At 43.8% G+C, this 57,671-nt stretch carries 44 protein-coding genes and 1 tRNA gene (2 of these 45 running past the window's edge); 25 read left to right on the top strand and 20 right to left on the bottom strand.

Translation table 11 applies throughout. The features are described 5' to 3' along the window. The 6 genes from gyrA to dnaA all read right to left on the bottom strand — a co-directional run. A protein-coding gene (gyrA, locus tag C0033_RS13620) for a DNA gyrase subunit A (protein WP_103228426.1) crosses the window boundary here: on the bottom strand, positions 1–508 show its beginning. It extends 2,009 nt beyond the left edge of the window; the window shows 508 of its 2,517 coding nt (coding positions 1–508); it begins with the start codon at positions 506–508; its stop codon lies beyond the left edge, outside the window. A gap of 119 nt (positions 509–627) precedes the next feature. Next, the gene (gene gyrB, locus C0033_RS13615) at positions 628–2,541 is read right to left on the bottom strand and encodes a DNA topoisomerase (ATP-hydrolyzing) subunit B (RefSeq protein WP_103228425.1); all 1,914 of its coding nucleotides are present in this window, start codon (positions 2,539–2,541) and stop codon (positions 628–630) included. Positions 2,542–2,551: 10 nt separating this feature from the next. Continuing rightward, positions 2,552–3,637 (bottom strand): DNA replication/repair protein RecF, encoded by a 1,086-nt coding sequence (gene recF, locus C0033_RS13610; protein WP_103228424.1) that lies wholly within the window; start codon positions 3,635–3,637, stop codon positions 2,552–2,554. An 11-nt stretch (positions 3,638–3,648) separates the two neighbouring features. Then, positions 3,649–3,858 (bottom strand): RNA-binding S4 domain-containing protein, encoded by a 210-nt coding sequence (locus tag C0033_RS13605; protein ID WP_103228423.1) that lies wholly within the window; start codon positions 3,856–3,858, stop codon positions 3,649–3,651. 16 nt (positions 3,859–3,874) lie between these two features. After that, the gene (gene dnaN, locus C0033_RS13600; protein WP_103228422.1) at positions 3,875–4,999 is read right to left on the bottom strand and encodes a DNA polymerase III subunit beta; all 1,125 of its coding nucleotides are present in this window, start codon (positions 4,997–4,999) and stop codon (positions 3,875–3,877) included. A gap of 268 nt (positions 5,000–5,267) precedes the next feature. Next, complete coding sequence (gene dnaA / locus C0033_RS13595) at positions 5,268–6,638, bottom strand: chromosomal replication initiator protein DnaA (protein WP_103228421.1); 1,371 nt, start codon at positions 6,636–6,638, stop codon at positions 5,268–5,270. A 441-nt stretch (positions 6,639–7,079) separates the two neighbouring features. Here dnaA and C0033_RS13590 point away from each other — a divergent pair, with 441 nt between their 5' ends. The 9 genes from C0033_RS13590 to rsmG all read left to right on the top strand — a co-directional run bounded on the left by C0033_RS13590 (position 7,080) and on the right by rsmG (position 15,036). After that, on the top strand, positions 7,080–7,715 hold the full coding sequence (locus C0033_RS13590) for an ECF transporter S component (protein ID WP_103228420.1): 636 nt from the start codon (positions 7,080–7,082) through the stop codon (positions 7,713–7,715). A 208-nt stretch (positions 7,716–7,923) separates the two neighbouring features. Then, complete coding sequence (rpmH, locus tag C0033_RS13585) at positions 7,924–8,058, top strand: 50S ribosomal protein L34 (protein WP_103228419.1); 135 nt, start codon at positions 7,924–7,926, stop codon at positions 8,056–8,058. Between the two features lie 99 nt (positions 8,059–8,157). Then, complete coding sequence (gene rnpA / locus C0033_RS13580; RefSeq protein ID WP_103228418.1) at positions 8,158–8,502, top strand: ribonuclease P protein component; 345 nt, start codon at positions 8,158–8,160, stop codon at positions 8,500–8,502. Between the two features lie 4 nt (positions 8,503–8,506). Continuing rightward, positions 8,507–8,722: a membrane protein insertion efficiency factor YidD gene (gene yidD / locus C0033_RS13575; protein ID WP_103228417.1), complete on the top strand. Its 216-nt coding sequence runs from the start codon at positions 8,507–8,509 to the stop codon at positions 8,720–8,722. Between the two features lie 45 nt (positions 8,723–8,767). Further along, positions 8,768–10,069, top strand: coding sequence for a YidC/Oxa1 family membrane protein insertase (locus C0033_RS13570; protein ID WP_103228416.1), 1,302 nt, complete (start codon positions 8,768–8,770; stop codon positions 10,067–10,069). Positions 10,070–10,083: 14 nt separating this feature from the next. Next, a complete protein-coding gene (jag, locus tag C0033_RS13565) occupies positions 10,084–10,935 on the top strand; it encodes an RNA-binding cell elongation regulator Jag/EloR (RefSeq protein ID WP_103228415.1) in 852 nt (283 codons plus the stop codon). An 86-nt stretch (positions 10,936–11,021) separates the two neighbouring features. Continuing rightward, positions 11,022–12,398: a tRNA uridine-5-carboxymethylaminomethyl(34) synthesis GTPase MnmE gene (gene mnmE, locus C0033_RS13560; protein WP_103228414.1), complete on the top strand. Its 1,377-nt coding sequence runs from the start codon at positions 11,022–11,024 to the stop codon at positions 12,396–12,398. A gap of 13 nt (positions 12,399–12,411) precedes the next feature. Further along, positions 12,412–14,280 (top strand): tRNA uridine-5-carboxymethylaminomethyl(34) synthesis enzyme MnmG, encoded by a 1,869-nt coding sequence (mnmG, locus tag C0033_RS13555; RefSeq protein WP_103228413.1) that lies wholly within the window; start codon positions 12,412–12,414, stop codon positions 14,278–14,280. Positions 14,281–14,307: 27 nt separating this feature from the next. Then, positions 14,308–15,036 (top strand): 16S rRNA (guanine(527)-N(7))-methyltransferase RsmG, encoded by a 729-nt coding sequence (gene rsmG, locus C0033_RS13550; protein ID WP_103228412.1) that lies wholly within the window; start codon positions 14,308–14,310, stop codon positions 15,034–15,036. 38 nt (positions 15,037–15,074) lie between these two features. Here rsmG and C0033_RS13545 read toward each other — a convergent pair whose 3' ends face one another. Beyond that, positions 15,075–16,025, bottom strand: a complete 951-nt coding sequence (locus C0033_RS13545) for an alpha/beta fold hydrolase (RefSeq protein ID WP_103228411.1) — start codon at positions 16,023–16,025, stop codon at positions 15,075–15,077. Positions 16,026–16,350: 325 nt separating this feature from the next. Between C0033_RS13545 and C0033_RS13540 the strand changes: the two genes are divergently transcribed. The 3 genes from C0033_RS13540 to C0033_RS13530 are packed head-to-tail and all read left to right on the top strand — an operon-like array spanning position 16,351 to position 18,595. Next, a complete protein-coding gene (locus tag C0033_RS13540) occupies positions 16,351–17,121 on the top strand; it encodes an AAA family ATPase (protein WP_103228410.1) in 771 nt (256 codons plus the stop codon). Next, on the top strand, positions 17,121–18,071 hold the full coding sequence (locus C0033_RS13535) for a ParB/RepB/Spo0J family partition protein (protein ID WP_103228409.1): 951 nt from the start codon (positions 17,121–17,123) through the stop codon (positions 18,069–18,071). The genes C0033_RS13540 and C0033_RS13535 overlap by 1 nt, the downstream gene beginning before the upstream one ends. A gap of 23 nt (positions 18,072–18,094) precedes the next feature. Beyond that, entirely contained in the window at positions 18,095–18,595 is a 501-nt protein-coding gene (locus C0033_RS13530; RefSeq protein ID WP_103228408.1) for a DUF4446 family protein, read from the top strand. A 74-nt stretch (positions 18,596–18,669) separates the two neighbouring features. On the opposite strand, the gene C0033_RS13525 is transcribed toward C0033_RS13530, so the two are convergent. Continuing rightward, positions 18,670–19,251, bottom strand: a complete 582-nt coding sequence (locus C0033_RS13525; protein ID WP_242984497.1) for a biotin transporter BioY — start codon at positions 19,249–19,251, stop codon at positions 18,670–18,672. A 275-nt stretch (positions 19,252–19,526) separates the two neighbouring features. On the opposite strand from C0033_RS13525, the gene gdhA reads away from it, so the two are divergent. From gdhA to C0033_RS13510, 3 genes are all read left to right on the top strand, one after another. Then, positions 19,527–20,861, top strand: a complete 1,335-nt coding sequence (gene gdhA / locus C0033_RS13520) for an NADP-specific glutamate dehydrogenase (protein ID WP_103228407.1) — start codon at positions 19,527–19,529, stop codon at positions 20,859–20,861. Between the two features lie 96 nt (positions 20,862–20,957). Beyond that, on the top strand, positions 20,958–21,848 hold the full coding sequence (locus tag C0033_RS13515; RefSeq protein WP_103228406.1) for a DUF3881 family protein: 891 nt from the start codon (positions 20,958–20,960) through the stop codon (positions 21,846–21,848). An 18-nt stretch (positions 21,849–21,866) separates the two neighbouring features. Next, positions 21,867–21,940, top strand: a tRNA-Arg gene (locus C0033_RS13510). 559 nt (positions 21,941–22,499) lie between these two features. On the opposite strand, the gene C0033_RS13505 is transcribed toward C0033_RS13510, so the two are convergent. From C0033_RS13505 to C0033_RS13495, 3 genes are all read right to left on the bottom strand, one after another. After that, positions 22,500–24,188, bottom strand: a complete 1,689-nt coding sequence (locus C0033_RS13505; protein WP_242984496.1) for a methyl-accepting chemotaxis protein — start codon at positions 24,186–24,188, stop codon at positions 22,500–22,502. Positions 24,189–24,562: 374 nt separating this feature from the next. Next, a complete protein-coding gene (locus tag C0033_RS13500; RefSeq protein ID WP_103228404.1) occupies positions 24,563–28,384 on the bottom strand; it encodes a PAS domain-containing protein in 3,822 nt (1,273 codons plus the stop codon). Positions 28,385–28,406: 22 nt separating this feature from the next. Beyond that, the gene (locus C0033_RS13495) at positions 28,407–30,008 is read right to left on the bottom strand and encodes an ATP-binding protein (protein ID WP_103228403.1); all 1,602 of its coding nucleotides are present in this window, start codon (positions 30,006–30,008) and stop codon (positions 28,407–28,409) included. A gap of 638 nt (positions 30,009–30,646) precedes the next feature. Here C0033_RS13495 and C0033_RS13490 point away from each other — a divergent pair. After that, entirely contained in the window at positions 30,647–32,032 is a 1,386-nt protein-coding gene (locus C0033_RS13490) for a GntR family transcriptional regulator (RefSeq protein WP_103228402.1), read from the top strand. 316 nt (positions 32,033–32,348) lie between these two features. Here C0033_RS13490 and C0033_RS13485 read toward each other — a convergent pair whose 3' ends face one another. The 3 genes from C0033_RS13485 to C0033_RS13475 form a co-directional block, all read right to left on the bottom strand. Continuing rightward, complete coding sequence (locus tag C0033_RS13485; protein ID WP_103228401.1) at positions 32,349–34,277, bottom strand: sensor histidine kinase; 1,929 nt, start codon at positions 34,275–34,277, stop codon at positions 32,349–32,351. Next, complete coding sequence (locus C0033_RS13480) at positions 34,274–36,451, bottom strand: hypothetical protein (protein WP_103228400.1); 2,178 nt, start codon at positions 36,449–36,451, stop codon at positions 34,274–34,276. Before C0033_RS13480 ends, C0033_RS13485 begins: the two co-directional genes overlap by 4 nt. 78 nt (positions 36,452–36,529) lie before the next feature. Then, on the bottom strand, positions 36,530–37,273 hold the full coding sequence (locus tag C0033_RS13475) for a LytTR family DNA-binding domain-containing protein (RefSeq protein ID WP_103228399.1): 744 nt from the start codon (positions 37,271–37,273) through the stop codon (positions 36,530–36,532). Positions 37,274–37,616: 343 nt separating this feature from the next. Here C0033_RS13475 and C0033_RS13470 point away from each other — a divergent pair, with 343 nt between their 5' ends. The 7 genes from C0033_RS13470 to C0033_RS13440 all read left to right on the top strand — a co-directional run bounded on the left by C0033_RS13470 (position 37,617) and on the right by C0033_RS13440 (position 50,735). Beyond that, entirely contained in the window at positions 37,617–38,012 is a 396-nt protein-coding gene (locus tag C0033_RS13470) for a hypothetical protein (protein ID WP_103228398.1), read from the top strand. A 24-nt stretch (positions 38,013–38,036) separates the two neighbouring features. Then, positions 38,037–45,161 (top strand): InlB B-repeat-containing protein, encoded by a 7,125-nt coding sequence (locus C0033_RS13465; protein WP_103228397.1) that lies wholly within the window; start codon positions 38,037–38,039, stop codon positions 45,159–45,161. A 293-nt stretch (positions 45,162–45,454) separates the two neighbouring features. Next, positions 45,455–46,318, top strand: a complete 864-nt coding sequence (locus C0033_RS13460) for a MurR/RpiR family transcriptional regulator (RefSeq protein WP_103228396.1) — start codon at positions 45,455–45,457, stop codon at positions 46,316–46,318. A gap of 317 nt (positions 46,319–46,635) precedes the next feature. Beyond that, positions 46,636–47,559 carry a hydroxyacid dehydrogenase gene (locus tag C0033_RS13455; RefSeq protein WP_103228395.1) on the top strand — a complete coding sequence of 308 codons (924 nt, stop codon included), beginning with the start codon at positions 46,636–46,638 and terminating at the stop codon, positions 47,557–47,559. Positions 47,560–47,574: 15 nt separating this feature from the next. Continuing rightward, entirely contained in the window at positions 47,575–48,393 is an 819-nt protein-coding gene (locus tag C0033_RS13450) for an MBL fold metallo-hydrolase (protein ID WP_103228394.1), read from the top strand. Positions 48,394–48,404: 11 nt separating this feature from the next. Beyond that, positions 48,405–49,700: an SLC13 family permease gene (locus tag C0033_RS13445; RefSeq protein WP_103228393.1), complete on the top strand. Its 1,296-nt coding sequence runs from the start codon at positions 48,405–48,407 to the stop codon at positions 49,698–49,700. A gap of 36 nt (positions 49,701–49,736) precedes the next feature. Then, a complete protein-coding gene (locus tag C0033_RS13440; RefSeq protein ID WP_103228392.1) occupies positions 49,737–50,735 on the top strand; it encodes a 4-hydroxy-2-oxovalerate aldolase in 999 nt (332 codons plus the stop codon). A gap of 7 nt (positions 50,736–50,742) precedes the next feature. Here the strand turns inward: C0033_RS13440 and C0033_RS13435 are convergent, their stop codons facing one another. The 6 genes from C0033_RS13435 to C0033_RS13410 form a co-directional block, all read right to left on the bottom strand. Beyond that, positions 50,743–51,189, bottom strand: coding sequence for a hypothetical protein (locus tag C0033_RS13435; protein WP_103228391.1), 447 nt, complete (start codon positions 51,187–51,189; stop codon positions 50,743–50,745). Positions 51,190–51,212: 23 nt separating this feature from the next. Next, positions 51,213–52,742 (bottom strand): DNA methylase, encoded by a 1,530-nt coding sequence (locus C0033_RS13430; protein WP_103228390.1) that lies wholly within the window; start codon positions 52,740–52,742, stop codon positions 51,213–51,215. A gap of 85 nt (positions 52,743–52,827) precedes the next feature. Beyond that, a complete protein-coding gene (locus tag C0033_RS13425) occupies positions 52,828–53,415 on the bottom strand; it encodes a prolyl-tRNA synthetase associated domain-containing protein (protein WP_103228389.1) in 588 nt (195 codons plus the stop codon). Positions 53,416–53,489: 74 nt separating this feature from the next. After that, a complete protein-coding gene (locus C0033_RS13420) occupies positions 53,490–54,221 on the bottom strand; it encodes an ABC transporter permease (protein ID WP_103228388.1) in 732 nt (243 codons plus the stop codon). A gap of 13 nt (positions 54,222–54,234) precedes the next feature. Next, positions 54,235–54,996 (bottom strand): ABC transporter permease, encoded by a 762-nt coding sequence (locus C0033_RS13415; protein WP_103228387.1) that lies wholly within the window; start codon positions 54,994–54,996, stop codon positions 54,235–54,237. Next, entirely contained in the window at positions 54,993–55,955 is a 963-nt protein-coding gene (locus C0033_RS13410; RefSeq protein ID WP_103228386.1) for an ABC transporter ATP-binding protein, read from the bottom strand. The genes C0033_RS13415 and C0033_RS13410 overlap by 4 nt, the downstream gene beginning before the upstream one ends. Positions 55,956–56,119: 164 nt before the next feature. Here C0033_RS13410 and C0033_RS13405 point away from each other — a divergent pair, with 164 nt between their 5' ends. Both C0033_RS13405 and C0033_RS13400 read left to right on the top strand, forming a co-directional pair. Next, a complete protein-coding gene (locus C0033_RS13405; RefSeq protein WP_103228385.1) occupies positions 56,120–56,830 on the top strand; it encodes a response regulator transcription factor in 711 nt (236 codons plus the stop codon). Next, positions 56,827–57,671: the 5' portion of a histidine kinase dimerization/phospho-acceptor domain-containing protein gene (locus C0033_RS13400; protein WP_103228384.1), read on the top strand. 490 nt of this gene lie beyond the right edge of the window; the window shows 845 of its 1,335 coding nt (coding positions 1–845); its start codon is at positions 56,827–56,829; its stop codon lies off the right edge, out of view. Before C0033_RS13405 ends, C0033_RS13400 begins: the two co-directional genes overlap by 4 nt.

The following is a 57,671-nucleotide window of genomic DNA, read 5'->3' as shown; positions in this document are numbered from 1 at the left end:
TTACCAGAAGGTTGGGATATCTGGATGGAAGTACTACCGGTTCTTTTTCTGTTTCGTCAAAGTTTGGTGTGAAATCTACGGTGTCTTTATTGATGTCAGCAGTCATCTCCATGGAGATCTTGCTCAAACGGGCTTCTGTATAACGCATGGCTGCGGCTCCGTCACCATCCACAGAACCGAAGTTTCCGTGGCCATCAACCAGCGGATAACGGGTTGACCATTCCTGAGCCATATTTACCAATGCGCCGTAGATGGAGCTGTCGCCATGAGGATGGTATTTACCCATGGTATCACCGACGATACGGGCACATTTACGATGTGGCTTGTCCGGACCGTTGTTCAACTCGATCATAGAATATAAGATTCTTCTCTGTACCGGCTTTAAACCGTCTCTTACGTCAGGCAGAGCCCTGGATGCGATAACACTCATGGCATAGTCAATGTATGACGTTTCCATGGTCTTTTTCAGGTCTATGTCATGAACTTTATCAAAGATATTTGGTTCCATTATTTTCCTCCATTTTTACTTTTTTACATCAGTGACCTGGTCTTTTCAGTTAAAGGGTGAAGGCATTTTCCGAAATGCCTTCACCCTTGATGTTGGAAAGGCCTGATATAAAAAATAATTTAGATATCCAGGTTCTGTACATATTTTGCATTTGCTTCAATAAATTCACGTCTAGGCTCTACCTGGTCACCCATCAGGGTTGTAAATGTCAAATCGATTTCGGAAGTAGTCTCTTCATCCATGGTCACACGAAGTAAAATACGGCGTTCCGGGTCCATGGTTGTCTCCCACAGCTGTTCTGCATCCATCTCTCCCAGACCTTTGTAACGCTGGATCTTGTTATTGGTATCGCGGCCTACTTCGGCGAGGATGCTGTTAAGTTCCTCATCGCTGTATGCGTACCATACTTTTTTATTCTTTTCCAGTTTATATAACGGCGGCTGAGCCAGATATACATGGCCCTGCTTGATGAGTTCGGGCATAAAGCGGTAAAGGAAGGTTAAAAGCAGGGTGCTGATATGAGCGCCGTCCACATCCGCATCGGTCATGATAATGATCTTGTGGTATCTTAATTTGGAAATGTCAAAATCATCATGAATACCGGTACCGAAAGCGGTGATCATGGCTTTAATCTCCGCATTGGCGTATATCTTATCGAGTCTTGCTTTTTCTACGTTTAAGATCTTTCCTCTAAGCGGAAGAATCGCCTGGGTATTTCTGGAGCGGGCTGTCTTTGCGGAACCGCCTGCGGAATCTCCTTCGACGATATAAATCTCGCATTTCTCCGGATTTTTATCGGAACAGTCGGCAAGTTTACCGGGAAGGGCCATTCCTTCCAATGCGGTCTTTCTTCTGGTTAAATCTCTCGCTTTTCTGGCTGCGGCACGCGCACGCTGGGCGAGAATGGATTTTTCGCACATTGCTTTAGCGACGGACGGATTCTGCTCTAAGTAATAGGTGAGCTGTTCGCTTACGATATTATCAACGGCTCCTCTGGCTTCGCTGTTTCCTAATTTCTGTTTGGTCTGGCCTTCAAACTGAGGATCTTCAATCTTAACGCTGATGATGGCGGTCAGGCCTTCGCGGATATCTTCACCGCTTAAATTGGCTTCGTTGTCCTTTAAAAGCTTGTTTTTACGGGCGTAATCGTTAAAAGTTTTGGTCAGGGCATTTTTAAAACCGGCCAGGTGGGTTCCGCCTTCAGGGGTGTTTATATTGTTTACAAAACTGTATACATTTTCTGTATAGGAATCGTTGTGCTGCATGGATACTTCCACGTAAATACCGTCTTTAATTCCTTCGCAGTAGATTACATCACTGTATAACGGAGTCTTGCCTTTATTCAGATAGCCGATAAATTCCTTGATTCCGCCTTCATAATGGAATTGTTTTTCAATTTTTTCTTCTCTGTCGTCACGGAGAATGATTTTTAACGCCTTAGTAAGAAATGCGGTTTCACGGAGGCGTATTTTTAAATCGTTATAATCAAAAATAGTTTCGTCGAAAATTTCTTTATCTGGAAGGAACGTTACCTCTGTGCCGTGTTTGTCTTCCGGACATTCGCCGACTACTTTCAGAGGGTACATGGCTTTGCCCCTCTCATATCTCTGCTGATAGATTTTTCCTTCTGAATATATTCTTACTTCCAGCCACTCGGATAATGCGTTGACAACAGACGCGCCTACGCCGTGAAGTCCTCCTGATACCTTGTATCCTCCACCGCCGAACTTACCGCCGGCATGAAGGATGGTAAATACGACTTCAACCGCAGGGATTCCGGCTTTTTTCTGGATTCCGACAGGAATACCCCGGCCGTTATCCTTTACAGTAATAGAATTGTCATGGTTAATCTGCACGTCGATTTCTGTACAGAATCCGGCCAGAGCCTCATCTACCGCGTTATCTACGATCTCATATACCAGGTGGTGAAGTCCCCTTGATGAAGTACTACCAATATACATACCCGGACGTTTCCGGACCGCTTCCAGTCCTTCCAGTATTTGAATTTGATCTGCTCCATATTCAGCACTCATAAGTTTCCTCCTAATTTTCGCTTAATATTGTTCCATTGATTACTTTGAATATCTTATCGATCTTAAAACGGTTGTTAATGAAATCTTCTAATCCGGTACAAGTAATCATGGTCTGTATATGATTGATTACGGATAATAGATGATTCTGACGGTTACCGTCCAATTCCGATAACACATCATCCAATAAAAGAATCGGATAATCATGTACCATTCGTTTTACTAGTTCTATTTCTGCCAGCTTTAAGGAAAGCGCTGCAGTTCTCTGCTGGCCCTGAGAACCGAATTTGCGGATATCGATTTCGTTTACATAAAAACTGATATCGTCCCGGTGTGGTCCTGTAAGGGTGGTTTTCTGTTTGATATCCTGAAAACGGCTTCGTTTTAAGGCCTGTTCAAATTGGTCAGGCGTAACATTTGGATCGTAACGGATATCAAGATTTTCTTTATCTCCGGACAGCTGTAAATGGATCTCTTTTATAATATCGTTCAGTCTGTCGATAAATTCCCTCCGGTAATTGATCACCTCTTTGCCGTACTGAACCAGCTGCATATCCCATATATCCAGCGTTTCTTCATATTCCGGTTTGAATGCAAGCTCTTTTAACAGCTTGTTCCTTTGAATGACAATATGGTTATACTGGACTAGGGCGTGTACGTACAGCTTGTTTAGTTGACATAACTCAAGGTCAATAAACCTTCTTCTTTCAGAAGGCCCATTTTTGATCAGATTTAAATCTTCGGGCGAAAAAAACACCACGTTCACGATGCCGAATAATTCACTTGCCTTGCGTATGGGGATGCCGTTGACAGCGACTCCCTTTGCTTTATTTTTCTTCAAATGCATATCAATCCGGTACGGAACGTCGTTTTTTCTTATATTCAGTTTTATATGGGATTCATCCCGCTCAAACTGGATGATATCCTTGTCTTTGCTCCCGCGGTGGGACTTGGTGGTGCAGGCCATGTAGATGGCCTCCAGCACATTGGTCTTTCCCTGAGCGTTATCACCATATAGGATATTGGTTCCCTGACTAAAATCCATATGTAGTTCGTCATAATTTCTATAATTCTTTAACTCTACAGATTCAATAATCATGGAACCTTTCCTTATGCTTCAATCTTTATAGTATTGCCGTCAAATGTGACCACGTCTCCGTCTCTGAGCTTTTTACCTCTCTGATACTCCACTTCGCCGTTGACTTTTACAAGGCCGTCTTCAATGGCAAACTTGGCGTCAACACCTGATTCCACCAGGTTTGCGGCCTTTAAGGCCTGGCCAAGCTTTATATATTCGTCTCTTAATTTAATGACTTCCATAGATGCCTCCTGAGCACTAATCGTTGTACTCCGCCTGATTGAAGTTAACCGGTAAAATCAGGTAGATGTAATTTTCATCGTCGTCTTTGATATAACATGGTGCTTTTGGATTCATCATATAGATGGTAACTTCTTCGTCATCGATGATTCTTAATGCATCGATCAGGAATTTCGGATTAAATCCAATCATCATATCCTTGCCGTATTTATGAATCAAAACCTCGGCGTTCATATATCCAAAAACGGTTTTCAGGCTCAGTTTCATAACGCTGTCGGAAATCTTCAGAATAATCGGCTTTTTGTCGCTTTCACGAATCAAAATGCTGGCTCTCTCGATGGAATCCAACAGCTCTTTGCGGTTGATATTAATCTTTGTCTCGTAATCGTTGGACAGCATCTGGTTGATCTTGAAATATTCTCCTTCGATCAGGCGGGAAACCACGATTGTCTCGTCAAACTGGAACAAAATGTGATTGCTGCTGAAGAATAAAAGCACTTCGGAATCATTGTCCCCATTTAAAATCTTGCTGATTTCGCTGAGGGTTTTGCCGGGTACGATCACTTTTCTGGATTCGTAACTGTCTTTTAAGATGATCTTACGGATGGAAATACGGTGGCCATCCAAAGATGTAAGTTTTAATTCGTTGTCATTGACTTCGAACAAAACGCCGGTCATCATCTTATTACTATCATTGACAGAAATGGAAAAAATAGTCTGTCTGATCACTTCTTTTAACGTAAATTGGGAAAGGCAGATATAATGATCTCTTTCTATATAAGGAAGATAGGAATATCCCTCCGCACTTTGTCCCTGAATATTGAACACGGAATTGTCGCAGGTGATGATCACCCTTAAATCTTTATCACTTTCAATGGTGACCATCGCATCTCCTCCGGGGAGTTTGCGGATAATCTCTGAAAAAAGTTTGGATTCAAGAGCCAGTTTTCCACGTTCTTCAATAATGCCTTCTACTTTGGTTTCGATACCCAGTTCCATATCATTGCCGGTGAGCTTGATATCCGTACCGCTGGCATCGATTAAGATGCATTCCAGAATAGGAAGCGTTGTTTTTGAAGGCACTGCTTTAAGAACGATGTTTATGCCATTAAGAAGGTCGTCTTTTTTGAATGTAAGCTTCATATTTGTTGATAACTCCTTTTCGTTTTTTGGTCATGTAAGAAAGTAATTTATAGAATAGATTTCCGTAGCATTCGTAGTAGGGGGTGTGAGTTTGTGTATAAACTTAAAATTCCTTTAAAATAAAAGATTTTTAAGGGCTTGGCCATGTTTAAAGGTATGTGAATAAGTGTCAAATCATTTAAGAATAACTTTGAGGTTATCCACATAGGATTAAGTGGCCACGATTTTCACATTTTTATCCACAGGAAACCCACAGGAAGTCCACAGCCTATTGTGGACTAATTTTCTTCTTCAGGATCTCGATTGTATTTTTAAGAGTATCGTTTTTCGCAAGGTCTGCGGCGATCTTTTCGGAACCGTGGATAATGGTTGTGTGGTCACGTCCTCCAAGGGATTTTCCGATGGACTGCAGCGGAACTGCCGTCATATCGCGGCAAAGATACATCACGATCTGGCGTGGATAAACGATCTCTTTATTCCTCTTTTGAGAATAGATATCAAGAGGGGTCAGGCCAAAATGATCGGCTACGATCTGGATGATCAGTTCCGGGGTGATCTCACGGTCGCTGTTAGGGGAAATGATGTCCTTTAACGCTAATTCGGCCAGCTCAATATTGATCTCTTTGTTGTTGTCCAGTTTGGAAAGGGCTACGATTTTGGTCAGGGCTCCTTCTAACTCACGGATATTGGATTTAATATTGGTGGCAATGTATTTGATCACTTCGTTATCAATATTATAGCCTTCTAATTCCTCTTTTTTACGTAAAATGGCCATCCTTGTCTCATAATCAGGGGACTGGATGTCCACGGTAAGTCCCCATTCAAAACGTGAACGAAGCCTTTCTTCCAGCGTTTCGATATCTTTCGGCGGTTTATCGGAAGATATGATGATCTGTTTCTTTGCTTCGTACAGAGTGTTGAAGGTGTGGAAAAATTCTTCCTGTGTACTTTCTTTACCGATGATAAACTGAATATCGTCGATTAAAAGTACATCGTTGTTACGATATTTTTCCCTGAATTCAGTTGTGGATATATTGTTTTTGTTACGGATGGCGTCGATCAGCTCATTCGTAAATTTTTCAGAAGTTACGTATAAAATCTTGGCTTCCGGATTATTCTTTAATATAAAGTGAGCGATGGAATGCATCAAGTGGGTTTTTCCAAGTCCAACGCCTCCGTAGATGAAGAGAGGGTTGTAGATCTCTCCCGGTGATTCGGCGACAGCCAGCGCTGCGGCATGGGCTAAGTTGTTGTTGGCGCCGACTACAAAGGTGTCAAATGTATATCTTGGATTCAAATTGGCATTCTGGATAGCGGTAGGGCTGACATCTGCCGGCTTTGAATTGATGAGAACCTTGTTATTTTCCGGCTTTGGCTGAACCAGTTCTTCCAATGTAATGTCTATCTCACAGTTGATTCCGGTCACTTCAGCGACTGCAATCTGAAGGAGCACGCTGTATTTCTTCTTAATATAGCTGATCATGTTGGCGTCGGAGGCCAGAATCTTTAAAACGTTGTTTTCAATGTCGTATGGCTTTAGCGGAAGAAGCCATGTATTGAAAGATATATCTAAAATATCGTATTCTTCTTTTAAATATTGAAGGATTTGGTCCCATTTCTTTTTTATTTCATCAATCATGTCAACTCTCCTAAACTATAATAAAAGGTAAATTCGCACATTTACCCAATCTAAATCCATTGTATACTAAATCCAATAAATTTTCAATGTTTATAAAAAAATATTGTGGATAACTATGTGAAAGCCCTGGGGAAATATTGTGTAAACGATGTGGAATAACAATAAATGGAAAAGTTATCAACATTATCCTCAAATAGTCGGAAATATTGATATTTTCGTTGCTTTGTGAATAAAAATGCCACTTATTCAGATTATTATCCACAACTTATCAACATTTTGGGGATAACATTATGTAAATTAACTCATTATCCACAAGATAAAGGCCGGAAAAGTGATTATGTAAATTAATCATTGACATGTATACAGAAAGTTTCTATAATTTGGCTGTGACTATATTATTGCATTGTATCTTTTTAAAAGAACAGTAGCAGGAGGAAAAAAATGAATAGTTTGGAAAAAACCCGTAACATGGTAGTGACGGCTGTATTTATGGCCATCATCATCATCATGGCGTTTGTGCCTTTCCTTGGGTATATTCCGCTGGGATTCATGAATGCGACCATCATTCACATACCAGTCATTGTCGGAGCCATATTGCTTGGACCGAAAAGTGGCGCGTTTCTTGGTCTTGTGTTCGGACTCACTAGCGTGTGGAAAAGTACGACGGCACCCATCGTTACTTCTTTTGTTTTTTCACCATTTACAAATGTGAGCATTAACGGTGTGAGCTTTGTAAATATTGTGGGAAGTACGATCATACCTTTGGTTCCCAGAATTTTGATTGGAGTGGTGGCCTATTATGTGTATGAGGCCCTGATTAAGCTTTGGGGACACAGAAAGCGATACCTTGCGTTTATTACGGCAGGGGTTGCAGGTTCGTTGACAAATACGCTGCTCGTTATGAATTTTATCTATCTTTTTTTCGGAGGGCGGTACGCGGAAGCTTCCGGAAAAGCGTTTAAGGGATTATATATGGTGATCCTGGGTGTAATATGTATGAACGGAATTCCTGAGGCGATTCTGGCAGGAATCCTGACATTAGCTTTGGCAAGCGCTTTATTTAAAGTGAAACAATAATATAGAGGATACTAAATCTTGTAATTCATAATATAGCACATACATATTGTGGGGGTGGTAAATTTACCATCCCCTTTTTTTTCTTTTTTACTTGACGAAGCGGCATGTTTTCTATATAATTGAGGGGATGTTTAATTAAAATAGTCTAAATGTGTTTAATTCAAATTACATTGATTTAGATAACTATAGTTAGAGGAGGTGCACAGATATGAAAATGACATTTCAGCCTAAAAACAGACAGAGATCAAAAGTTCATGGTTTCAGAGCTAGAATGAGTACTCCGGGCGGAAGAAAAGTAATAGCTTCCAGAAGAGCAAAAGGTAGAGCAAAATTATCAGCTTAATGAACCAAGGCCGCAAGTGATTGTGGCCTTTTTTTGACATAAGAGAATCGGATTTGTTTCCGGTTCTCATTGTCTTCTATCATTATTTTGGAGGACGATTTGAAACATTTTAATTCGATAAAGAAGAATAGTGATTTTCAAAAGGTTTACAGAACCGGAAAGTCCTATGCAAACAAATTATTAATCATGTACGTGAAAGAAAACGGCGGAGATGAGAACCGGATTGGAATTTCCGTCAGTAAAAAGGTTGGAAACAGCGTAGTCAGGCATCATATCACCAGATTAATAAGAGAAATATTTCGTCTGAATGAAAACATGTTGGATAAGGGATTAGACATCGTAGTGGTTGCCAGACCGGCAGCAAAAGAATCAGATTTCAAATTAATCGAGAGTGCATATCTGCACCTATGTGGACTTCATAACATTAAAAAAGAATCGAAGTGATCTTATGATTAAAAAAATACTTATATTGATGATAAGGTTTTATCAGATATTTCTTTCACCTTTAAAAGTAAGAACTCACTGTATTTATACACCTACGTGTTCTCAATACGCCATTGAGGCACTTCAAAAGTATGGTGTATTAAAAGGTACATGGTTGGCTGTTAAAAGGATACTCAGGTGTCATCCTTGGGCCGAAGGCGGTTATGATCCTGTCCCGTAGAACAATTTCACAGCCCGGCTGTGAATCATTTGAGGAGGTAATTCATTGGATTTCTTAGTATTGACTAAAACAGGAGGCTTTTTGTTAGGCCCGATTGCTAATGTTTTAGGTGTCATCATGGATGCATTATTCCGTTTTACCAGTATTTTTGGTGTGATGAACATCGGTTTATGTATTATTTTATTTACAATTGTTATTAAGCTGATCATGTTCCCGCTTACTCTGAAACAGCAGAAATCAAGCAAACTGATGGCTGTTATGCAGCCGGAGATTCAGGCAATTCAGAAGAAGTATAAGGACAAAAAAGATCAGGATTCCATGATGAAGATGAACGTGGAAACAAAAGCTGTTTATGAAAAGTATGGAACTTCCATGACAGGCGGATGTTTACAGCTTATTATCCAGATGCCTATCCTGTTTGCATTGTACCGGGTTATTTATAATATTCCGGCATATGTAGAATCCGTTAAGATGTATTTTGCCCAGGTTGTTACAGCGATCAGCGGTGTTGACAGTATTTCCAACTTAGCAGAGGGCGCTGCAACTAATCTTGTTAATTTTGCGAACGCAAACAGCATTCCTTTAACGGGAATGAATGCCATCGGCGACCTGACAGGCGTTACAGGAACCGCGCTTGGCAATAAGATGATTGATATCTTATATAAATTAAACCCGGCTCAGTGGGTTGCACTTGCCAATGATCCCACATTCCACAGCGCAGCGGATGTTATTAATACAAATGCGGCGCAGATTGAGAGCATGAATTCCTTCCTTGGAATTAACCTGGCTACTTCACCCTGGACAGGCTTTGTGCCTACATTAGCATGGCTTATCCCGGTTTTAGCTGGTTTGACACAGTGGTACAGTACTAAACTTATGACTTCCACACAGTCTATGAGTGAAGATACCCCTGGAGCACAGTCCATGAAGACCATGAACACCATGATGCCTCTTATGTCGGCATTTTTCTGCTTCACATTCCCGGCAGCTATCGGTATCTACTGGGTAGCCAGCAGTGCTGTTCAGGTTGTACAGCAGTTGGCAGTTAACTCTTATCTTAACAAAGTAGATATAGATGAGATGATTGCTAAAAATGTTGAGAAAGCCAATAAAAAGCGTGCGAAACAGGGACTTCCGCCTGCAAAGGTCAGTCAGAATGCCAGCGCTAATTTGAAGAATATTCAGGCCGCTGCTGAGAGAGAAGAAGCTGAAAGAGCGAAAAAATTGGAAAAGACTCAGGAGATCGTGAAGGAATCCACCAATTATTATAATCAGAATGCAAAGCCGGGCAGTTTGGCTGCGAAGGCAAATATGGTTCAGAAGTATAATGAGAAGCACAACAAATAAGGAGGGGGTCCGGTATGAATAAAACAATTACAGTTCATGCAAAAACTGTAGGTGACGCGATTACAAAAGCAGCAATAGAACTTGGAACTGCCAGCGATAATATTCATTATGAAGTGATCGAAAAGGGAAGTTCAGGATTATTTGGTTTTATAGGTGCGAAGGACGCTGTTATAAGTGCAAGAGTTATGGAACCGGAAGAAATTGAAAAAGCGAAAAACGACGCATTAAAAGCTTCTGTGAAAAAGGAAGAAAAAGCGGCAGTTAAAGAAGAAAAGAAACCGGCTGTTAAAGAACCTGTAAAAGCAGAGAAGAAAGCAGATAAAAAAGCTGAGACAAAAACCGCTCCGGCGAAAGAGCCTGCACCCAAAGGAGTGTTAGATCCTGTTGGCAGCGCAGAGAAGTTTTTAAAGGATACATTTGCCGCTATGGGAATGGAAGTTCAGATTGACGCTTCTTATGATGAAGGTGAAAAAGAATTATCCGTTAATATGACCGGCGATGATATGGGAATTCTGATCGGTAAGAGAGGACAGACCTTAGATTCTTTACAGTATCTTGTAAGCCTTGTTGTTAATAAGGAAAGCGAAGGATATGTAAGAGTTAAGCTGGATACGGAAAATTACCGTGAGAGAAGAAAAGAAACATTGGAAACCTTGGCAAAGAACATTGCTTATAAGGTTAAGAGGACAAAGCGGTCCGTATCTTTGGAGCCGATGAATCCTTATGAGAGAAGAATTATTCATTCCGCACTTCAGAGTGACCGTTATGTGGTTACGAGAAGTGAAGGAGAGGAACCATTCAGACATGTTGTGATCTCTTTAAAGAGAGAAAACAGTAAAAAAGACAGATACAATTCTGAAAAATAAAACCGAGGGTTTGGGATGTTTTATGGCATATATGCCGGACACCTCAAGCCCTTTGTTTCATTCATTGAAAAGAAAAGGTTGAAGATATGGTAAAATCAGATACAATTGCTGCGATTGGAACAGCTGTGAGCAGTTCAGGAATTGGAATAATCAGAATAAGCGGGCCGGAATCATTTGAGATAGCGGATCAGATATTCAGGGCTAAGAATGGAAAAAAGATTGAAGAAGCAAAATCCCATACAATTCATTATGGACATATCTGTGATGGGGATGAAGTGATAGATGAAGTGCTGGTCATGGTCATGAAAGGGCCGCACAGCTATACGGCCGAGGACACCATTGAGATCAATTGTCATGGCGGCGTATTGATGATGAAAAAGATTCTGGAAACGGTGATCAGGCATGGAGCCAGGCCGGCGGAACCAGGTGAATATACAAAGAGAGCATTTTTAAATGGAAGAATTGACCTTTCTCAGGCAGAAGCTGTTATTGATGTGATTAATGCCAAGAACCAGTATGCGCTGCAGAGTTCGGTCAGCCAGTTAAGCGGCGCGGTGTCCAAGAAGATTAAGGAACTGCGGGAGATGATCATCTATCATATCGCTTATATTGAATCCGCCCTTGACGATCCGGAACACATCTCCTTAGACGGGTATTCAGAAGAATTGTCAGGAGTGTTAAGACCGGTTGTGAAGGAAGTCGAAAAACTGGTGGCCTCTTCGGATAACGGAAAGGTGATGTCGGAAGGCATTAAAACGGTGATTCTCGGAAAGCCCAATGCGGGAAAATCTTCTCTTATGAATGTGCTGGCGGGAGAGGAGAGGGCCATCGTTACGGATATTGCCGGAACCACCAGGGACACGTTGGAAGAGCATATCAGGATGCAGGGAATCAGTTTGAATGTGGTGGATACCGCGGGAATCAGGGATACTGAGGACGTGGTGGAAAAGATCGGCGTGAAAAAGGCCAAGTCGGCTGCAGATGAATCGGATCTGATCATCTATGTGGTGGACGGGTCCTGTGAACTGGATGATAATGACCAAAAAATAATTGATCTGATTAAGGATAAAAAATCGATTATTCTATTGAATAAAACGGATCTTAACATGGTGATTTCTAAGGAGGAGCTGGAGAAAAAGACAGGGCAGAAGGTAATTCCGGTGTCCGCAAAAGAAGTGACCGGCATTGAAGAATTGGAAAAAGAGATCAAATCCCTGTTCTATCAGGGAGAGATTGATTTTAACGATGAGGTATATATTACCAATATTAGACACAAAAAAGCTTTGACAGATGCGTTAAACAGTCTTAATATGGTTCAGGAAAGTATTGATAATGGAATGCCGGAGGATTTTTATTCCATAGACCTGATGGATGCATATGAAAGTTTGGGAAGCATAATCGGAGAAGCGGTGGAAGATGATCTGGTAAATGAGATTTTCAGCAAGTTCTGTATGGGAAAATAGGAAGGAAATAATTATGCCGAATCTGGAAGAAACATATGATATCGTTGTTGTCGGCGCCGGACATGCGGGCTGTGAGGCCGCTTTGGCCGCAGCCAGACTGGGTCTGGAAACCATCATGTTTACGGTCAGCGTTGACAGCATCGCGCTTATGCCCTGCAATCCTAACGTAGGAGGCAGCTCGAAGGGACATCTGGTAAGGGAACTGGACGCTTTGGGCGGCGAGATGGGTAAAAATATAGATAAAACATTTATTCAGTCTAAAATGCTGAATGAATCAAAAGGACCTGCGGTCCATTCTTTAAGAGCTCAGGCGGATAAGCAGGAATACTCCAGGGAGATGAGAAGAACTCTGGAAAATACGGATCATCTGACCATCAGACAGGCGGAGGTATCCGATATTATTGTGGAAGACGGTAGAATAACCGGGGTGAAAACATATTCGGGAGCTGTATACCATGCGGGAGCCGTAGTTTTGGCCACAGGTACGTACTTAAAGGCCAGATGTATCTATGGAGATGTGAGCAACCCGACTGGGCCAAACGGCCTTCAGGCTGCCAATCATCTGACGGATTCCTTAAAGGAGCACGGCGTTGAGATGTTCCGCTTTAAAACGGGAACTCCGGCCAGAGTGGATAAGAGAAGTATTGACTTTTCTAAGATGGAAGAGCAGTTCGGCGATGAGAGAGTGGTGCCATTTTCGTTTACAACAGATCCGGAATCCATTCAGAAGGATCAGGTATCCTGCTGGCTGACTTATACCAATGAAAAAACTCATGAGATTATAAGGGCAAACCTGGACCGTTCGCCGTTGTTTTCAGGCGCCATTGAAGGAACCGGACCGAGATACTGTCCGTCTATCGAGGACAAAGTGGTCAAATTCCCGGACAAAAACCGCCACCAGCTTTTTGTGGAACCGGAGGGGCTTTATACCAATGAGATGTATCTGGGCGGCATGTCCAGCTCTCTGCCGGAAGATGTACAGTATGCAATGTACCGGACAGTGCCCGGATTAGAAAATGTCAAAATTGTTCGAAATGCATATGCAATTGAATATGATTGTATTAATTCCAGACAATTAAAAGCTACGTTGGAATTTAAAAATATTGAAGGATTGTTCAGCGGCGGACAGTTTAACGGCAGTTCGGGATATGAAGAAGCGGCGGTTCAGGGATTTATGGCGGGTGTGAATGCCTCCATGAAAGTGTTGGGAAGAGAACCATATGTATTAGATCGTTCTCAAGCGTATATTGGAGTGCTGATTGATGATCTTGTTACAAAAGAAAATCACGAACCTTACCGTATGATGACTTCCAGAGCAGAATACCGTTTGCTTCTGCGTCAGGATAATGCGGATCTCAGACTGACGGAAATTGGCCATGATATTGGGCTGATCAGTGATGAAAGATATGAAAAACTCTTGGAAAAAGAGAAAATGATTGAAAAAGAGATCAGCCGCTTAGAGCAGACTACTATAGGTGCAAACCGCGTGATACAGGAGTTCCTGGAAAAAAATAACAGTACTTTATTGAAATCGGGAAGTACGTTGGCCGAATTGGTAAAGCGGCCGGAATTGGATTATGATAAATTAGCGGAAATTGATCCGGACAGGGTTAAACTGCCGGATGATGTGATAGAGCAGGTGAATATAAATCTTAAATATGACGGATATATACGCCGTCAAAAACAGCAGGTTTCCCAGTTTAAGAAGTTAGAGAGCAAAAAACTGGATGTTAATTTCGATTACAGTACAGTTCAGGGATTGAGAAAAGAAGCGGTTCAGAAGTTAAATTCCTATAAACCCATGTCTGTAGGACAGGCTGGCAGAATCTCGGGAGTTTCTCCGGCGGATATCTCTGTGTTGCTGGTACATCTGTTTCACTAGAATCTGTTTCACTAGAGAGGAAAATATATGACAGAGCGATTTAAAGAGTTGATGGAAGGCGGATTGGATGATCTGAATTTGTCCTTGAACAGCGGACAGTTGGAACAGTTCTATGATTATTATGAGCTGTTGATTGAGTGGAATAAGGTGATGAATCTTACCGCTATAACGGAACTGGATGAAGTTGTGACCAAACATTTTATAGATAGTTTATCTTTGATAAAGTCGGTTGATGATTTAGGAGAAAAGGACAGAACTGTGATTGATATAGGAACGGGAGCCGGATTTCCTGGAATACCGTTAAAGATTGCATATCCCGGATTGAAGATCACTTTGTTGGATTCTTTGAATAAGAGGATCAAGTATCTGAATGAAGTGATCGATAAGTTAGGTTTGAAAGAGATTTCTACGATTCATGGACGGGCAGAGGATTATGGGAGAGACCCCTTATATAGGGAAAAATATGATCTCTGTGTATCACGAGCCGTGGCCAATATTTCTACATTATCCGAATATTGTCTGCCTTTTGTGAAGGTGGGAGGATATTTTGTTTCTTACAAATCAGGGAAGATAGAAGAGGAGCTGAATCAGGGGAAATCGGCGATTAAGCTTTTAAGCGGTAAAACAGAGGATGTGACCACTTTTTTACTTCCTGGAAGTGATGTTGAAAGATCTTTTGTGAAGATAAAGAAGATTGAACCTATTTCTAAAAAGTATCCGAGAAAAGCAGGATTACCGTCAAAAGAACCATTATAAAAAGAAGGAGATGTTTCACGTGAAACATCTCCTTCTTTTTATGCAAAGTACATATTGATTATCTTTAGCACCTCGGCTGGATTTTCCATCTGAGGAAGCTGTTTTGTATTGGGAATCATGGATGATTCTATGGCGGGGTTATATTCTTTATACTCTTTGATAATATCATCAATATGGCAGACTTCCGATCCGCCCAGAATATAGATACTGTTGTCCACTTTCTTTAACGCATTAATAATATTGCACTTGGTGTAGTAGCATTTAACGCTGGCAAAGACGGATTTTGGAGAATCGCCTAAATGGGCGGCCTCGTAATAAGCGTCTATATAAGAATTCTTCACTGAGTATGGATTGAAGAAGTAATTCACTGCAAATTCCTTCTTCAACGCTTCTTTGCTGTTGGCAATATTGTAAATCAAACTTCCTAAAATTGGCAGATCAAGAAATGCTTTATAAAACTTAGAATATTTACCCGGTATATGGTTGCAGGTAGACAGATCTTCCGGATTGATAAGAAGAAGTTGATTAAATAATTCCGGGCTGTTGTTGCATGCCATGACAGCAATAGAAGAGGAAGCTCCTGTTGCTATAATATCAGTTCGATGGCCAATTTCTGACTTAATGAATTCGGAAAGAAGCTGAACGAAAAGATAATTAGTATAGGTTAAATACGGTTTTTCAGATCTTCCGCAGCCAAGTAAATCGATTGTGTAAACAGTGAAATTTTCCGATAGTTTATTGACTAAGAAATTCCATTCAAATCCACTGGATGCGGAAGTTAAATCGTGAACTAATAATAAAGGTTTTCCTGAACCAGTCTTTGTGTAGTGAATATTACCTAAACGCCATTTATAACAGCGGGATTCGGGTTCTGATAATACGTTTTTTGAACCTGCTGATATGGCTATACATTTATTCAAAAGAGCGGTGCCTGCGGCAGCTCCCGACGATACAATTAAGAGTGTTAAAAGTTTATTTCTGGCTTTCAATTGGCAATCCTCCTATAAGGAATTCTAATTGTTATTATAGTATAATCTGTAAGCATATACAACGCAAAACATATTAAATTATTCTTAAACTTGGTTACTCGTTACTATTCGCATGGATTTGATGGTATAATGTTTCACGTGAAACATTTATTGGCAGGTAAGCTCAATAAACTGTAAAACGCAACAATTATTTAGAAAATATAGCATCTTTTTTAATGTAAGGCATATGAAAAAAAAGTGAAATGTGTTATACTTCTATTTGTGATTTTATGTAGAAAAAGCACATGCCTAAATCTGACTAGCATATGTTAAGAAAGGAAATATTATGGGACGTATTATAGCGATCGCAAACCAAAAGGGCGGTGTTGGAAAAACAACAACAGCGATTAATCTTTCTTCTTGTCTAGCAGAAGCAGGACAAAAAGTACTGGCAGTAGATTTTGATCCACAGGGAAATGCTACCAGTGGTCTCGGATTAGAAAAAGAGCAGATTGATAATACCGTATATGAATTATTAATAGGCGACTGTAAAATTGATCAGTGCTTGATAAAAGATGTACAGGAGAACCTGGATGTATTGCCATCCAATGTAAACCTTGCAGGAGCCGAGATTGAACTGCTTGAAATTGACGACAAAGAAAAATTACTTAAAAAATACCTGACCAAAATAGCAAAAAATTATGATTTTGTTATCATAGATTGTCCGCCATCATTAAGTTTGCTGACAATAAACGCTTTAACAGCAGCTAATACTGTATTAGTGCCCATTCAATGCGAATATTATGCATTGGAAGGTCTGAGCCAGGTATTAAAAACGGTGGGATTGGTTCAGAAAAAGCTAAATCCGAAATTGGAGATGGAAGGCGTCGTGTTTACCATGTATGATGCCAGAACGAATCTTTCTTTAGAAGTGGTGGAAAATGTAAAGAGCAATCTGAATCAAAACATCTATAAAACGATCATTCCGAGAAATGTAAGGCTGGCAGAGGCGCCTAGCCATGGAATGCCGATTAATTTGTATGATACCAGGTCTACAGGCGCGGAAAGCTACCGCCTGCTGGCTGCAGAAGTAATTAGCAGAGGAGAAGATTTATAATGTCTAAGAGAAATGGACTGGGTAAGGGATTAGGGGCTTTATTCGGAGAAGATCTGATGGAACAGCAGCCATCATCTCAGCCGGCACCTACGAGAGAAAAAAAGGTGGAAGCGAAAGCTCCACAAAAGAAGGAAGAGGAAGCAGAAGCAGCGACAGGAAAAGAACTGACTGTTAAAATAACGGCTATTGAACCAAACAGCCAGCAGCCGAGAAAAGATTTTAACCAGGAATTACTGCAGGAATTGGCTGATTCCATCAAACAATATGGGGTATTACAGCCATTATTGGTCCAGAAAAAGGGCAATTTATATGAGCTGATCGCTGGAGAGCGCCGCTGGAGAGCTGCTAAATTGGCGGGATTAAAGGAAGTTCCGGTGGTCATCCGTGAATATACGAAACAGCAGAGTATGGAAATTGCTTTGATAGAGAATGTTCAGCGTGAGGATTTAAATCCAATTGAGGAAGCGCAGGCTTATCAGCAGTTAATGGAAGAATTTGGATTAAAACAGGAAGAGATCGCTGTGAGAGTGGCCAAAAGCAGAACGGCTGTTACAAACAGTATGCGTCTTTTAAAGTTAGATCCCAGAGTTCAGGCCATGCTGACAGAAGGCGTTATCAGCAGCGGACATGCCAGGGCTTTACTTTCATTAGAAGATAAAGAACAGCAGTATGTGATCGCTGAAAAGATTGTCGTAGGGCGATTAAGTGTCCGTGAAGTTGAAAAGTTAGTGAAATTACTGATGAAACCCAAAAAAGAAAAAGATCAGGCTCAGGAACCCGAAAAGGATTTGAGCTTTATTTATAATGATTTGGAAGATCGAATGAAACAAATTATGGGAACAAAAGTAATTATTAATAAAAAAGACAAAAATAAGGGAAGAATAGAAATAGAGTATTATTCAGAAGCCGAACTGGAAAGAATAGTAGAGTTAATTGAATCGATCAGATAACGGTGTGGAAGTGAGGACATAAGATGGAAAACAGTATGCTTAACAGTTGGCCCATAGATCCAGCTTATATTTTTATTGGATTAGCAGTGGTATCTTTGATATCATTGATCGTTGCGATCAGCTGCCTCGTGCGGATGAAACGTCTATATAGAAGGTATGATATGTTTATGAGAGGAAAAGATGCTGAATCTTTAGAAGATATTATATACGACCAGGTAGAAGAGATCAAACGTTTAAGAGCAGAGGATAGGGCAAATAAGGATGCAATCCGCACAATTAATAAGAGCGTAAAAAACGCATATCAAAAATTCGGTGTAGTACGGTATAATGCATTCAAGGGAATGGGTGGAAACTTGAGTTTCGCATATGCAATGCTGGATTCCAATAATACGGGATTTATACTGAATACAGTCCATAGCAGAGAAGGCTGTTACCTGTATGTAAAAACTGTAGTAAAAGGTGAAACAGAAGTGTTGTTGGGAAATGAAGAAAAAGAGGCGTTGGAACAGGCGCTTGGATACTAATATTAATTTAATGAAAAAAGAGGAAACCGGGACGAGCAGGCGTCAGAGGTTTCCTCTTTTTTTTAAAAGATATTTTATTTGAGATATCCGGCCAGAATCAAAGGCCTTCTGATCTGGTTTCCTACAATAACAGCGAGAACGGTGATCAAAATATCTTTAGGAACAAATGCTACCATAGAATATGTAAATACTGCCGGAAGGGTCATGCCGGACAGAAAACTCCATTGAATTCCGCCGATTATTTCAACAGCCGCTAAACCGATTAAAGATAAAAGAATGGTTAGGGCAGTATTTTTCATTTTTGATAAGCGATTAATGCGAATTCCACATAAACCGGCTAAAATTGGCCATGCTATAATATAGCCGCCGGAGACTCCGGTCAGTATGCCGAGTCCGCCTGTAAAATTGGAAAATACAGGGATTCCGATTGCTCCGATGAAGATATATACTAAGGTGGATAAAAGGCCGAACTTCCAGCCCAAAACCACGCCAACGAGTGCAACGCCGAATACCTGGATTGTAATAGGAACGCCGGAGGGCATGGGAATGGAGATCTGTGAGATCACTGCCAGAATTGCGGCGAACATGCCTGTTAAAATGATATCTTTCGTGGCCATTTTATTAGAAGAAACAGTGGTAGATTTTGAAGTATTCATAGAAGAAATCCTTTCATTTTATTGTTAATATAGTAACATGAGAAAAAAGAAATGTCAACTATAATAAATAAAAGGTTAACAATATGAAAAACCGCATTAAATCGTGAAAAAAACACGAAAAAAAATAAAAAAGTGGCCATAAAAAGTATTATATGCTTCTTGACTTTAATACGCTGAATTGCTATAATTTTTCCAATAGCCTTACAGGTGGTAATTAAACTTCTGGCTAGTAAAGGTATGTAGACTAAATGGATTTACAAGGAGGAAGAAAAATCATGTCATATGTTGATGAAATCTATGAAAGAGTAGTAGCGCAGAATCCTGGCGAGAAAGAATTTCACCAGGCTGTAAAAGAAGTTTTGGATTCATTAAGGCTTGTTATTGATGCAAATGAAGAAAAATACCGCAGCTTAGGCGTATTAGAGAGATTTGTAGAGCCTGAGAGAATCATTTCCTTCAGAGTTCCGTGGGTAGATGACAACGGAAAAGTTCAGATCAATAAAGGCTACCGCGTACAGTTTAACAGCGCAATCGGACCTTACAAAGGCGGCCTTCGTTTCCATCCATCTGTAAATCAGAGCATTTTAAAATTCCTTGGTTTTGAGCAGACATTGAAAAACTCTTTAACTGGACTTCCAATTGGAGGCGGTAAGGGCGGATCGAACTTTGATCCTAAGGGAAAATCAGATAGAGAAGTTATGGCGTTCTGCCAGAGCTTTATGACAGAGCTTTACAGACATATCGGACCGGATGTGGACTGCCCGGCCGGAGATATCGGCGTTGGCGGAAGAGAGATCGGATATCTGTATGGACAGTATAAGAGAATTACCGGACATTATGAAGGTGTATTAACTGGTAAGGGACTGACATTCGGCGGTTCTCTGGTTCGTACACAGGCTACAGGTTATGGTCTGATCTACATTCTGAATGAGATGTTAAAGCATAACGGTAAGGATTTAGCAGGAAAGACAGTTGTTATTTCCGGATCAGGAAACGTTGCTACCTATGCGGTTGAAAAGGTTCAGGAATTAGGCGCTAAAGTTGTAGCTTTAAGTGATTCCAACGGATATATTTATGATAAAGATGGTATTAAGCTGGATGTGGTTAAAGAAATTAAGGAAGTCCGCCGCGGACGTATTAAAGAGTATGTGGACGCTGTTCCAACAGCTGTATATACGGAAGGAAAGGGCATCTGGACAATTCCTTGCGATATCGCACTTCCATGCGCAACTCAGAATGAACTGAATTTAGACGATGCAAAAACATTGAAAGCAAACGGATGCTTTGCAGTTGCAGAGGGCGCAAACATGCCTTCTACAATAGAAGCAACGAACTTCTTCGTAGAAAATGGAATGCTGTTTATGCCTGGTAAAGCTGCTAATGCAGGCGGCGTTGCTACATCTGCTCTGGAGCAGACACAGAACAGCCAGAGACTGAGCTGGACAGCTGAAGAAGTTGACGCTAAATTAAAGAGCATTATGGTTGATATCTTCGCGAAATCAGCAGATGCGGCAAAACGTTACGGCGTAGACGGCAATTATGTGGCAGGCGCCAATATCGCCGGATTTGAAAAAGTTGTCAACGCTATGATGGCTCAGGGTATTGTATAATTCCTGATTATAGTATATAATGGCAAGAGAATTGAGACGGGGAAGTTTCTTCTTCGTCTCATATTTATCCCATTTTATAAGTAAGAAGGTGAAACAATGCATAAGTTTTTGCGCTCTGTTGGTTTTAGCACGTACCAGAAGAGAAAAGAAATTGAAAAATTGCTTCAGAAACTCACAGAAAACGCGGAAGATATAAAGAAGCTTCAGATTGAGCAGGACACGGAAATCGTCAGGATACGCGCGGAGGCAGCTCCGGGTATGGGACTTGTGATCTGTGGAGTGATGGAAGAGGATGGAGCATTTAAGGCGGAATATTATTATCCTTATCTGTCCAGTAGCGATATTTCTTCTACATCTGACTGTTCGATTCAGAGACATACGGAAAAAGAGACTTATGCAGGTTTATTGGATGAATATAAGGTTGGAATTTCATTAATTTTCTATATTGATAACACCATGGAGTATCAGGAACGGAAAATTAAAAAAGAAATTACAGAGGTTTCGTCTGCATGCTTGACGGGATTGTCAGTTAGTGGTAAAATTCTCTTGCCGGTTCAAAAAACTGCGAACCAGATTGAAAAAGCTAAAGTTGCATCTAAGAACCGCAATAACCTGCTGGAAGCGGCGAAAAACGGGGATGAGGATGCGATGGAAACTCTTACGATTGAGGATATCGATTTATACTCACAGATTTCCAGAAGAATCATGAAAGAGGATATTTATTCGATCATTGATTCTTGTTTTATGCCTTGTGGAATTGAATGTGACCAATATTCGGTGATCGGAGAGATCAAACGCATTGAGACAAAGAAGAATTGCTTTACGGAGGAAGAGGTTTATGATCTCACCCTTGACTGCAATGATCTGATCTTTCATGTAGGAATCCGTAAGGATGATTTAAAAGGGGAACCTATGGTGGGCCGCCGTTTTAAGGGCCAGATATGGATGCAGGGAACTGTTAATTTTAAGGAGCCTGCGGATATATAATTGAATAGATAGGTTTACGTTTCTGTAGCTCAGCAGGATAGAGCGTCCGCCTCCTAAGCGGAAGGCCAGCGGTTCGAATCCGCTCAGGAACGCTGGATAAAACGTCGAAAGTCTTGATTTTACTAGGCTTTCGGCGTTTTTGTTTAATAGGAAAGTTCTTGTGTTGAAAAATTATGTAAACCAGATGTTCTGCTTTTACGGAGTATAAAAAATGGATTAGACTAAAATACAAAAAAGCCATCATTTCCATTATCTTCGCCAAATACATTTTCGTGAAGATAATAATCCATATCAAGAAGATATTCCGGCTATATGTGCAGGATTTCAGCAGCGGTCATTCCGTCCGGAGAATTTTTCGTTTACTATCAGTTAATAATAAAGTTCTGCTCTATTACTGCCTCCGGCTCCCCATCAAATATATTGTTGGTGTCTGATTATAGACCAGGTATTTTATTAGTGCCTAAAAATACATCTTTTCACAAGATACTTTGAATGAGATTGGATAGCAACTAAAACTTCTTTTAAATTTGGGAAAATCATCCCAGAAAACAGAGAATGGTTCTGTGTACTTGCTCAATCATACACTGGCCTGTATTCTATACCTATAGTAGTGAGCCATCTTGAGCCTCCTAATCAATTCGGGCTGTTCAGCTACGACTGAGGAATATTCTCAGTGTTTTTCAGATGGAACTGTCCCACTAAACTTTTAAGTAGCTGTGCCTGACCGGATAACTCCTCGCTAGCTGCGGCGCTCTCTTCAGCGGTGGCAGAATTGGTCTGAACAACGCTGGAAATCTGGACAATCCCTTGGGTAATTTGTGCAATAGAAATCGCCTGTTCATTTGAGGCATGAGAGATCTGGTCAACCGTTTTTGCCACAATTTTCGCGCCTTCCACAGCAACCAGTAAAGACTGTGCTGTTTCAAACGAAATTTTTGCGCCACGTTCCACAGAACGCAGGGAACTTTCAATCAGGGCAGCTGTGTTTTTGGACTCTTCGGATGACTTGATTGCAAGGTTACGAATCTCTTCAGCAACGACTGCAAAGCCTTTCCCTGCGATACCTGCACGGGCTGCTTCAACTGCTGCATTTAGAGCCAGAATATTGGTTTGGAAAGCAATGTCCTCAATGGTTTTAATGACATTTCTGATTTCATTTGATGCAGCGGTAATTTCTCCCATGGCCTGAATCATTTCCTGCATACTCTGGTTACTCTGCAAAATCTGTTCTCCGGTATTTGTTGCTTTTGTGCTGGCTTCCTGTGCGTGTTGAGCATTAAGCTTAACGTGATCAGAAATTTCGGTAATTGCAGCCGCTAATTCTTCTACCGAACTTGCCTGTTCTGTTGCGCCTTGTGAAAGAGCTTGTGAAACAGAAGAAATCTGCTCAGAGCCTGTCCACACTTGAACCGAAGATAGATTGATTTGCTCCATTGTATTGCTCAAATCTGTAGTCATTTGACGCAGGGTAAGCAATAGAGGACGAAAATCGCCGACATAATCCTGCTCAACATTTGTATGCAAGTTAAAATTTCCACTGGCGACTTCTTTAAGAAGATAGGTCAAATCACTGATAATGGAAGAGAGTCGTCTGACCGTTATCCTCATGCTATCAGACAGACTACCTAATTCATCTCTTGACTGATAAGTAATTTCGACATTCATATCTCCATTCGAAATTTGGTGGGCGGCTTTTTCAATTTCATTAACAGGTTTACGAATATTGTTAGATATATAAAGTCCTAGCAGCATAGCCAAAACAATACTAACACCAAGTGCGATACAAACCACCACCGTGGAAATTATAACTGCGTTTTCTCCTTCACTCACCATCAGGTATGCGTTGGTTTTAGCGGCGTCGGAAATTTGTATTAACAGATTTGCAATTTGATCCAGCTTAGGAATATACTCATTGTTCATTATTAAAAAAGCTTCATCGTCCTTGCCAATTTGTATTAATTCAAAGATTTGATCCCGATAGAAAATTGCCTCGTCTAATAGATCTTCAATTTGATCAACTAGTCCGACATCACCTTTGAAGGTACTACGGATGATGGGAAAGGTCTCTCTCATTGTTGCAAGATTTTTCTTCGCACTTTCAATTTTTAAATTTTTGGTAGATTCATCCTCTGCCAGAATAGCATGCAATAAATCGGCACGTGTGGCCTGCTGTGCGCGCCGTGCTGCCCAGGTATTTACCGTAACTGTATAATTGTTGTTATAAAAACTGGTTAGATTAGCGCCTATATCACGGAGCATAACCAGTGCAATCACGCTGGCAATCATGGAGATTACGATAATCACTGCATAAGAAGCCAGTAACCTCGTCCGTATTTTCATATTTCTCAGCATTTCAAATTATCCCTCTGTATACTTTTAATTTTATTGTAGGGCATCTTTTAATATATTTGATTCATTCTGCCGCAAAACCTTCACTGTGTTCAGATACAAAAATATTTTCCGTACCATCATTATTGGTAATATGCGCAATGCCTGTCAGATAACGATTGGTGGTAATCTCCAATATTTTGGTTGTAAAAGATATGGTGTATGTGTGCGATCCCTATTTTATCCAATTGATTCTGCAGATCAATTACGTCATACTGACAACCTTTTTATACCAGCAATAGATATGACGAGTAACTACCCGTCCAGCCAAAAAGTTATCTATTTATTACTTTCCATTAGTCCATGTACCTCTTTAATTCAAGTATTCAGATTACATTATGTATACATCTCCTTAACACTTCAAGCAGTTTGTCTATCTCAATAGGTTTGGAAAGATGTCCATTCATACCGCTTGCTATGGACTTTTTAGAGTCCTCGTCAAATGCGTTGGCAGAGAGGGCGATAATGGGTATTGTGCGTGCATCTGTCCGGCCAGATGTGCGGATGCGCCGAGTGGCTTCCAGGCCATCCATGAATGGCATACGGATATCCATAAGAATCACATCGAATCGTCCGGGGGCACCAGTGCAGAAAAGGTCCAATGCCTCCTGTCCGTTGGCGGCACAGGTCACGGTGAAGCCATACATTTCCAATAAAGTCTGGGCAATCTCCTGGTTGAGCTCATTGTCTTCCGCCAAAAGGATGTTCCGGCCGTTAAAATCCGGCAGTGGGGCAGGTGAAGCAGTTTCCCTATCCGTATCTTTTGTCTCAGCAGCGTAGTCAAATGACAGGGTGAAGAAGAAGGTAGATCCTCTGCCGGGCTCGCTGCGGACTTCAAGATTCCCTCCCATTTTCTGGACTAGCCGGAACGAAATAGACAGGCCAAGTCCCGTACCTCCATGCCGGGAGGCGGTGCTTGCTTCAGCCTGCTCAAAGGGATTGAAGATGCGCCGCTGCACGGCGGAGTCAATGCCGATGCCAGTATCTGTGACGGAAAATCGCAGGACGGCTCGGGGCTCTGTTTCCAACTCCTCAACGTATACGGTGATACCGCCGCAATCCGTGAACTTGACTGCATTTCCGATGATGTTTACCAGAACCTGGTTAAGGCGGAGGCCATCTGCCTGGAGCAGCCGGTTTTTTATGCGGCCGTCCTTTACGTTCAGGGTAAGTCCTTTCTCAAGTGCCTGTGCATGGAACAGAGAATCCAGGCTGGCCAGGAGCTGCGTGAGATCCAGAGACCCATAATTCAACTCCAGTTTCCCACTCTCGATACGTGACATATCCAGGATGTCATTAATTAGGCCCAGCAGGTACCGGTTGGACGACTCAATTTTTTCCAGGCAGTCGAGTGTCTTGACAGGATCCTGTACAACACTCTTGGCGATGGTCGTCATTCCGCTGATGGCGTTCATAGGTGTACGGATTTCGTGGGACATCCGGGACAGGAAGTCTGTCTTAGCCTGGCTCACCGCGTCTGCCTTGGACTTCATGATAAAGGAGGGGACGAGCCGCGCCAGTTCCTGAAGGAGCCTGCGGTGCTCCGCCGTCCAATGGTATCCCGGCACATCGACTTCAAAGCTGATTGAGCCGACATACTCGCCATAGTCCCATATGCCAGCGTGGAGGCAGGAGGCAAAGTCGGAAATTCCATCCCTCAGGTTGTGGTCGGCCAGGCCATCTTCATCATACATCGCTGAGCATAGTTCAAAATCCTCATCCGAAACATAGAAATCCTGGCCCAGCTGTATCCTCGTCCGGCTGCGCGCCCATTGGTAGGCAAAATGGTAGGTGAGATAAGCACGGTCAGCTTCAATGATGGAAACCCGGTCGAATCCGCAGGCATTCCCGATACGGGCCAGCAACAGACTGACAGCATCGTCCAGATTTTTGGCTTTGCCCAATAGATCTAACGAAAAGGAAATCAGGTCACTGCCTGCAAACGAACTCAGATTCTCTATCTCATTAACAGGGTGCTCATCGGTATAGATCTGAGTCAGGAACATCCCTACGGCATTGGAGGTATCCAGGTAGCAGGCGGCCTGCCCCTTCCCGTGTTCCTTTACGTACTTAAGGGTACTCTCTGCGCAGCGGTAAAGTTCGTTATAGTCCTGCGTCACTTCGGTACTGCACATTCCGATGCTAACGGAAATATGGACGTCACGATCCTTATCAGCCAGGATGCCCTGGACTCGGTTTGCGATGCGGGGACCGATGGTGGTGGCATGGGCTTTATCGGAGTGCTTGAGGAGGAGCATGAATTCATCGCCGCCCAGCCGCACCTGGATCTGGTCCGGCCCGGTCTCTGCCCGCAGGAGACTGGCCACTTCCTGAAGCACCGCATCGGCGAAGATATTGCCCTCCTTCTGGTTGATTGCTCCGAAGTTATCCATATCCAGTAACATCAGTACCGCATGCTCACCCACAGGCCGGTTGTTCAAATGTTCCTGGGCCAGCCGGACACCATATTCCCTTTTATAGAGGCCAGTCAGGCTGTCACGGGACCGGGCATTGTCCAGCGCCTGCTCAACCTCCTTCTGGTGGGTGATGTCCTCTACAATGCCAATCACCAGCTGGGGTAAACCTGCCTCGTTATGACGAATGACAGATAGTGTCTGTCGGCACCACTGACAGCCATCCAGGCTGCGGAACTCACAGATGGTGGTGTGTTCTCCCCGGTCTATGCGTTCATATGCCTCATAGAGGGTCTGGCGGTATGCCTTGTCTACATGTTCTTCCGCGAAGTCTTCCGGCATACGCATATAATGGGGCTGACAGTGATAGATGGAGCAGGTGCGTTCCGGTACTGTACAGGAACCGGTCTCAGGGTAGTAGAAGAACTCGCAGATGCTGGTGTGTTCCAATGCCAGGTGCAATATCTCATTGCTGGCTTCCACCTGATCTGCCAGTTGCTCATTGCATAGTTCCACATGTTTCCTCTCGTTGATATCCAGAAAGACGCTTTGAGTCAGCTGCTCTCCATCCAGGTCCACAATTACTTCTGCGCTGCCAATAATCCAACAGGGGTTCCCGTCCTTTTGAAGCAGGCGGTATTCAAAAGCCTCCCTGTCACCAGGGCGCTGCAGACGGCTGGCGCCTTTCAGTACACGCTCACGGTCCTCCAATACAATCAGATCCTCTAAATTCCAATCCTGTTTTGCCCAGAACTCTTCTGCCGTGTAACCTAAGATATGGATACACTCCCGGTTGGCGTTCTTAAACGTTACCTGTTGCCCACTGAGCCGATATTGGGCAATGCCGCACAGTACAGACTGGAACAGGCGGTCATAATGCTCTGCCTGTTGCTTTAGATGTTCATGGTCCTCCATTTCTGCTGTGATGTCCCGGATAACGCTGATACAGACCGCCCGTCCATCTATGGAAGAAGCTTTCTTACCAACATCATTGACCCAGATGTAGCTGTTGTCCTTCTTCAGCATCCGGTACCGTACCTCATAGGTGTTTCCTATACTAAAAGCCTGCGTAACCAGAGTGTCTACCCGTGTCCGGTCATCTGGGTGAATACAGTTGATGACCTTCCCATTGATGGTGGTTATAAACTCATCGCGAGTAAAACCGAGGTAGGAGAGCATGTAATCATTCACATAGTAGAGAGGATAATCTGGTTCCAGGTAACCTCCCATCATGCCTCCAGGGATATTTTTCCCCAGGATGTCCAGTGCCTTCTCGCCTATCTGCTGTTCCAACTCAGTACGTTCCGGTAAAGAGGCGGCGATTCCCCAGCTTCCGACCTGCTGGCTGTCCGGTACAGAGATATGGAGGGAGGCAATCCGGCATAGCCCGTTGTGGTTTTCCACGCATGTAGCGGTTACCAGTAACTGGAATGTATCGGTACCCTCCATCAGTGGGTATGCGGACACAGTAAGCAGGACTACAGCACAAGTATCTGACACCACAATCTCTTCGATGTTCTCATATTTTATCCGGAACATTAATGGAATCTGTGAAAACTCCTCTTTAAGAGCCTGCTCAGCCTGAGTCCGCCCGATGGTTGTTTTAGACTTACCGGTCCCGACCCACTGAATTTCTTGCGTCAGGCAGGCAAGCGAATTTTCTACGTCCCGCCGGACGAGGTAGGCGTCAAAAAATGCCTTTACTGTTTTACAAGCGGTACCTTCCTGTATCATATCTTAGTTTCTCCTTCTGGAATCATAATTCTTTCAGTTTCTGAATCAGCAGATCCACATCGAATGGCTTGGAGATATGGCCATTCATTCCTGCGGCCAGAGACTTTTCCACATCTTCCATAAAAGCATTTGCGGACATCGCTAAAATAGGGATGGCAGCAGAGTCTGGCCTGGAGAGGGCGCGGATCTGTCTGGCAGCCTCCAGTCCGTCCATTACGGGCATCTGGATGTCCATCAGGATGGCGTAATAATATCCTTCCGGATGCTTAGAAAACATGGTGACGCCCTGCGCTCCGTTGTTGGCTATATCTACGAAGAAACCGCGGGATTCAAGCAGGCACTGGGCTATTTCCTGGTTGATAGGGTTATCCTCAACCAATAAGAGGCGCGCTCCGGATAAATCCTTCTCTGGCTTTTCTTCAGATGCCTGTGCCTGTACGGCTGCGTTCACGCTCTTGAGCGGCAGATGGAGTGTAAAAGTAGTGCCTGCTTCCAAGGTACTCTCTACATCCAGTGCCCCATTCAAAAGTTCTGCATAGCTGCGGGCTATTGGAAGGCCCAAACCAGTGCCTTCCCTTGTGCTTCCACGTTCAAACGGCTCGAAAATTTTATCAAACATCTCAGGTGCAATACCTACTCCGGAATCTTTAACAGTAAATGAAATCACTTCCTTCCCATTGGAGAAACCGGAAAGCCCGGCAGCAAGTAGTATGGTATCCCCTGAATCCGTAAATTTGATAGCGTTACTCATGAGATTCATCAAGATCCGCTCGATTTTTGCCTCGTCACCCATGAACCACATGGGGAGTGCGGGGGAAATATTGGTTTGAAATACAAGGCCCTTATCCTTCGCTGGCTGGTCGAAAACCGTTTTAAGCCGGTGGAACATGGCTGCCAGTTCAAAAGGTTTTTGGACAACCGCGACCTTACCACTCTCAATCTTAGACATATCCAGCACATCGTTGATAAGACTCAGCAGTACTTGGGCAGAAAGTTTTATCTTTTCCAGATATTCGATTATCTTAGGAGGCGTGTCGGAATACTCTAATGCAAGCTGCGTCATCCCCATCACAGCGTTCATGGGTGTCCGGATATCGTGGGACATACGGGAGAGGAACTCCGATTTGGCGCGGCTCGCCTGTTCCGACTGCCGCAGGGCCGTCTCCAGTTTGTCGTGCAGGCGGCGCTGCTCTTCCTGTATGCAGATCATGTCGTTGATGTCCATATAAGTGCTGTAAATGATTCGACAGCCATCTATGTAGTCATCAGTAATGGTCGCGACAATCCTGATCCAGCGGAATTGTTCCCCTTTGAGTGGCATCCGGCAGATGGCTGTATATTGCGGCACTCCCTTTTCCAGTGCACCAAAAAGAGCAGCTTTAATCCGTTCAAATTCTTCCGGATACCCCTCAAAATATCTGCGGACACTTTTTCTGAACAGCCTTTCATATTCCTCTTTGCTGTACCCGGTATTATAGTAGTAATAGTCGTTGGCCCAGAGAACAGAGAAGTCCTGATCCAACTTGTGCTTGCTGACACTGATTCCCATGGAATTCATCAGCGTATTGTATTCGTCAATCGAATCCAACGCTGGATTCACGCCTTCTGTTTTCTCGATTTTCATAAGAAACTCCTCTCAAAGTCAATTTGGTGGGGCTGGCAGGCCAAGAACCAGCATGAGATTTTCCTGCTGTATAGTAGTTATATGATCTGCCTCAGATTATGCCAGTTGTGTTTAGACTGAACAGTGTTATTGGAATTGAAGAGAAGAATAGCTACCAGCATCAGCATAATTACATTACGTTATCCTCTACATTCAACCAACTTTGTTCATATGTGATACTCTTGATTATAATGCAGAGAGTAAAAAAACTCAATATGTTCGGAATAAAATAACTGTTTTTCTATTATTGAATCGATTTATTGAATATAAGGGGGAATTCCTATACATTTTCCATTTCTATTAAAAAATCATGAGGGAGTAATTTTACAGAATACTGCATATGCTGCCCAATATTTCTATGTTCAAAAATCGGTATTGAAAACGCTGTAAATAGTGATTGCACCTATCAATCAGGATTTTCTCATTGTATAATAAGTCTGTTACTATCTGGCAGGATTTCTTTTTAGATTTGGGTGATAAACAGATACGAATATAAATTCTTAAATCCGTAATAGATTTGCATTATTGCATATGTTATAATTTATTACAAAAGTATAGATTCATAAGGGGGTTATGTAGTGAAGCCAGGAAGAGCAAGCATGATCTACCAATTTTTCAAATATCAGATTGAATTTGGATACTACCAGAAGGGAGATCGCCTGCCCTCCATCGATATGCTTTGCAGTGTGTATCATGCGGCCCTTCTGACGGTACGCAATGCCTATCAACGGTTACAGGAGGAGGGCTATATCGAGATTCATTGGGGGAAGTATACAGTCGTTTCTTATGACGCATCGGCGGAAGAGTGTTTCCATAACCTACAAGACTACTATCTTGCTCGCGAAGAGTCAATTCAATATCTGAACGAAACGCTCTATCTAATTATGGAGCCTTTGTTGTATGAGGGTGTTCAGCGCCTCCAAACAAAGGATATGCATGCAATTAAAGCGATAGCAGAAGCGATGTCTTTGGATTCTCTTTATATTTCGTTCTACTGCTGTCACCAGATGATACTGATGCTCAAAAACCGACTGATTCTCGACCTGTTCTATGAGTTGGTTCTTTTCCAACAGTTCCCGCATACACTGGCAAAACGTATTCCACTTCCGGAGGCGGAGCAGAAACACCGCACCCTCACTCAGCAATTAGTGTCAGCCTGCGACCAGGAGGACCGGGAGGCACTTAAAGGGGCGCTTATGCAGATTATGGGTCTGCCTAGCGAAATTCTAAGGGTTTTTATTGAGCGCGCAAAGCAGGAGCGGCCTATACCTGAACCTGTTTCGTTCCAGTGGAGGGTCTACCAAGAGCACCCTCAGAAATGCTATTCTGTGGCTGCCCACTTAATTGGACGGATTTACATTAAGGGAGAGTATGAACTGGGTGCGATACTTCCCTCTTACGGGTCGCTGGCAAAAGAATACGAAGTCTCCTTTAGTACCATCCGTCGGGGCATGGAATTGCTGGGGTGTTTGGGCATAGTGTCGTCCAGTCAAGGGCTGGGTGCCTGGGTGACAGTCCCTACGCTAGACACAATCCAGCTTGAAAAAAAGCCAGTACAGAAGATTCTCTCAATGTTCTTGCAGACAATACAAATCTTATCTATCTCCATAGATCGGCTCTTGGAATGTTTTTTCCCGGGGAAGAAATGCCGGGTTGAGGCATGTTTGGATCGATTAATGGTTCAGCAAGCCACAAAGGGAGGTTTTTGCACCCTTTTGACCGGTGTAGGGGTTGTGCTGGATGGAAACGACGGCCGACCGATGAAGGATATCTGGGATAAATTTTATGAAACGCTTCTACTTTGTCTTCCTCTTTTAGAAGCGCAGGCGGCCTCTCAACCGGAATTAATTACCAAAATGGAATGCGATACAGAGCGTTTGATTCAAAGCCTGAAGCAGGAGGACAGCAAAGCGTTTTCAGATACGCTAAAGCGCTTTATGCTTTTATCTGAATCAACTGTCAAACAGCTTTATAGTCAAATTTAATAGGTCCCGTTTAGGGTAAAGAAAATAGACTGTGATTAAAACAGCTTGATATAGTGCCCGTCTTCAAAGGCATCGCCGTCAAAGCCGTCATCTTCAGTTAAAAGTAATACATATCCAATAAATCAGAATCAGTCATATTTCTGACCAGTTTGGGTGTCATTCCTTCCGGCGGGGGGATTTTTGGACAGCCTGAAAAAGGCAGTTAAGAAGACCCTCAATCTTGAGGGGGTGGGGAGTTGAAGTGTCGAAGGCACTTATTTAAAAATAGGTATTCAGAAGGCAGGCGGAGTTTTTTACAACTCTGTCTGCTTTCTTTTTAGGATTGGCTTAAAAGAAGGACCTGTATAGAAAATTCATTGATACCGTCTTCTCTTTGTTCCGTTTTCAGCCACACGTCTCCGCCATATTTTTCAGCCATGGAACGGACGGAGGAAAGTCCGATGCCGTGCCGGCCTTTTTCTTTGGAAGAATAAAAGTTTTTTCCGTCAGGTACTAAATCGCCTTCATATCTGTTTTTCACTTCAATGCCTATCGTACCCTCATGACAGGTAACCGCCACAGTAACGAGGCGCTGATCCTGTGGAACGGGAGCGCTGGCATCTAAAGCATTTTCCAGGATATTACCAAGAATCACACATAAGTCCTCTTCCGAAATTCCGGAAGCGGCAGGCACGTTGGCATGAACGGTCATTGGTATATGAAGATCCTCCGCACAAGAATAGTAATAACGGAGCAGAACATCCACGTAATAAGCATCGCAAAATGACAGGGGCGCGGAAGTTAAGCTGCTGTTTATCACTTTATCCAGATATTGTTCGGCCGCTTTTGCATTACCGTCTTTTAACAGAACGGACAGTTGGGTAAAATGATGGCGGATGTCGTGGCGCATGGTGCGGATCTTTTCTATCTGTGACGCCAGTTGGGAGTAATGCTTTTTCTGCATTAAAATCTGTGATTCCATGCGATTCTTTTCCTGATAAAGAATAAACTGGTTTTTGTAAAAAATGGCCGAATCACGGAGCAAAAGGAAACTAAGCAGCAGTACAAATAGGAATCCGGCAATTTCAGAAAACCAGCCAAAACGGATTGGCTCAAAAGATGGATAAAGGCGGTCCGCCGCCAAAGAGGAAGCAAAGATGCAGATTCCTATCAGAAGTATGGTGTGATCTGTCTCTGGTTCCTGTTCTGTGTACGAGAAAAATACCGTACCAAGCAGCCATAACGCACAGATGACTTTATAGGCCCCGGCAGTGCGGGAAAACAGAAGCATCTGGCTATAGGTCAGATACGGCGCCATCAGGGATATCACCAGAGACAGGAAGGGGAAAAGCGCTGCCGCATAGGACGCAATCTTTAAAGCCCGGTTTTGACTGCCGCACAAATTCAGAACCAGGAGGAGGGACAGCCCATATATGGTATAGCGGCAGAAGATTTCAAGGTTATACCATGGCACAATCCCGGTGGTAATCAGCTGATGCAACGCCGGAGTGCTTACAGAGCCGGCAAAAGCCATACAGATAAGACCGGATAACAGGGAGCGGCGGCTTCTCAAAATAGCAGCCAGTGCGAGCTGGAAAAAGCCAAGGATGGCAGCCAGCACGGTAAGGGTCAGACTGACGGTAAATCTCTGCATTAAGAGAGAATTTACTGCATTCGGAGTGCCAAAAGCCGGGGCATAGACCATACCGCTGTATAAGTGGGACCAGTCCGAGACAGAAAATAGAAGCTGTATGTCGCCGGAAGCTTCAAACGTAACAGAATTGGATCTTAGGGCGGGTTTATAGTGATCTGGGTCAGGATTTCCCTGGACGGCCATTAGGCGGTTGTCTATATAAAACCGGTAAGCCGAGTAAATCTCAGGCAGCTCCAGCGTATAAAAGGCAGGTGTTTCCGGAAGGGAAAGAATCAGACGGTACGTGGCGCTTCCATGAGGAGACGCCTTCGGGTTGCCGGCTTCCATGCCGGAATACTGGCCGATATAGATGTGATTGTCCGGAATCGGAAAATCGTTTATAAAATCTTTTGGGGTTAAGAGTCTGCCCTGATAGTATTCCCATCCGTTGATCAGATAGATTGGATCGTCCTGTTCAGGCGTATAGAACAGGATGCCATTTATGGGCTGGACAGACTGCCGGGTATATTTATTATCGAACCGGTAGGCTGCTGTAAACAGTCCCATTGTGAGGAAAAATGTGAGGGCAAGGAGGAGGAGCCGCTTACCAAGTTGTAACCGTTTTTTGATCATGGCTGATTCCTCCTTTTGCGTCTGTAAAAAAACAGGATAAAAATAAATGAAATCAGGATACCTGTAAGGAATACACATACAACCGGAACTACAAAGGAAGAACCGGCAGAAATGGAATCATTGGTCTGCCCGTGTGCCGAAGCAGCTGGGGCTGGCGGTATCACAGTTACAAGATCCGCTGATGAAGCCTGTGGCTTTATGGTAAAGGCGCCGGTTTCTGATAACTGGAAGGTAATGGCTGAGGAATCCAGGTATGCGGCTGTTCCCAGAACCTTTCCGTCTTCGTTTGTAACTTCCAAAATGGGAGTTTCGTCAGCTGCTTTCCAGGGCATTGTGATTGTCATGGAAGGCAGGTCTACCAGCGGCACGCCGTCTATGGAGAGCATAAGTAAGATACGGTTTTCGGCCGGGGCTGTTAGGTCTGCCCGGAACAGGGATTGTTCGGACATGCCGGAAAATAGTCCGGCGTCTGACGGTAACTCCAAGCGGATTCTGTGTTTTGTAATAACAATCGGCCTGCCTGGATTTATTTCCAGCTCTTTGTGAATCCGTTTGCCGGACAGGATTGTGTAATCGGCGGTGTCCGCTTCCTGCCCGGATGAAGCTGGGGCGGATATAGCGGCAGTTGTTTCTGTCTCTTTTTCCGGTATTGGCCCGGCTGCAATGGTTGTGGCTTCCTCAGATGGTTCTGATATTTCTTCCTTCTGAGTTCCAATGGAGGGTTCTGCCTCCAGCAAGGGGGACAAAGATGCGGAAACAGTTTCGGCCGCCTGATATCCAGGGCCGCTGGTTAAGTCCGAGGAAGTGCTGTGACGGGACGGTTTGCTGTATGTACCGGAAGAGGAGCCATTGTGGCTGGCAGTATCCTGGTCTGCCGGCTGTGTTTCGGCTGGTTCAGTTTCTTTTGGCAATATTATATCCGGCTGAGTCTCTGGCGGAGTGGTTCCTTCTGGTTTAGTGGTTCCTAAAGGTGGAGTTTTGTCCGCATGATCCGGCGGCAGGGTGACGGCGGGAGGCGGCTGTTCTCCCCGATCCCCTCCATCCCGGTCACCCTCAATGAGATCATAGTACAGGTCGTCTTCAGTCAAATATATCTTTAAAATGTTAGAGTATTCTCCATCGTATTCCAGTTGGAAGTAGTAGGGGACTTCAAAAAGGACATTTTCATAATAAAAGACATACATGGATTGTGTATTAAAGCTTTCAATCCGCATAAAACTTCCTGTGGTATCTTCTTGCCATGGGCCATCGTCCCCAATGGCATAATAGCGGTGGAACTTTTCCCGCTGTGGCGTTGGTTTTGTCCAGCGGGTCATAAAGGAAATCCCATCAAATGTGGGTGGTGTAAGGGAGAACACTCCGTTTTTCTGAATGATTACATCACAAGGATAAGAAGAAAAATCGCTGCTTAAAAGAACTCCTTCGGGAAGGTCCGGTATCCCGTATACCCGGTAAGTGCCGGGGGTTCCAAAGGCAATGCTGCTTATATCCCAGATAAGCGGTACAGACAGAAATATGCCATTATCAAAATACAGGTAAGTTCTGTTGTTGTTCTTTAGTGATTTCTGCAGGTCCTCGGAAGAGGAATTCTGGGAGAGAAGCATCTGACTGTCACGGACAGGATCACTGGAGATCACCGGCAGTTCACAAGGCTCTTCCGGATCATAGAGGAAGACTGGGATTGTGACAGTCATGAGATCTGGGGGGATGGATATGGAGCCGTCATCGGGAACATTTACGGTTCCGTTCAATAAAAAAAGTCCGGTCTGTGTCAGATCGAAGGTATCCATATCATATTGAATCGGATAAAACTTTCTGCTTTTGTCGCTGAACAGGACCACTGCGGTAGAATAATCGCTGTTTTCCAGTTTGGTTTCAAGTAGTTCTCTGGCATTCTGCCGTGCCGCCAGAATAAGTGCGTTAGAATAAGGGGTTATGACCTTTATCACTTCGAGAGGTTCTGCATTGGCTTTTTCCCGTATCATCTCTTCCAAGGTGGTTTCTTCTGTTAGAATTTCCTCAAATAAGGAGTCTTCCAGAAGAGTCTCCTCTGCATCAGAAGGAGTAGCGACAGAGGTTCCGGTTTGTGCGATAGAAGGAACTTCAAAGGGCGGCAGCGTCAAAATCAGGGTAAGCAGGGCTAAAAAATAAAGAAATTGTTTGCTTTTTTTCATAGAGTATCTCCAAATTATTGATTCTCATCTTATATGAACAGGCGTAGGGGAAAAGAAAGGACGGGCAGATAAGAATAATCAAATCTCATCCTGCTTCACCCCCTGAATTATGTACTCCATATAGCGGTGTTTGGCTTCCGAGTATGCGCGTGCGATTAGCAGTTCCTTCCCATTTTGTAAGATCAAGCCTTTTTTGTTTATGGTCCTAATGCAGCGCAGGCTGACAAGCATGGAGGAGGAGATCTTCACGAATCTGGGATCATTTAATAGAACTTGAAGTTCCTGGTCAAATCGGGCACGGCTGGTAATACTTTCAACGCTGGTATCATTTGTTAAATGGTATGTAAAGACATGGTAATTCTGTTCCACATACATGATAAGATCGGTACGGATGGATTTAATTCCATTTTTGGTGCGTACTGTAATATAAGTGCCGCTTTTCTTTGCCAGGTTTTCGATTTCACGGCCCAGAATCCGAAAGAATTTTTCCTTTTCTATAGGCTTTAATAAATAATATTGTGCATCAACGGAATAGGAGGCCAATGCATAATCTGGGGATACGGTTAAATAGATAATGGCCGCGCGGCTGTCATTTTCCCGGATTACCTCCCCAACTTCAATTCCATTTTTTCCGTTCATGAGAATATCCAGAAGATAGATGTGATAGGTTTCGGTTTTTAGGCGTTCTAATAAGCGCTCCGAAGAGTCAAACTGGGTTATGGCAACACCCGGGTTCGGATGATCTTTCATATATTCTAAAACAAGGTCCTGAATTAGGTTCAAATCCAGGGCGTCATCGTCGCAAACTGCGATTTTCAGCATAATCTGATACCTCCCAAATTGGTTACAAAATTAAGAAAAATCGTATTATATGTCAATTTAGTGTAAAAATGTGTCAATTTAGTGTAAGGCCACACAATAAATTTGTTTTATGATAAGATGAAATCAGTCGCATTTGGGAAAATATTTAAGCTAATCATAGCTTAGCTGGAAGTAAAAGTCAAAATGAATTTAGGTGGAAATCCCTGGAATTTAAGAAAAGAAATACAGTCGCAGGGGCTGTATTTTTTGCACCAATTTTTAGGAAAAAAGAGGTGATTTACACGAAATGTAACCGGAAAAAAGAACAGAAGAGCGCCTGTTGGAGAAAGGGAGGAGGCGGCTTATGGTTGTTGCGGTATGTTCAAAAAAAGAAACGGAATATCAGGCAATTGCAGATGCAGTTATGAGCTATCCGGAGCGGGAACAGTATATCATGGTTCCACAATGGTTTTCATCTGCAGCGGAATATAGAAAGTCTCAGTTAAAGCATCCGTTTGTAATTACGATATTTGCTTTTGATGATATTGAGAATCAGGAACTGTCCATTTTAGTCCACCGGACGTCAGAGGAAAGCCAAATTGTCTGGATCGGGAAAGATGAGCGGTTCGGCGTGGCTTCCTACCGGGTAAGGGCGGCAAATTTTTTTCTCAAACCTGTGACGGAAGAAGGAATCTGGAATTCATTAAACCGATGCATAAAAAGGCTGAAGGAAGAACAGACCATCGGTCAATTTTTGTAATCGGATATAGAAGGAGGGAATATTATGGGTTATGCAAAACACAAACGGCGGCTTGCCATATTGCTGAGTGCAGCGCTGTTGTTTTCGCAGTTGGAGATTACCGGCTATGCGGAGGGGACGCAGGCAGATAACAGCGGGATATGTGAACACCACCCGGAGCATACGGCTGACTGCGGGTACAAGGAGGCTGAACCGGGGCATCCCTGCGGTCATGAACACACGGAGGACTGCTACATTGATATGATAATCTCCGACAGTGATGAGGAAGATGAGCAAATAGCATCGGACAGTGATGCGGACTATGATTACGAACAGGAACGTTATGTACTGGACTGCCCGCATGAGCGGGGGGAGCACGATGACGACTGTGGATACACAGAGGGTGAAATGGGAAGCCCCTGTGGTTATGTATGCGAAGATTGTGGAAATAATGACAACGGCGTGGAAGGAAACGCTGGCGGAAATACGCTGCCTGCACAGGAAGTAACAGAACTGAAAAACGTGCGGGAAACGGATAAAACGGTAATACGCATTACGGACTTTGACGCGCTGGATACCGAGGTACAAAACCGTCTCGTTCCAGCTGGTACGGAGTGGGATGAGCTCGCGCTTCCTGTGACGCTGGGAGCCAGCGGTTATACAGTGACGGGCGATCAGGAATCCCAGCCGGAAGCTCTGACTGTGGAGGGTATTATTTGGGAAATTGACCCGGATAATGAGATAAACGAAGGTAATGATATATATAATTCGGAGATTGGAAGCTACTGTCTGACACCGGTTTTGCCGGGAGGTTATGAGCTCAATAGTGGAGTGGCGCTGCCGGAAATCTATGTGAGAATTGGCGGGCAGATGAATCTGGACTATAGTGAAAGTGCATATAGTAAAAATGATGTGGAAATTATTAATGGGATCATTGATAACAACGGCCTTAGCGGATATACCAAAGATGACCCTGCAAACTGGAATACTAGTGTTATTAGATGGGATACTGCCCAGAGGCCAAGACGAATTAATTCAATACAGTTGCCGATGATGGGCAGTTTATATGGATCAATGAATGTGTCCGGTTTAACGGAGCTGAAAGCTCTAAGATGTAACTATAAGCAATTGACGGGACTAAATGTATCTGGATTAACTAAGTTGGAGACACTGTATTGCAATGATAATAAGCTGACGGAACTGGATGTATCCAGCTTATCAGGACTGGGCACTTTGGAGTGCTCTAGTAACAAGTTAACAGAATTGAACGTGACATCGGCGCTAACTCAGCTGCAGTGCAGCAGTAATTTATTAGAGGAGTTGGATCTGTCTCTCATGCCGAAGCTAAAAGTGCTGTACTGTGAGTCTAATAAACTGAAACGGTTGGATCTGTCTCCCTTGTATCTGCCCGATATGAGTGAGTTGGGAATCAAGAATAATCCACTGACTTTTCTGAAGCTGACATCAGGAAAAGAACTGACCGTTGAAAACACGACAGGCGGTACCGTCTGGTTAAATGAGTTTAAAAGATCTTCTGGTTTGACAACATTAGAAGCAAAAATAGAAAGCGGATCAGGCTATAAATTCGTGAAATGGGAGTCAAACGACGGGACACTTAATGGTACAACCACAAATCCGGTGACATTTGTTCTGGATCATAATATTACCATGAAGCCGGTTTATTCCAATATAAATGCAGATGCGGTTGCGAAGGCGAAGGCTTTGGCTGAGGGAGGGACCTATACCGTGGCTCAGTTTTCAGCCAATACAGAGAGTGCGATAAAGAGTGTTTTGGCTTCTCGGATCAATCAGCTGCCCGGCATGTCAGCCATCGGTATTAACAGCGTGAAAGCGAGTGATATTACCGTAAGCGACTTCAAAGAGGCTGTTAAAGGAGATGGGGACAACAAGTACGGAACGAACGGAAGTTTTAAATTTACCGTGAAACTCGCTTGTGGTGCGTTCGAAGATACTACCAGCAGTTTAAGCGGCACTATTACCGCCACTGAGTATTATGGTGAAACGAATGAAGATTTGGTTGCAAGGGCGAAAGGTATTATTGAAAGAGGCACGTATACCGTGGCTCAAGCTGAAGCAGGAACAAAGGATGAGATAAAAGTGATTTTGGCCCAACAGATCAATAAGTTGTCCGGTCTGTCAGCCACGGGTATTGACAGCGTGACAGCGGATAAGATCAATATAACCAGCTTTCAACAGGCTGTCTCCGGGAGCATAGACACACCGAACGGTACGGCTGGAAGTTTTACTGCTGAGGTAGCGCTTTCAAAGGGAAAGGCCAAAGGTACTGCGGTAATTAATGGGACAATTACAGCAACGAAGCTTATCCTGTATATAGTAACCATTACAGTTAAAAAGGATGGGGTAAACTGGTATGACAGTGGTAAAACATTCCGTTTAAGCACAGATGGAACCACCTTTATTACAGATTTGGGATACGTTCCGGCCGGCCGTTATGATATCTATGAGGGAAGTACGGATACAGGGATCGATGTGAATGTGACGGGGGCCTATACGAGAGCAGATGTGCCCTATTATACGGTAACATTCTATGACGGAGAAACTGCTTATACAGAAGATGGATTAAAGCCACAGATTATTCTGAGCGGTAAGGAGCCGGCGAAACCGTCTGATCCGTCGAAATACGGTTATACCTTTACCGGATGGGTAACAGAGAAGGAAGGAAACAACGCATTTTCATTTAACAGCCCTATTCAGCAGACAACAAGCGTCTATGCGTCATGGAGCCAAAATACCTATGCGGTAAACATTACTACTAAAAAAGATGGAGTAAAGTGGAACAATTCCGGAAAGACATTCTGTCTGACAGCGGATAATGGAGGAACTTTCCTGACTAATTTGTCCCAGGTACCGGATGGAACATACAAAATTTATGAAGGAACCAATAATCCGGTTGATACGGGGGTTTCTGTGACTGTGGATGAGAGTGCGGCAAATGCGGAAATCAATTATTATACTGTCACCTTTTACGATGGCGACACGGCTTATACATCCAATGGATTAGAACCCCAGATAATATTGAGCGGAAAGAGTGCGTCAAAACCGTCTGATCCGTCAAAATCCAGATATGATTTTATTAAATGGGTGACAGCCAAAGATGGAAATGACGAATACGGCTTTGGAAACGTGACAGATACCACAGATGTTTATGCGTCTTGGGAGCTGATTACCTATCCGGTGACGATTACACCCAAAAAAGATGGAGTGAAATGGGAAAACAGCGGTAAGACATACCGTTTGAGTGCAGATGGATCCACCTTTATTACAGATTTGGAAAATGTTCCGATTGGCTTGTATGATGTTTATGAGGGTGAAACTGATACCGGTGTCGATGTGGATGTGGCGGATGCCAATGCAAAAGTGGATGTGCTCTATTATACGGTAACATTTTATGACGGAGATACTGCTTATACAGAAGGTGGATTAAAGCCTCAGGTTATTTTAAACGGCAAGGAGCCGTCGAAACCGTCTGATCCGTCGAAATACGGTTATACCTTTACCGGATGGGTGACAGAGAAGGAAGGGAACAACGAATTTTTATTTAACAGCCCAATTCAGCGGACAACAAGCGTTTATGCGTCATGGAGCCAAAATACCTATGCGGTAAACATTACTACTAAAAAAGATGGAGTAAAGTGGAACAATTCCGGAAAGACATTCTGTCTGACAGCGGATAATGGAGGAACTTTCCTGACAAATTTGTCCCAGGTACCGGATGGAACGTACAAAATTTATGAAGGAACCAATAATCCGGTTGATACAGGGGTTTCTGTGACCGTGGATGAGAATCCGGCAAATGCGGAAATCCATTATTATACCGTCACCTTTTACGATGGCGACACGGCTTATACATCGAATGGATTAGAACCCCAGATAATATTGAGCGGAAAGAGTGCGTCAAAACCATCTGATCCGTCAAAGTCCAGATATGATTTTATTAAATGGGTGACAGCCAAAGACGGAAATGACGAATATGGCTTTGGAAAAGTGACAAATACCACAGCTGTTTATGCGTCTTGGGAGCTGATTACCTATCCGGTGACGATCACACCAAAAAAAGATGGATTGAAATGGGAAAACAGCGGTAAGACATACCGTTTGAGTGCAGATGGAGCCACATTTATTACAGATTTGGAAAATGTTCCGATTGGCCTGTATGATGTTTATGAGGGTGAAACTGATACCGGTGTCGATGTGGATGTGGCGGATGCCAATGCAAAAGCGGATGTGCTCTATTATACGGTAACATTTTATGACGGAGATACTGCTTATACAGAAGGTGGATTAAAGCCTCAGGTTATTCTGAACGGCAAAAATCCAGTAAAACCGTCTGATCCGTCAAAATCCAGATATGATTTTATCAAATGGGTGACAGCCAAAGATGGAGATAATGAATACGGCTTTGGAGAAGTAACGGATACCACAGCTGTTTATGCGTCTTGGGAGCTGATTACCTATCCGGTGACGATCACACCCAAAAAAGATGGAGTAAAATGGGAAAACAGCGGTAAGACATACCGTTTGAGCGCGGATGGAACCAAGTTTATTACGGATTTGGAAAACGTTCCGATTGGCCAATATGATATTTATGAAGAAAACACTAAAACTGGCTTCAGCGTGGACGTAGTGGATGGCGAAGCCACAGCGGATGTGCTGTATTACACAGTGGAATTCTATGACGGAAGTACGGCTTATACAGATGGAAAATGGAAACCGCAGGTAATTCTAAGCGGTAAGACTGCAGCAGAACCGGACTCTCCGGCGAAAGAAGGTTATACCTTTATCAAATGGGTGACAGAGAACGAGGGAAGCAGTGAGTTCCCGTTTGACAGCCCGATTCAGCGGAAGACCAGCGTCTATGCATCATGGATACTCAACTATAATCCGGACGATGTGGCAGCATTCCAGGCTTTGATGGAGAGTTATCCGTCGTCATTTACCTGGTTAGACCAGGATGACCCGGACACATGGGCAGGAGGAATACAGCCTGTAGTAACATGGAGTGAAGACCTACCCAAACAGATAATAGGACTGGATTTCAGTTATGGTCTGACGGAAAAATTAAGCGGAAGTATGGATGTGTCCGGACTGGAAAACTTAGTGGAATTAAACTGTTCGAGGAATAACCTGACTGGCTTAATTCTTCCGGGAAGCCTTATGAAACTGAATTGTGAGGATAACGTGCTGACAGAGTTGGATGTATCCGAATTGAATCTGACATACCTCCTGTGCGGTGCGAATCCGCTGAATTCTTTAATATTGCCTGGCGGAAAGGAATTAAAGGTTCTGGCGGGAGAAGGCGGAACCGTTCTGCTGGATGAGATCATCTATCGCCCCAATGGTAGTACCAGAATTAAACTAAGGGCAGAGCCGGATAACGAAAATGGGTATTTCTTAAAGGAATGGCTGGATCAGGATGAAAACGTAAGGGGAACGGATGAAGCGGTTGAAATTGTCTTGACAGGCATAGAGTTTGTTACACCGGTATTTGCTAAGGCGGTGACGGTAAAAGTCAGAAAAGATGGAAAAGAGTGGACAGATCATGGACGAAGTTACCGGATTACAGCAGATGAAGGGATAACCTTTATCACGGATTTAGGTGCGGTGCCCAATGGTGTTTATGACATTTGGGAAGACAATACGGATACCGGCGTGAAGATAACCGTAGATCAGACCGGAGATTTTGCGGAAATTGATTATTATACAGTTTCCTTTGCTGACGGAAGCGTGGAATATGACAGCGGCCCATGGGCAGTTCAGACTGTACTAAGCGGAAAGCAGGTGCAGGCTCCGACAGAAAGTCCGGAAAAGCAAGGGTACCGGTTCCTCAAATGGGTGACAGAAAATGGTGGAACGGATGAGTTTTCCTTTGAAAACCCGGTGACGCAGACGACGAAGATCTATGCAGTATTTGAAGAAATTCCGGCGGCACAGTATCGGGTCACAGTAAATGGAAGCTATGCGTCAGATACGGGAGAAGGAAGCTATACGGCCGGTGAGACGGTAACAGTCCGGGCAGGAACCAGAAGCGGATACCGTTTTGCAGGATGGACATCCGGGAACGAAGTCAGATTCTCTGACGCCTCGAAAGAAACAACTACCTTTTTCATGCCGGAACAGGATATAACGGTGACAGCGGACTGGAACGCGATTGGAAGCGGATCCGGCGGCGGTGGTTCCTCTGGAGGCGGAGCCTCTGGCGGTTTCAGTAACTCCCATATCATAACCACGCCTTCCGGCAGTATAAACAGTACGGAAGGAGGAACTGCGGTATTGCAGACCACAGTCAACTGGAGTACCGGGATCGTGGTGGAGACAGCGGTCAGAAGAGACGGAGGAGGCAGGGTGGTTTCTGCCAATGCCAATATACAGGCCACGAATCCGGTAGTGACGTCTGACGATACGGAGACGAGGATCGGGGTAGTAGTGGATAATCTATCCATTATGGCGGCGTCACATGACATTCTGGACAGCTGGCAGGAAGGAAATAAATTTTTAATTACCATAGAACTGCCCGGTGCGGCAGTGACTGGCCAGCTGAAGGCAGATGACCAAAAACCGGTTCATGTAGTTTTGGAGATTCCATCCGGAGTAACCGGGGATTCGGCAACGCCGCTGACCAGAATAAATTTACCTAAAGAGGTGCTGGAAGCGTCTAAAGAGTCAGGAAAAGACTTGACTGTAACGGTAAAAGACGAGAAGGGAAATGTAGCCTGTCAGTGGATGATAGATGGAACAGAAATGAAGAAATCAGAACAGCCACTGGATTCCATGAACCTGTATTTTAATGCGGTTCCGGTAAAGAAGCTGTCGGAAAATAGAAAAGAAATAAAGACAGCGGTATCCGGAATGACAGGAATATCGGAGATCGAGGTACCGGGACTGAATATAGCCTTAGGAGGAGAGAACGTATTCCCTTCCAAAGTCAAGGTGAAATTACCGGTTGGAAATGAAGCGGGTATCTATCCGGGTGATTTAATCGGGCTGTATTACTATAATCATGAAACCGGGCAGATAGAGGGATTGGAAAGAAATGATTATGTGGTTGGAGAGGATGGATATGTGACCATCGATTTTGAACGCAGCCTGGATTATGTGCTGGTGCCGAAAAAGATTAGGGGAATACCGTAAGCGGACTTTTTCTAAGTTTTTGTCAGGAACTGGGGCGGGATTTGTTGAAATCCCGCCCCAGTTCCATGACACGGGTTCAAGACAGCTATTTTCATCGATATACCTTCCAAGTTAAGAAAAGACTTGGTATAATTAGCGTACATCAACATTTAGTATAGAATTATTTTTATTAAACGAAACCAATATTAGAAATGCGACTAAAAGCCAAGCTGCTATTGGATTATAATCAAAATTAACGGAAAAGGCCGGAGGCAGTTTTTTATAAAGAAATTTGCGCTGGAGAAAGGGGAATTATGAGCAAAAGCCTGATGCAGCAGATTGCGCAGTACGAGTTGACAAAAAGCCAGATCAGAATAGCGGATTATGTTGCCAAAAATCAAAAAAGGATTCTTGGCATGACGGCAAAAGAACTTGGAAAGGAGACTGGAGTCAGCGATGCTACGATTATCCGGTTTGCCAGAACTGTGGGATTTAAGGGATATACGGATATGCAGGAGCAGGTGGAAAAAGAGCTGAGGAACAGCAGTGAAAAGATAGGCAGACATTCTCTCCATGATCGGTACGTTATGCAGTTTGAAAAATATAATGAGGACAAAGAAATCGCAGGAGACATAGTAAGGTTAATGGGAATGAATCTCGAAACTTCCATACGGCAAAACAGCGAAGATGTTTATAAACGTGTCTGTGAAAAGATATTGGCTGCAGATCATAAAGTGGTAATTGGGCTGCGCGGCGGGAAAGGGCCGGCAGTACAATTTGCCAGACTGCTGGGAACAATTACAACGGAAGCAAGGGCGGTTACATATGATGATCAAGATTCTATTTCTTCATTGACGGATTTAGATGAAAATGACATAGCAGTTTATTTGAATTTTCCGCGATATTATAAGATGGATGAAAAAATTGGAGGTATTTTTGCGGAGCGGGGAGTTCCAATTGTGTTGATAACGGACAGTATGGCTTCACCAATTGCAAAATATGCGGGGGAGATTTTGCTGGTGGAAACAGAACATTGCGGATTTTTCCATTCAATGATTGGGGTGGAGGGGGTTTTGGAGTATTTGCTGATACTGATGTGCTGGCAGCAGCCGGAGGAATTTCGCAGCCGGTTGGAGAAACGTGATCATGTTCTGGAAGAATATTTGATTAAACAATAAGAACGCTTTGGCTTGCAGAACCGGTTAGAAAAAGGACTGGTGTTATAAATCTGATAATTCAGTTAATAGAAAACATAGATAACCATTTTGTACTACATTATTGTAGCGTAAAATGGTTATTTTTTTGTCATTTGAGGGAAAAAGCGAAAAAATATGTATATATTTAACAAAAAAATACAAAAAACTTATTTCTGGCTGTCAATTGAATGTAGCGGATGTTGTCTTTATAATACGAAATGTAATAAAGATTTCAAAGTAAATGGCCATTACAATGAATCAGCAGATTCCAAAAAAGATATGGGGAAAGGGGATCGGGAATGAAAATATATTTGAGCGAGTATATCTGTCCCAAAGCGGTGGAAACTCTGAAAGAAAAAGCGGAAATTGTCGATACTTGGGATCATTTAGAGGAATTGGATGCAATTGTACTGCGAAATGTGGATGTCACAAGAGAAATGATGGAGCGGGCGAAAAAACTAAAGGTTATAGGAAAACATGGTGTAGGCTGTAATACAATTGATTTGGAGGCTGCAAAAGAATTGGGCATTACCGTATTGAATACGCCCAAAGCCAATACAAATTCCGTAGCGGAGCTCATTGTAGGTTTGATGCTGGCTGCTGGGAGAAATATCAATCACTGTGACCGGGTAACAAGAAAAGAAGGTTTTACCAGAATTGCGCCGCCGGAAGTCAGTGGACTGGAATTAGAGGGAAAAACAATAGGCTTGGTAGGTATGGGGAATATTGCCCGCAGGGCCGGAGAAATACTAAAGGGTGGTTTTTCTGCAAAGCTGGCAGGGTACGATCCCTATTGTTCCAAAGAATTGGCAGAAAAGCACGGCATTCAGAAATATGAAAGATTAAATGATATGTTGGAGATATCTGATTTTGTAACGATCAGTGTGCCGCTTACTCCATCGACCAGAGATTTAATTACGGCAGAAAATTTCAGCCATTTCAAAAAGGATGCGGTTTTAATTAATACGGCACGTGGAGGAATTGTAAATGAGGATGACCTATACGAGGCATTGAAGAATAAAGTGATCCGAGCAGCCGCCTGTGATGCTTTTGTGGAAGAACCGCCAAATGGAAAAAACAAGCTGATGTCATTGGATAATTTTTGCGCGACGCCTCACATTGGAGCGGATACGGACGAGGCATTACAGCGAATGGGTATGGAAGTGGCAGAAGAGGTTTTAAATGTGCTGGAAGGCAGGGAAACAAAGTACAGAGTAGTTTAGAAAGGCAGGATAAATATGGGAGAAGCTGTTTCAAAGGATTTTAACAAATATGTAGAGTATTCTGCGCATGCGCCATGGAAATTAAAAGTGGAACCTTTCCGGGTGGCGCCGGCGGTTTATTATGTGGGAAATGAATGGGTCGGGGCGTTTCTGGTTGATACGGAGGAAGGGTTGATTCTTATAGATACCTGCATGTTTGAAAATGTATATCTTACGATAGAAATGATCCGGGAGTTGGGATTTGACCCTAAAAATATACGTCATATCATGCTGACGCATTGCCATGTGGATCATGCGGGAGGGGTAAAGCCGCTTCAGGAACTATCCGGCGCTGTGGTTTGGATGTCGCTGCAGGATGATCTGTTTAAGGGAGAACCGGCTAATTATGAAATGGATGATTTATTTTATGTGCCGCCATATGAAGTGAACCAACATTATGACCACAGTAAAACGATGCAGTTTGGTGATGTTGCAATTAAAACAATCCTTACACCCGGACATACGCCAGGGACAACATCATTTATGATTACAAGTCCGGATGAGGACGGAAGACCTATTACTGCTGCAATTCATGGAGGGGTAGGGCCTATCACAATGAAAAAAGACTATCTGGAAAAATATCACCTTCCGCTCAGCCTGCCGCAGCAGTTTATAGACGGATGCGAGATGCTTAAAAGTTATCATGTTGATATTGCTGTTCCAAGCCATCCGGCTCATGGTAATCTGTTTGGGCGGAGATCAAAAGATCCCATGGATTATAAGAGTTTGATTGACGAAAAGCAGTGGCCGGAATTTTTAGATTCCAGAATACAGTTTGTCAGGGATATTCTATAGGGGGATAGTTTATGAGTAAATTGACAATTTGTTTGATTATATGCGCATTGACTTGTTTTAGTTATTTGTGGGGGAAATTTACATTGGCAACTACGGCAATGATTTCTATGATGCTGTTTTTGCTGACCGGATGTGTTGATGCCAATGCGGTGTTATCATCCTTTGGAAACAGCACAGGTATTATGATGGTAGCAATGTTTGTGGTGGCAGCAGGATTCAGCCGTACTCAGTTTGTAAAGAATCTGGCCGGGAATATTTCTAAGGTGTCTAAGGGAAACCTGACTAAAGTTTTGATCGGATATATGCTTGTTGCCGTTTTATTATGCCAGTTTATTCAATCAAATCTGATTCCTTTCTGTATTCTGTATCCGCTCCTGATGGCTACTGTGGAGGATATGGGAATTAAATCCAGTAAGGTAATGTATTCTCTTGGCCTGGTATGTATTATCACCACGGGAGTTCTGCCTCTTGGAGGCGGAGCAACCGTATATGCGGAGATGAACGGTTACTTGGAAGCAAATGGTGCAGATGTACTTATGGCAATTACCGACCCTATGAAAGCACGCCTTCCTTTGATGGTTATTATGACGCTTTATGCAATTTTTCTGGCGCCTAAATTTGCACCGGACAATCCTGTAACGGATACCAAATCAGTTGATCTGAGTGCGGCTGAGAAAACGTTGAATCAGAAACCTCTTCCTCCGTTTCAGGAGAATATGGGATATATTATTTTCTTCGGAGTATCCCTGGCGCTGCTGTTTTCCTCTAAAATCGGGCTGCCCATATGGGAAATTGCCATCATCGGTGCAATTCTCGTGGTAGTGACTGGAGTTCTCAGCCCTAAGGAAGCTACGCAGGCCATGCCGATTTGGGTGTATCTGTTATATGTTGGTTCTATTGTTATGGCAAATGCGCTTAGTTCTACAGGAGCCGGAGAAGCGGTCGGAAATATGCTGGCGGGGTTTGCAGGCAGGCTGAACAGCAATATTTTGATCTATCTGATGTTTTTTATAGTTCCGTTCATCGTTACACAGTTTATTTTCAACCGTTCGGCAATGCTGATATTCTATCCAATTGTAATTCAGACCTGTTTGAGCCTTGGAGCAAATCCTATAGGGCCTGTTATCTGTGTACAGGCGGCCTGTTTATCGGCGTTCGTAACGCCTATGGCAACGGGAACCGTATCTTACTTTATGGGTGCAGGGGGATATGACCTGCGAAGTGTTCTTAAAATGTCACTGCTTCCGATTCTGATCTGCTGTACGGTAAGTGTGGTATGGAGCAGCATTGCATTTCCGTTATTTTAGATATTTATTGAGGAGAGATTAAGGAGGAATTTTAAAATGAATTTATTTGATAACACGCTTCGTGATGGAGGAAATGTGGTAGGACATGGATTCTCTAAAGAACTCACGGCAAGTATTATTAGCGGTTTGCTGGACTGCGGAATTCAGGATATTGAGATGGGAAACTGCAAGGGGCTTGGAGCTTACAGCCTTTTGGGAGCCGCAAATGCACCGTCTGATGAGGAATATTTTGGAGTTTTAAAGCCTTATCAGTCAAAGGGCAGGATTGGTATGTTCATGCTGGCAAAATGTGCAGAGGAAGATAATATTAAAAGAGCGGCATATGCCGGTTTAAACTTTCTTCGGGTAGGCGCAAATGCCGGTGATGGAGCCGGATCTGTAAAAGCGGTGGAAATGGTAAAAAAATCCGGTTTAATCTGCCGCTATTCCCTGATGAAGGCATATGTCTCAACTCCGGAAGAACTGGCGGACGAAGCAAAGATGCTTCAGGACGCAGGTGTTGATAAAATTACAATTATGGATTCAGCCGGAACCATGTTTCCGCAGGATGCGTCTGCATATGTGAAAGCGCTAAAAGAAAAGGTGACCATACCTGTGGGCTTTCATGGACACAGTAACCTGGGACTTTCTCAGGCAAATGCATTGGCGGCGGCAGATGCAGGCGCAGATGAAATTGACTGCGGCCTTCTGGGAATGGCGCGCAGCGCAGGGAACTGTGCCACGGAGCTTGCGGCGGCCACTTTGAAGAAAACAGGGCATTTGGAGAATGTTGATCTTTATAAATTGCTGGGTTATCTGGATAATGAACTGATACCAGCTATGAGTACATACAATTATCACGTTGCAGTGAATCCTACGGATTTGATGCTGGGGCTTTCCGGGTGCCATTCCAATTACTTGGGGATGTTTAAGAAAGCAGCTGAAGAAGAAAAAGTACCGCTTCTAAAGCTGATTGCGGATGTATCGGAAATTGACCGGAAGAATCCGACGGAATCTTTGATAAGAGATATGGCGATAAACATGAAATTAAGCTAGTAAGCGGTCAGAAATTTTCAGTATATCCGAATATGTTTCCCTCTATCCCATAGATTTCACTGAGAGGAATCCTTAAACCATCCGCCATAATGATTAGATGGCTGTACATGTCTATTTTTCTGACATTACCGGTGGCCGATATATATCGGCCGCCGGATTTTTTTTCATCAGGCTGGAAATAGGTGACAGTTATCTCAGGCTGACGAGCCAGCATTTCCTGTATCATTCTGAGCTTTTCATCAAGTACGGCTTTGGCATTTTCATCCAGTTCCACCCTTTCGTCAGTCAGCCGGGCGGTTTCTTTAATGGCTGCGTCATGGCCGGTTAGAGCGGCGAAGGGGGCGAACTGTGCGGCCCGGTCGGAAACTGGCATAGGAGGGTGGACGGATGAAACATGGTGTGGGAGATGAATGATATCGTCGTAACGGTTGATATTAGTGTTTTTGTCGTCCATATGTTTCTCCTTTCCACGAAAACTTATGATTTGTGTCCGCCGATCTGCTGGTTGCGTTCTTTCGTCATAGCCCCTTCTTCCAGGTTCATACCTTTTAAAATCGCATTTTTTCCGAATTTTTTCTTGATTTCCAGCATTGCCTGTTGCATCTGCTTTTCTCGTTTCAGCTTTTCTTCCTCTTCTTTATTCTTTTGTTCTAATGCTTCATAATCTGTAAAAAGGTCAAGCTGTTCAAATGATTGTGTTTTGGCAGACAGATCTTCACTAACCACATGATTGGCCGTAATATAGATTCTTCTTACCATCAGATTCCTGTCCACGATATTATCATATAATTTCATTACGGCATCCATGATCAGCATTGTAGAAGAGGTTTGGCGCCCGATGTTGGCGGTGCCGTGGGCATGTTTGGGGATTTTGCGTCCGTAATGGTCTGTGGTGATCTCGCCTTTATATAATTTTTTGATGGAGGGATCTGTAAGGTTGTCTATGTCATATCCAACCGTGAGAACCAACTGGTCTGTTACAAGTCCCTTTTCCACCAGATCGAGGACTAAAAGATCAGTCATTTCCTGTACGATCAGCCGCGCTTTTTTATAGTCATAGGCGCACTGCAGTACCTGGCCGGAACCGATGCTGTTTGCCGCAGGTTTGTACGATTTGATGTCGGCCATGGTACACGGCTCCCATCCCCAGGCATGATCAATCAATAGCTCGGCATTGACGCCGAACAGTTTATAAAGAAGTTCTTCGTTGTGGTATTCATTGGGTTTTCCGATGGAGCAACGGGCTACATCCCCCATAGTATATAAACCGTTTGCTTCCAGTTTGCGGGCATAGCCCTTACCGATACGCCAAAAATCAGTCAGGGGGCGGTGGTTCCACAGAAGCTGCCTGTAAGACATCTCATCCAGTTCGGCGATCAGCATTCCGTTCTCATCGGGTACAATCCGCTTTGCCATAATATCCATGGCGATCTTGCACAGATACAGGTTGGAGCCGATTCCGGCGGTGGCCGTTATTCCGGTGGCCTGAAAGATATCCTGTATCATCTTCGCCGCCAGTTCCCGGGCCGTAAGATGGTAGGTGCTCAGATAGTCGGATGCATCGATCATCACTTCGTCTATGGAGTAGACGTGAATATCTTCCGGGGAAATGTATTTCAGATAAATATTATAAATCCTGGTGCTGTATTCCATGTAAAAGGCCATCCGGGGCGGAGCCGTGATATAGGAGACCGACAGTTCGGGAGAAGATTTCAGCTCATCCGCATCACAGGAAGAACCGGTAAATGTCTTTCCCGGAGCCAACCGCTTTCTGTTGGCATTGACTTCATTGATCTTTTGCACGACCTCAAATAACCTGGGGCGGCCGGGAATGCCATAGGCTTTGAGAGCAGGCGATACGGCAAGACATATGGTTTTTTCTGTCCGGCTTGGATCGGCAACCACAAGGTTGGTGGTTAAAGGATCTAAATACCTCTCCCTGCACTCCACGGAGGCGTAAAATGATTTTAAGTCAATTGCGATATAAGAATGATTTTCATTTGACACGACGGCAGCCCCTTTCAATAAGATGATTTATAGTTATTTTATCATATTAGAAGGGGAATTAACCATATTTTTTTAATGGATACGTTTAGCAGGTACCTTCTGTATTGGGAAGGTCTACAAGCGTGTAGGAATAATCCAGCGCCGGGAGAAATTTCGTTAGGAGATCAGAGGTCCGCAGCTTTAAGCTGGAGGTATTAATGCAGGGATGACAGCCGAAAAACTCATGACGAATCACGTCCCGGTCAATCAGCAGCCTGGTAGATTTCTGTTTGTCATTGATCAGACCCAGGATTGAGACGGAACCCGGAGTGATGTCGAGAAACTGTTCCATAAACTCCGGTTCTGCAAAAGAAAGCCGGGAGGAACCTATCTGTTTTGAAAGAACGGCTGTACGGAATTTTTTGCAGCCTGGCATGAGAAGCAGGTAAAATGTGGTTTTCTGTGCATTTCTCAGAAACAGGTTTTTACAGATTTCAATGTTTAAAATCTTGTCTATATCGTGGCAGGCAAGCACGGTATCTGTGGGAGAATGGTCTACACGTTCATAGGGGATGTTCAGTTGATCTAAAAAATCATAGGTTCTCAGTTCTTTGTCCATCCGCCCGTCGGGATTAGACGGCCGTCCGCTGTAAATCGTTTTATCCAGATAAAATCCGTCATTTAGGGTAGTCATATGCTGTACTTCCTTTTGTCTTTTTAGACATTATTATAGTAGGGGAGAGAAGAATTGCAAGTGTTTTTATATCTTTAAGACATCTGCATGCTGTGCTTTATCCTTTTGATTCCTATCAGAGATAACGCCAACAGATAAAATGCGCATATCAAAAAGAATAATAAAACGTTCTGTCCCAGCACATCCTCCGATTTGTTGGAATTCATGCCTAAAAGCATCTGTGAATAGGGCCAGAGAAGTCCGGCCTTTGTATTGGCGGCAATCATACCCGTAACGCCGCCCACCAGTCCCACGGCGATGGGAGTGGCAAAGTTTTGTATTTCAGTGGCAATGAGAAACTGTAAGGAGGCAATTACAAAGGCGCCGGCCAGTCCGCGGATCATCCAGAAACAGAGATCGGCGGGCGGCAGACCCGGAAGGCCCATGATCTTCCCGGAGACGAAAAAGAGCAGGGCAAACCATATCTGGGTCATCCCGGAGATTGCGCAAACCAGAATGAACTTGGATAGGTAGATGGTGTGATATGGTACCGGGCGGGCGAAGAGAGTGTTCCGGCAGCTGTTAAAATTCTCATATCTCCATAAAAATGCGCAGTATGCGCCGATTAACGGAGCGAAGAAGAAAGTGGCATAGAATAAGGTTACCTGGGTCCAGTAGGAATACCAGCCGGATTTTAAAAGATCCAGATTGGACAGATAATTCCCTGCCCCAAGCAGGATTGGTATGACGGGAATCAGCAGAAAGGCCGGCCATATCAGGGTTCCTTTGCATTTCATTCGTTCACAGATGATTGCTTTTTTAATCATAACTTTTTCCTCCTCACATGTTTTCACGGACGGTTTCTAAAAAATGTTTCTGCCCGTGACGGTACAGGATAATGATTGCGGCAGCCAGTACGGCCATCCAAAGAAACGGATACGTATCCCAGGAATAGGTGGTGTACCGTGTTGTCTCATCATATATATATCCTGCATTGCACAGCGACGCATAGTAGCCCCACGGTATCAGATAGCGCAGCGGCCACCTGTTTAAGAACCAGGAAAACAGCCCGGTAAATGTGCCTCCTATACTTATAAAAATGGGCGTCAGCTGATTGGTGAATTTGAGGGAGAGGTTCAGCTGAAGGATGAATATGCAGAGGGAGGTCAGAAATATGGTTGTAAAATATCCCGGCAGATGGGACACGGCGCCCGCTCCGTATGGCTGTGAAATGATCCAGAACAGAATTGTCTGCATCAGAGTAAACAGGATGATATAAAAGCTGCCGGCCATCACTTTGCCGCGGTAAATATGCTCCGGTTTCTGCATGGTGCAGAGCCATTTATAAGTATTTCCCATCTGTTCCATATCGCACATCCGGCTGGCTAAAGCGGCCAGCACAATGGGACACAGGATGGTGTTCATTAAAAGAAGGTTGGTGAATACCATGGCGCTCACATCGTTCAGACGGGAGATGTCTAAGTCATCTATGCACCAATATGTCCAGGCTGTGATGAGGGTAAATACCATCAGAAACAGAAGCGGGATATGACGGCGGCGCAGTTTGCGCATCTCCAGGGAAAATTCTGTCTTTTTATTCATAGTCCCGCCTCCTCTACCATGTCAAGATAGATATCTTCCAGGTTCTGCCGTTTTTCTTCCGCCCGGTACAGATCAATTCCATGGTTTTGCAGGCTGCGGATTATCTGCGCAAGTATCCAGTCAGGGAGAAATGGAAGGAGGATACCGTCGGCTTTGGAATAATAGAAGCTGTCTGAGGCAGTGGTATCTTTTCCTTTGTGAAGCAGGAGGGAAAGGTCCTCATTTTCCCGAAGCAGGGAGGCTGCGCCTGTGTCATCCGAGGTGCGCAAATAAATCTGACGTGTGCTGCGTGCCTGGAGCATGGAATGGGCGTCCTGAAATATCAGTTGTCCGGCGGATATGATACCGATGTGGTCTGCGGTCTGCTCCATTTCCGCAAGAAGGTGGCTGGATACCATTACCGTCATTCCAAAGTGTTTTGGGAGGCTTTTAATCAGTTCACGCATCTCATGGATACCTGCCGGGTCCAGACCGTTGGTGGGTTCATCTAAAAGTACCAGCGCCGGCGAACCCAAAAGGGCATTTGCCAGGCCCAGGCGCTGTTTCATTCCCAGAGAATAATGCGCGGTCCGCTTCTTTTTCTGCCCGTCCAGGCGAACGATGGAAAGAACCCGGTCAATCTCCGTGTAAGGAAGTCCCCTCAGCATGCAGCTGATCTGAAGGTTTTCATATGCGGTGAGATTACCATAATAAGAAGGGTTCTCAATCAGGGAACCTACCTGGTTCAGGATGGAGATGCGGCTGCGGTCATTCAGTTCGGTCCCGTTGATGCGGATGCTTCCGCCGTCCCGGCTGATTAATCCCAGAAGCATTTTCATGGTGGTGCTTTTGCCGGCTCCGTTGGGGCCCAGAAATCCGTAGATGGAGCCTTCGGGAATGCGAAGATCCAGATGGTCCACGGCGGGGGTGCCCCGGTAGATCTTTGTAAGCTGGCTGGTTTCAATAATATATTGTGCCATTTTGATATCCTCCTTGTATTTGCCGCTGTTTTCTATAGGATTCAGGATAATGAAGCATCCTTATGCCTTCCTTTCTGCAACCTTAAATTTACCTTAAATGATTCAAAAAATGATTCCCTGTCCCGGTAAATCAGCTATAATAAACCAAAAGGCAGGTGATTGGAATGAAGCTTAAAGAAGCGCGGATTTTAGTGGTGGATGACAACCGGGAGCTGTGCAGTTTGGTGGAAAATATTTGTAAGCAGGAGGGTTTTTCTTATGTGGAGACAGCTTTTTCCTGCCGGGAAGCGGAGGAGAGGATAAAAAACGGCGATGTGGACTTTCTTATTCTGGATGTTAATCTGCCGTTTGAAGATGGATTTTCTTTTTTTCAGCGGATTAAGACAGTGCTGGAAGATAAGCGGATTCCGGTTCTGTTTCTATCTGCGAGGGATCAGGACGAGGACCGGCTTCAGGGACTGGATCTGGGGGCGGATGATTATATGACGAAACCATTTCTTCCAAGGGAGCTTGTACTGCGTATCTCAGCTATCTTAAAACGGACCTACCGGCTGGAAGAGCAGTCAGAATGTTACCGGATGGGAAACCGGGAAGTGGATCTTTCTGCAGGGGTGGTGAGAGTTCTGGACGGCTCGGGGAAAACCATTTCCCTGACAAATAAGGAATACCAGCTTTTGAAATTATTTCTGGAAAACAGAGGAAGAATACTGACATTTGATGTCTTGTCGGAATCGGTGTGGGGAGAGAATTATTTCGATTATGAGAATACATTGATGGTACATATCCGCAAACTGCGGGAAAAGATAGAGGAGAAGCCATCGGAACCGGCATTTTTAATTACGGTGAAAGGATTAGGGTATCGGATGAACAGATGAAAAGTCTGATGAGAATTTATTTTAACTATATCGCTACAGCGCTGGTGATAATTTTTGCGTTTGCTGCACTGCAGTTTGTACTGTTGGCTGTCATAACCTCGAAGCTTTATGAAAATGACAGCGGCGGAAAGAGGCATTCCATCGCCCGGGTATATGAGATGATGGATGAGGATGGGCAGGAGGCGGCCGCCTGTCTTCAGGAGATGGGAGTTTCCTTTGCCATGCTTCTGGATGATGCAGGAACCCCGATTTGGAGCTATCAGCTGCCGGAGCATTTAAACCACACATACACAACCTCCCAGGTTGCATCTTTTACCCGCTGGTATCTGGATGATTATCCGGTTTATGTATGGGGCGGTGAAAAGGGACTTTTGGTAGCCGGATATCCCAAAGGGAGCATATGGAATTATGCGGTCCATCAGGATATGGATAAGTTAAAGGGGATTTTTACATTTCTGTCGCTGAGTTTTATCAGTACGTTGGCAGCAGCGGTCCTGATTCTGCTGGTATCAGGATTCCGCTATTACAGACGGATGCGTATGATTGCGGATGCGATCGGACAGCTGGCGTCCGGTGGGAGCGTCCATCTGGCAGAAACCGGGAATATGAAGGAGATTGCCTGTACCATCAACCGCACCTCCGACCGTTTGACAACGCAGCGGGAACAGCTGGATAAGAGGGATGAGGCGCGCACGGAATGGATCAGCGGGGTATCCCATGATATACGGACCCCTCTGTCCCTGGTTATGGGATATGCGGATATGATAGAGCGCCAATCTGATACAGATCCTGAAATCCGGGACAAAGCCGCCTTAATCCGCGCGCAGAGCATCCGCATCAG

The organism is Clostridium sp. chh4-2 (assembly GCF_002899675.1).
Lineage (GTDB): Bacteria > Bacillota > Clostridia > Lachnospirales > Lachnospiraceae > CHH4-2.
The sequence above is the reverse complement of the archived record's forward strand: the minus strand, read 5'-3'. Positions and strand labels throughout refer to the sequence as shown.

Bases quoted from the DNA above. Each gene is read 5' to 3' on its own strand.
- C0033_RS13500 (WP_103228404.1), bottom strand. From the start codon at position 28,384: ATGATACAGGAAGGTACCGCTTGTAAAACAGTAAAGGCATTTTTTGAC.
- dnaN (WP_103228422.1), bottom strand. From the start codon at position 4,999: ATGAAGCTTACATTCAAAAAAGACGACCTTCTTAATGGCATAAACATC.
- mnmE (WP_103228414.1), top strand. From the start codon at position 11,022: ATGGTAAAATCAGATACAATTGCTGCGATTGGAACAGCTGTGAGCAGT.
- C0033_RS13450 (WP_103228394.1), top strand. From the start codon at position 47,575: ATGGGAGAAGCTGTTTCAAAGGATTTTAACAAATATGTAGAGTATTCT.
- C0033_RS13435 (WP_103228391.1), bottom strand. From the start codon at position 51,189: ATGGACGACAAAAACACTAATATCAACCGTTACGACGATATCATTCAT.
- C0033_RS13485 (WP_103228401.1), bottom strand. From the start codon at position 34,277: ATGATCAAAAAACGGTTACAACTTGGTAAGCGGCTCCTCCTCCTTGCC.
- C0033_RS13490 (WP_103228402.1), top strand. From the start codon at position 30,647: ATGATCTACCAATTTTTCAAATATCAGATTGAATTTGGATACTACCAG.
- C0033_RS13475 (WP_103228399.1), bottom strand. From the start codon at position 37,273: ATGCTGAAAATCGCAGTTTGCGACGATGACGCCCTGGATTTGAACCTA.
- recF (WP_103228424.1), bottom strand. From the start codon at position 3,637: ATGATTATTGAATCTGTAGAGTTAAAGAATTATAGAAATTATGACGAA.
- C0033_RS13415 (WP_103228387.1), bottom strand. From the start codon at position 54,996: ATGAATAAAAAGACAGAATTTTCCCTGGAGATGCGCAAACTGCGCCGC.
- C0033_RS13410 (WP_103228386.1), bottom strand. From the start codon at position 55,955: ATGGCACAATATATTATTGAAACCAGCCAGCTTACAAAGATCTACCGG.
- C0033_RS13460 (WP_103228396.1), top strand. From the start codon at position 45,455: ATGAGCAAAAGCCTGATGCAGCAGATTGCGCAGTACGAGTTGACAAAA.
- dnaA (WP_103228421.1), bottom strand. From the start codon at position 6,638: ATGATTGATGAAATAAAAAAGAAATGGGACCAAATCCTTCAATATTTA.
- gdhA (WP_103228407.1), top strand. From the start codon at position 19,527: ATGTCATATGTTGATGAAATCTATGAAAGAGTAGTAGCGCAGAATCCT.
- C0033_RS13405 (WP_103228385.1), top strand. From the start codon at position 56,120: ATGAAGCTTAAAGAAGCGCGGATTTTAGTGGTGGATGACAACCGGGAG.
- mnmG (WP_103228413.1), top strand. From the start codon at position 12,412: ATGCCGAATCTGGAAGAAACATATGATATCGTTGTTGTCGGCGCCGGA.
- C0033_RS13425 (WP_103228389.1), bottom strand. From the start codon at position 53,415: ATGACTACCCTAAATGACGGATTTTATCTGGATAAAACGATTTACAGC.
- C0033_RS13535 (WP_103228409.1), top strand. From the start codon at position 17,121: ATGTCTAAGAGAAATGGACTGGGTAAGGGATTAGGGGCTTTATTCGGA.
- C0033_RS13465 (WP_103228397.1), top strand. From the start codon at position 38,037: ATGGGTTATGCAAAACACAAACGGCGGCTTGCCATATTGCTGAGTGCA.
- jag (WP_103228415.1), top strand. From the start codon at position 10,084: ATGAATAAAACAATTACAGTTCATGCAAAAACTGTAGGTGACGCGATT.
- C0033_RS13525 (WP_242984497.1), bottom strand. From the start codon at position 19,251: ATGAATACTTCAAAATCTACCACTGTTTCTTCTAATAAAATGGCCACG.
- C0033_RS13515 (WP_103228406.1), top strand. From the start codon at position 20,958: ATGCATAAGTTTTTGCGCTCTGTTGGTTTTAGCACGTACCAGAAGAGA.
- gyrB (WP_103228425.1), bottom strand. From the start codon at position 2,541: ATGAGTGCTGAATATGGAGCAGATCAAATTCAAATACTGGAAGGACTG.
- C0033_RS13420 (WP_103228388.1), bottom strand. From the start codon at position 54,221: ATGATTAAAAAAGCAATCATCTGTGAACGAATGAAATGCAAAGGAACC.
- C0033_RS13605 (WP_103228423.1), bottom strand. From the start codon at position 3,858: ATGGAAGTCATTAAATTAAGAGACGAATATATAAAGCTTGGCCAGGCC.
- C0033_RS13540 (WP_103228410.1), top strand. From the start codon at position 16,351: ATGGGACGTATTATAGCGATCGCAAACCAAAAGGGCGGTGTTGGAAAA.
- C0033_RS13530 (WP_103228408.1), top strand. From the start codon at position 18,095: ATGGAAAACAGTATGCTTAACAGTTGGCCCATAGATCCAGCTTATATT.
- yidD (WP_103228417.1), top strand. From the start codon at position 8,507: ATGATTAAAAAAATACTTATATTGATGATAAGGTTTTATCAGATATTT.
- C0033_RS13495 (WP_103228403.1), bottom strand. From the start codon at position 30,008: ATGAAAATCGAGAAAACAGAAGGCGTGAATCCAGCGTTGGATTCGATT.
- C0033_RS13445 (WP_103228393.1), top strand. From the start codon at position 48,405: ATGAGTAAATTGACAATTTGTTTGATTATATGCGCATTGACTTGTTTT.
- C0033_RS13480 (WP_103228400.1), bottom strand. From the start codon at position 36,451: ATGAAAAAAAGCAAACAATTTCTTTATTTTTTAGCCCTGCTTACCCTG.
- C0033_RS13590 (WP_103228420.1), top strand. From the start codon at position 7,080: ATGAATAGTTTGGAAAAAACCCGTAACATGGTAGTGACGGCTGTATTT.
- C0033_RS13470 (WP_103228398.1), top strand. From the start codon at position 37,617: ATGGTTGTTGCGGTATGTTCAAAAAAAGAAACGGAATATCAGGCAATT.
- rsmG (WP_103228412.1), top strand. From the start codon at position 14,308: ATGACAGAGCGATTTAAAGAGTTGATGGAAGGCGGATTGGATGATCTG.
- C0033_RS13455 (WP_103228395.1), top strand. From the start codon at position 46,636: ATGAAAATATATTTGAGCGAGTATATCTGTCCCAAAGCGGTGGAAACT.
- rpmH (WP_103228419.1), top strand. From the start codon at position 7,924: ATGAAAATGACATTTCAGCCTAAAAACAGACAGAGATCAAAAGTTCAT.
- C0033_RS13505 (WP_242984496.1), bottom strand. From the start codon at position 24,188: ATGAAAATACGGACGAGGTTACTGGCTTCTTATGCAGTGATTATCGTA.
- C0033_RS13440 (WP_103228392.1), top strand. From the start codon at position 49,737: ATGAATTTATTTGATAACACGCTTCGTGATGGAGGAAATGTGGTAGGA.